This window comes from Thermoflexibacter ruber (assembly GCF_900113045.1).
Taxonomy (GTDB): domain Bacteria; phylum Bacteroidota; class Bacteroidia; order Cytophagales; family Thermoflexibacteraceae; genus Thermoflexibacter; species Thermoflexibacter ruber.
Genome location: NZ_FONY01000012.1, coordinates 1 through 57,671 on the forward strand (window position 1 = coordinate 1; position 57,671 = coordinate 57,671).

The 57,671-nt window shown below is 38.3% G+C and carries 41 protein-coding genes (1 of these 41 running past the window's edge); 25 read left to right on the forward strand and 16 right to left on the reverse strand.

Annotation, left to right across the window (positions count from 1 at the left end; all coding sequences use genetic code 11):
* Nucleotides 1-88 precede the first annotated feature (88 nt).
* From cas2 to BM141_RS08010, 4 genes are all read right to left on the reverse strand, one after another.
* Nucleotides 89-424 (reverse strand): CRISPR-associated endonuclease Cas2, encoded by a 336-nt coding sequence (cas2, locus tag BM141_RS07995; RefSeq protein ID WP_245764017.1) that lies wholly within the window; start codon nt 422-424, stop codon nt 89-91.
* A gap of 113 nt (nt 425-537) precedes the next feature.
* Nucleotides 538-1,494, reverse strand: coding sequence for a type II CRISPR-associated endonuclease Cas1 (gene cas1, locus BM141_RS08000; RefSeq protein WP_091543610.1), 957 nt, complete (start codon nt 1,492-1,494; stop codon nt 538-540).
* Between the two features lie 114 nt (nt 1,495-1,608).
* Nucleotides 1,609-4,971 (reverse strand): type II CRISPR RNA-guided endonuclease Cas9, encoded by a 3,363-nt coding sequence (gene cas9, locus BM141_RS08005; RefSeq protein ID WP_091543613.1) that lies wholly within the window; start codon nt 4,969-4,971, stop codon nt 1,609-1,611.
* 272 nt (nt 4,972-5,243) lie between these two features.
* Nucleotides 5,244-5,762: a hypothetical protein gene (locus BM141_RS08010; protein ID WP_091543616.1), complete on the reverse strand. Its 519-nt coding sequence runs from the start codon at nt 5,760-5,762 to the stop codon at nt 5,244-5,246.
* 406 nt (nt 5,763-6,168) lie between these two features.
* Between BM141_RS08010 and BM141_RS08015 the strand changes: the two genes are divergently transcribed.
* From BM141_RS08015 to lhgO, 4 genes are all read left to right on the forward strand, one after another.
* Complete coding sequence (locus tag BM141_RS08015) at nt 6,169-8,340, forward strand: TonB-dependent receptor (protein WP_091543618.1); 2,172 nt, start codon at nt 6,169-6,171, stop codon at nt 8,338-8,340.
* 15 nt (nt 8,341-8,355) lie between these two features.
* The gene (locus tag BM141_RS08020) at nt 8,356-9,180 is read left to right on the forward strand and encodes a hypothetical protein (RefSeq protein ID WP_091543621.1); all 825 of its coding nucleotides are present in this window, start codon (nt 8,356-8,358) and stop codon (nt 9,178-9,180) included.
* 30 nt (nt 9,181-9,210) lie between these two features.
* Nucleotides 9,211-10,746 (forward strand): serine hydrolase, encoded by a 1,536-nt coding sequence (locus tag BM141_RS08025; protein WP_091543624.1) that lies wholly within the window; start codon nt 9,211-9,213, stop codon nt 10,744-10,746.
* Between the two features lie 84 nt (nt 10,747-10,830).
* Nucleotides 10,831-12,027: an L-2-hydroxyglutarate oxidase gene (lhgO, locus tag BM141_RS08030; RefSeq protein WP_091543628.1), complete on the forward strand. Its 1,197-nt coding sequence runs from the start codon at nt 10,831-10,833 to the stop codon at nt 12,025-12,027.
* A 49-nt stretch (nt 12,028-12,076) separates the two neighbouring features.
* Here lhgO and aac(6') read toward each other — a convergent pair whose 3' ends face one another.
* From aac(6') to BM141_RS08065, 7 genes are all read right to left on the reverse strand, one after another.
* Nucleotides 12,077-12,517, reverse strand: coding sequence for an aminoglycoside 6'-N-acetyltransferase (gene aac(6') / locus BM141_RS08035; RefSeq protein WP_091543631.1), 441 nt, complete (start codon nt 12,515-12,517; stop codon nt 12,077-12,079).
* Nucleotides 12,518-12,669: 152 nt separating this feature from the next.
* Entirely contained in the window at nt 12,670-14,928 is a 2,259-nt protein-coding gene (locus BM141_RS08040) for a xanthine dehydrogenase family protein molybdopterin-binding subunit (RefSeq protein ID WP_091543634.1), read from the reverse strand.
* Between the two features lie 177 nt (nt 14,929-15,105).
* The gene (locus tag BM141_RS08045) at nt 15,106-15,561 is read right to left on the reverse strand and encodes a (2Fe-2S)-binding protein (protein ID WP_091543637.1); all 456 of its coding nucleotides are present in this window, start codon (nt 15,559-15,561) and stop codon (nt 15,106-15,108) included.
* A 65-nt stretch (nt 15,562-15,626) separates the two neighbouring features.
* Nucleotides 15,627-16,106, reverse strand: a complete 480-nt coding sequence (locus tag BM141_RS08050; protein WP_091543640.1) for a cyclophilin-like fold protein — start codon at nt 16,104-16,106, stop codon at nt 15,627-15,629.
* 52 nt (nt 16,107-16,158) lie between these two features.
* Nucleotides 16,159-16,725: a sugar O-acetyltransferase gene (locus BM141_RS08055; protein WP_091543643.1), complete on the reverse strand. Its 567-nt coding sequence runs from the start codon at nt 16,723-16,725 to the stop codon at nt 16,159-16,161.
* Between the two features lie 57 nt (nt 16,726-16,782).
* Entirely contained in the window at nt 16,783-19,023 is a 2,241-nt protein-coding gene (locus BM141_RS08060; RefSeq protein WP_091543646.1) for a xanthine dehydrogenase family protein molybdopterin-binding subunit, read from the reverse strand.
* A gap of 173 nt (nt 19,024-19,196) precedes the next feature.
* On the reverse strand, nt 19,197-19,649 hold the full coding sequence (locus tag BM141_RS08065) for a nuclear transport factor 2 family protein (protein ID WP_091543649.1): 453 nt from the start codon (nt 19,647-19,649) through the stop codon (nt 19,197-19,199).
* Between the two features lie 315 nt (nt 19,650-19,964).
* On the opposite strand from BM141_RS08065, the gene BM141_RS08070 reads away from it, so the two are divergent.
* Entirely contained in the window at nt 19,965-20,876 is a 912-nt protein-coding gene (locus tag BM141_RS08070) for a helix-turn-helix domain-containing protein (protein ID WP_091543652.1), read from the forward strand.
* 17 nt (nt 20,877-20,893) lie between these two features.
* Here the strand turns inward: BM141_RS08070 and BM141_RS08075 are convergent, their stop codons facing one another.
* The gene (locus BM141_RS08075; protein ID WP_091543655.1) at nt 20,894-21,658 is read right to left on the reverse strand and encodes a hypothetical protein; all 765 of its coding nucleotides are present in this window, start codon (nt 21,656-21,658) and stop codon (nt 20,894-20,896) included.
* A gap of 161 nt (nt 21,659-21,819) precedes the next feature.
* Here BM141_RS08075 and BM141_RS08080 point away from each other — a divergent pair, with 161 nt between their 5' ends.
* Complete coding sequence (locus tag BM141_RS08080; RefSeq protein WP_091543658.1) at nt 21,820-22,716, forward strand: helix-turn-helix domain-containing protein; 897 nt, start codon at nt 21,820-21,822, stop codon at nt 22,714-22,716.
* Nucleotides 22,717-22,794: 78 nt separating this feature from the next.
* On the opposite strand, the gene BM141_RS08085 is transcribed toward BM141_RS08080, so the two are convergent.
* Nucleotides 22,795-23,970 carry an acetyl-CoA C-acyltransferase gene (locus BM141_RS08085; RefSeq protein WP_091543660.1) on the reverse strand — a complete coding sequence of 392 codons (1,176 nt, stop codon included), beginning with the start codon at nt 23,968-23,970 and terminating at the stop codon, nt 22,795-22,797.
* Nucleotides 23,971-24,123: 153 nt separating this feature from the next.
* Nucleotides 24,124-24,873: a class I SAM-dependent methyltransferase gene (locus BM141_RS08090; RefSeq protein ID WP_091543663.1), complete on the reverse strand. Its 750-nt coding sequence runs from the start codon at nt 24,871-24,873 to the stop codon at nt 24,124-24,126.
* 184 nt (nt 24,874-25,057) lie between these two features.
* On the opposite strand from BM141_RS08090, the gene BM141_RS08095 reads away from it, so the two are divergent.
* On the forward strand, nt 25,058-26,677 hold the full coding sequence (locus BM141_RS08095) for an ABC-F family ATP-binding cassette domain-containing protein (protein WP_091543666.1): 1,620 nt from the start codon (nt 25,058-25,060) through the stop codon (nt 26,675-26,677).
* 102 nt (nt 26,678-26,779) lie between these two features.
* Nucleotides 26,780-27,697, forward strand: coding sequence for a DUF4178 domain-containing protein (locus BM141_RS08100; RefSeq protein ID WP_091543668.1), 918 nt, complete (start codon nt 26,780-26,782; stop codon nt 27,695-27,697).
* 5 nt (nt 27,698-27,702) lie between these two features.
* Here BM141_RS08100 and BM141_RS08105 read toward each other — a convergent pair whose 3' ends face one another.
* Nucleotides 27,703-28,572: a transglutaminase family protein gene (locus tag BM141_RS08105; RefSeq protein ID WP_091543671.1), complete on the reverse strand. Its 870-nt coding sequence runs from the start codon at nt 28,570-28,572 to the stop codon at nt 27,703-27,705.
* Nucleotides 28,573-28,899: 327 nt separating this feature from the next.
* On the opposite strand from BM141_RS08105, the gene BM141_RS08110 reads away from it, so the two are divergent.
* The 4 genes from BM141_RS08110 (at nt 28,900) to pyrR (ending at nt 33,185) form a co-directional block, all read left to right on the forward strand.
* Nucleotides 28,900-30,255 (forward strand): NAD-dependent succinate-semialdehyde dehydrogenase, encoded by a 1,356-nt coding sequence (locus BM141_RS08110; RefSeq protein WP_091543674.1) that lies wholly within the window; start codon nt 28,900-28,902, stop codon nt 30,253-30,255.
* A 103-nt stretch (nt 30,256-30,358) separates the two neighbouring features.
* Complete coding sequence (locus BM141_RS08115) at nt 30,359-31,393, forward strand: potassium channel family protein (RefSeq protein WP_091543677.1); 1,035 nt, start codon at nt 30,359-30,361, stop codon at nt 31,391-31,393.
* A 69-nt stretch (nt 31,394-31,462) separates the two neighbouring features.
* Nucleotides 31,463-32,560 (forward strand): 6-phosphofructokinase, encoded by a 1,098-nt coding sequence (locus BM141_RS08120; RefSeq protein WP_091543680.1) that lies wholly within the window; start codon nt 31,463-31,465, stop codon nt 32,558-32,560.
* A gap of 79 nt (nt 32,561-32,639) precedes the next feature.
* A complete protein-coding gene (gene pyrR / locus BM141_RS08125) occupies nt 32,640-33,185 on the forward strand; it encodes a bifunctional pyr operon transcriptional regulator/uracil phosphoribosyltransferase PyrR (RefSeq protein ID WP_091543684.1) in 546 nt (181 codons plus the stop codon).
* Between the two features lie 33 nt (nt 33,186-33,218).
* Here the strand turns inward: pyrR and BM141_RS08130 are convergent, their stop codons facing one another.
* Entirely contained in the window at nt 33,219-34,115 is an 897-nt protein-coding gene (locus BM141_RS08130; RefSeq protein ID WP_091543686.1) for a flavin reductase family protein, read from the reverse strand.
* 76 nt (nt 34,116-34,191) lie between these two features.
* Here BM141_RS08130 and BM141_RS08135 point away from each other — a divergent pair, with 76 nt between their 5' ends.
* From BM141_RS08135 to BM141_RS08195, 13 genes are all read left to right on the forward strand, one after another.
* Nucleotides 34,192-35,613: a DUF4384 domain-containing protein gene (locus BM141_RS08135; protein WP_091543691.1), complete on the forward strand. Its 1,422-nt coding sequence runs from the start codon at nt 34,192-34,194 to the stop codon at nt 35,611-35,613.
* A 49-nt stretch (nt 35,614-35,662) separates the two neighbouring features.
* Nucleotides 35,663-37,834, forward strand: a complete 2,172-nt coding sequence (locus tag BM141_RS08140; protein WP_245764018.1) for an outer membrane protein assembly factor BamB family protein — start codon at nt 35,663-35,665, stop codon at nt 37,832-37,834.
* Nucleotides 37,835-38,619: 785 nt separating this feature from the next.
* On the forward strand, nt 38,620-40,485 hold the full coding sequence (gene mnmG, locus BM141_RS08145) for a tRNA uridine-5-carboxymethylaminomethyl(34) synthesis enzyme MnmG (protein WP_091543700.1): 1,866 nt from the start codon (nt 38,620-38,622) through the stop codon (nt 40,483-40,485).
* 175 nt (nt 40,486-40,660) lie between these two features.
* The gene (locus BM141_RS08150) at nt 40,661-41,470 is read left to right on the forward strand and encodes a hypothetical protein (protein ID WP_091543701.1); all 810 of its coding nucleotides are present in this window, start codon (nt 40,661-40,663) and stop codon (nt 41,468-41,470) included.
* A 174-nt stretch (nt 41,471-41,644) separates the two neighbouring features.
* Nucleotides 41,645-43,339, forward strand: a complete 1,695-nt coding sequence (locus BM141_RS08155) for an Ig-like domain-containing protein (RefSeq protein WP_091543704.1) — start codon at nt 41,645-41,647, stop codon at nt 43,337-43,339.
* A 533-nt stretch (nt 43,340-43,872) separates the two neighbouring features.
* Nucleotides 43,873-45,675 (forward strand): tetratricopeptide repeat protein, encoded by a 1,803-nt coding sequence (locus BM141_RS08160; protein ID WP_091543707.1) that lies wholly within the window; start codon nt 43,873-43,875, stop codon nt 45,673-45,675.
* Between the two features lie 320 nt (nt 45,676-45,995).
* Nucleotides 45,996-47,039, forward strand: coding sequence for a UDP-3-O-(3-hydroxymyristoyl)glucosamine N-acyltransferase (gene lpxD, locus BM141_RS08165; RefSeq protein WP_091543708.1), 1,044 nt, complete (start codon nt 45,996-45,998; stop codon nt 47,037-47,039).
* Nucleotides 47,040-47,105: 66 nt separating this feature from the next.
* Nucleotides 47,106-48,509 (forward strand): bifunctional UDP-3-O-[3-hydroxymyristoyl] N-acetylglucosamine deacetylase/3-hydroxyacyl-ACP dehydratase, encoded by a 1,404-nt coding sequence (locus BM141_RS08170; RefSeq protein WP_091543711.1) that lies wholly within the window; start codon nt 47,106-47,108, stop codon nt 48,507-48,509.
* A 53-nt stretch (nt 48,510-48,562) separates the two neighbouring features.
* Nucleotides 48,563-49,384, forward strand: coding sequence for an acyl-ACP--UDP-N-acetylglucosamine O-acyltransferase (gene lpxA, locus BM141_RS08175; protein ID WP_091543713.1), 822 nt, complete (start codon nt 48,563-48,565; stop codon nt 49,382-49,384).
* A gap of 7 nt (nt 49,385-49,391) precedes the next feature.
* Nucleotides 49,392-50,006 carry an ABC transporter ATP-binding protein gene (locus BM141_RS08180; RefSeq protein ID WP_091543715.1) on the forward strand — a complete coding sequence of 205 codons (615 nt, stop codon included), beginning with the start codon at nt 49,392-49,394 and terminating at the stop codon, nt 50,004-50,006.
* Between the two features lie 98 nt (nt 50,007-50,104).
* Complete coding sequence (locus tag BM141_RS08185) at nt 50,105-50,563, forward strand: lipocalin family protein (protein WP_091543718.1); 459 nt, start codon at nt 50,105-50,107, stop codon at nt 50,561-50,563.
* A gap of 219 nt (nt 50,564-50,782) precedes the next feature.
* Nucleotides 50,783-55,465: a GEVED domain-containing protein gene (locus tag BM141_RS08190; protein WP_091543719.1), complete on the forward strand. Its 4,683-nt coding sequence runs from the start codon at nt 50,783-50,785 to the stop codon at nt 55,463-55,465.
* 24 nt (nt 55,466-55,489) lie between these two features.
* Nucleotides 55,490-57,671 carry the 5' portion of a hypothetical protein gene (locus tag BM141_RS08195; RefSeq protein ID WP_091543722.1) on the forward strand. The gene runs 257 nt beyond the window's last position, so 2,182 of the gene's 2,439 nt are visible here — the first part of the coding sequence; it begins with the start codon at nt 55,490-55,492; its stop codon lies beyond the right edge, outside the window.

The window sequence follows — 57,671 nt, forward strand, 5'->3', positions numbered from 1 at the left end:
TTAGCAAGTTAGAGCCTCTTTGAGCGAGAAAAAACTGGGGGTTTTCCACCCCGATTCGCTCATTGAGGCTCAGTTTTTTTGTTAAAATTTAAAACATTTGCAGTTGCATACCGCCTTTGGGAGGGGCTTTGGGCTTCGCTTCGTAGAATACCTCTATGTCCCCAAACTGCTTGTCGGTAATGCTCATGATGACTACATGTCCGAACTGCGGGAGTGCTTGCTTGACCCTATCTATGTGTACCCGAGCATTTTCCTTGCTCAGGCAGTGCCTGATGTAGATAGAGAATTGGAACATATCAAAACCGTCTTTCAGCAGACTTTTGCGAAAGTCAGTATAAGCCCGTCTTTGCTTCTTGGTCTGTACGGGCAGGTCAAAGAATACAATTATCCACATGATTCTGTATTGGCTTAGTCTTTCGAACATAGTTTTTTATTTTATTGAATACACTTAGTTTGAAATGGTTTGATTTTGTTTAAAATGGTTTTACGAGGTTAGTATTTTTCCATTCCTCATGCCAGATTTTCAAAATTCCAGCTTTAAAGAACAGGGTAAAGAATATTTTTGGCTTCTCCCTCAAAGCACCGAGAAAGGGAGGCTGTAGTGCGCTGACAAGCGACCATTAGGGGTCGCGTATCTCCGTCTATGCTTACGTCCATGACAGGAATTTGCAAAAAGATTTTTTTCATAGAGGGGGTAAGGGTTAAAGCCCTACCCCGGTTTTCTGCCCCACCCCTGCCCTCAGTATGCACTGCGTCCCCAAAGGAGAGGGAGTTTTGCTCAGCGAGGATTTGGTGAACCAGCCTGTCTATGTAAGGACGGTATGGTTCCATGATGTCATCGGCAAGGCAGTAGGCATTGTACTGGTTGTGGTGATGAATCCCAAAGGTAGGGAGTAGCCCAGAGCCTACTAAGCTGCGGGCTACTATGGCTCTGAGAATGGCATAGCCGTAGTTGAGCAGGTGGTTAGGCGGCTCGCCTTCGGGGTGTCGAGTAAAGTCATCCGTAAACTCAGAAAAGATTTTTCCCCAATAATAAGCTGCTGCTTTTGCCTCTCGGTTGGTGCTGTCGCCTGACTGCACTTCTTCTATGCAGTCTTTGAGCGTGCGTACCTCATAGCCCAAAGCCTGCAAGAGGCTCGCCTGATTGCGGATTTTTGCCTTGACGGTTTGCTGCCAAAGTCGTTTTTTGGTCGGTTCGGAAGCAGAGATTTGCCTGTTGAACTTGAGGGTTTGCTGAGAGTGTACGTTGAGCGGGAGGAGCAAGCCCGTAGGCAGGTGCTTCTCATCGCAGGTAATAAGGGCTACGTTGTTGTTGAGCAGAGCCTGAATCAGCCCTTGGGTAACCGTAACTTGCTGGTGGTCTATGATGACGATGCCGATGTCTTCTATGGGAATAGGCTCAAGAGGAGCATTGCCTTCTATCTTGATGAGCAACTGCTCGTGCTTCCTGCTTAGGTAAGCGGGATTGCCAAAGTATAGGGTGCGCTTAATCATAAAGGTTTTAGAAGTAAAAAAGGAAAACGGAAGGGGTAGGAGGGGGTATATATTTAGACCTGTTAGCAGTTCCACTGTGGGTTTAAAAACTAACAGGTCTTGTGAATTAGGAAGTTATACGCTTTTTTTGCGTCTGATGTTTCCTAAAATGTCGATTTCTACAGGAATTCCATTAAAATTTTTCCCTAATGGATAAATCTTAAGTGGAAGTGGGTCTGAATCTACATTTACTTTAGCTAAATGATGTTGTGAAAGAAAAATTTTTCCATTTGTTTTAGTCATTTTTCTAACAATGTACAACTTATCAAAAAGAAACCTACGTGCCTCTAAGTCTATCCTGTCCCAATTGATGTGCTTTTCTATCTCGTCGGGGTGGTTTTCATAGACTACGAACATATCGCCCTGCCTTGCCGTCAAGACCAATTTTTTACTGCCTCTCATGGAGTCTAAGACGGGTAGTTTTTTGATTTTTCTTTGTACGGCTTCGTAGAAAGAGGTGATATAGACTTCTTTCTCTCCTGTGTTTGGGTCTTGGTAGATTCCCATGATGTAGTTACTTCCCGAAGGAACGTACAGGTTGCGTTTGTAGTCCTCATCTCCTTCTTTTTTATACAGAGGAATCATGCCTTCGTCATCTTTGTTTATGGCAATGCGTACCTTTTTGATAGGCATTTGCCAGCCTTTATTGTTGGTATCGGGCATATAAATAGGCTCGGCAAGTGCCTGTTTGAAGCCTTTTTCTGCTATGGCTTTCTGTACGGTTTCTCTGATGACCCTATCTACTATCTGCTCGACTTGGTTTTCGTTCAAACTGCTTAGTTTTTTCCTGACAAAATACGCAGTTTTGGTTTTCTTGTCTTTGGCGGGCGGTGCCCCTTTGGGCAAGATGTGTTTGCCGTAATAGGTTGCTTCGTGAAGCTCACCTCTGATGCCTATTTGTACGCTTGTTTTTTTCTTTCCATTTTTTGTTTTGGTGATGGCTTTGCGCTTTATCAGTATGCCATTGTCTTGACGGTAAGAAACCAGCATACCGTGTAATTGCTGTTGGACATCGTATCGGAAACTGCTCCAAGGCAGGTCTATTTTTCTGCGTTCTTTTTTCCAGTCTATGTCTTTGGCGTTTGCCCAGTTGATAAGTTGTACTTTTGCTCTATTTGTACAGGCAATCACGATGGCATCTAAGGCATGGTGTCGGTGGTCGCCCCTGTCCTTCTCATTTTCTCCTTCTGGATTGAGCAGGGCATTTAACCCCCAATACCTTCTGAGCATACTCGTAATGGCACCTTGCGTAGTCTGCACGTCTTTGCATACAGATTGTAGCCTTTTAGCCATTTCTCTGGCGATGTAAGCCGTATCTGTGAGTTGGCTATTTCTGAATCCCTCTATTTCTTTTTCCCAAAGGAGGCGTTCCTGCTTGGGTTTAGGCAGCATCTTGATTCTGTGTTTGAAAGCCAGCCATTCTTCTTTGGTTTTCTTTTGAAAATACTCATAAGGCGTAAGGTTTCCTTTCTCGGCGTTGAACCAAGCCTCAGCAATAGATTTATTGGCAAAGGAGTCATCAAAACTGCGACTGTACGGCAAGATGTGTTCTATTTCATAATCTTTGGAAAATAGGCGTTGGAAAGGGATAACTTTACCTGTATAAACAGAAATGCGCTGTGCCTCTATCCATAATCTATACTTGTCCATATCATCTTTACCTATTTTACGAGCAAAATCTGCAAAACCTTTTTTAATACCTATTTCGTTGAGGTCTTTGTCAGCTACGGCAAGCTCGAGCCAAAGTTCGTACTTGCGTACATCTTCCATGTCTGGCTTGCTATTCAAGTCAAATTCTCTTTGTTTCCCAAAAAGCATCATAGAGTTTTCAGCTAAAAACTTTGCCAACTCTCTTCTGCGGTCAGTTTTTGCCTTGAGTTCTTTTTCTCTTTCATCTCTTTTTTTCTTGGTTTTCTTTAACTCTCTTGCTGTTTCTATACAAATGCTCTCTATTTCATATTCTTGCAATAAGCGATTGACCAATTTGATAGTTTCTGTCAAGGCTCTTTGCACAGTAGGATTGCGGAGTTCGTTGTTTTGAAGTTTAGGGATTTTTGGGAGTAGCTTTCTATGCTTGTCAGGGAGCAGGGCATGGTCATAACCTGCTAATAGACAAGCATTGGTATAGTCTTCTCCAGTTTTCAAATACGCCAAAATAGGTCTTATGGCTTTGTAGCTAAGGCTGCCGTTTCCGTCTTCTAAGTTTTGGGCGGCATATTTTTCTGCCTGAACTTCTGAGAAGCCTAACTTTTCCACTGCATATTTTTTTAGCCATTTGTCGTTGTCTGCATAGAGCAGTGCGTGCCATATTTTGAAAAAATTAGTTTTCCTTTTCTCCTCGTACTCAAAGGCTTCGTTGTATGCTTGGTAAATTTCATCATATTTTTCGCCCAAGACCCTCCTCAATTTGATAGCAGTGGTATTTCCTTTGATGTCGTCCTCCTCTTTGTAGTTTAGATTTGCCTCCGTTCCCCATTCTTTTTTGAAAAGAGCCTTGATTTGCTTGAAAGTAAGACGCATTTCCTTGTTGGTCAGTCTGTCTAACTCATAGGCTATTTTTTGTTTTTCTTCTAAGGTGAGTAGGTCAGCTATGCGATTTTTATCAGGAATGGTAACTTTTATGGTGCTTAATTTCTGCCAAATCCTAAACTCTTGGAACTCTATGGCGGCTTTGGGGATACAGGAAGATTTAGGTTCAAAAGGGCATTTTTCCGTTTTCCCTTTTTGAGTCTTTAGCTTCCTTTGGTAGAAAATAGTTTCTTTTCCTATCTCATTTTTTAGCTTTTCTGTCAGGATTTGAGGGTAAAACTGCTTTTGTTTTTCCCAAATCTGCTCAAATTCATCTTTGAGTAACTCCCTGCTTGTATAGCGTTTTTCAGTAGGAAATCGATTACGAATGGCTTGTGCTGCTGTAAAGTCATGTTTTCTGTCTTGCAACAGCTTCCAATACAATTCTCCAATAGTTCGACTATGGTGCGCTTGCAACAGGCTTTCGAGTTCCTTGATGCCTTCTTTTACCTTGCCCAATTCTTTTTCCTTGTCCTTATCTGCATTGGCTTGTTCTTTCCTATTGCTCTGGAAGCCCCTGCGTTGATTCAGGTGTAAAAAGACCCTGCCTAATTCCTCCAAACTTATTTGCTTGTCTAATGCTTTTGCTCTTAACTCGTACACATGATAAGGGAACTTCTCTACGTATTTAGGCAACATCTTAGTTTTTGAAAGTAGATTTTGTAGTTTTTCCCTTCTTTGCTTGTAGCGGTGGTTATTTCTTCTCGCACCTCTGGCAGCGCGTCTTTGAATATTGCGAGGCTCTCCTGTTTTTTCGGTAACCCCTTGCGGAAAAATGTGAATGTTGGAATGAATAAGTTTTTTTTCCGTGTTTACAATAGCCCAACCGATAGAGTTAGTGCCAATGTCTAAGCCTAAAACGTTTCCCATAGATAAAATTTGGTTTTGAAAAAAAGTGATGAATAGGTTGGTTTTTATTCACAATTTATTAACTTTGAATCAATTTAACAAATCTTTTTAAAAACATATTATTTGTTTTTAGCTTTTCACAATAAAGATTATTCTGAAGACTTTATTGTTCTGCCCCCACTTCTTGTCGGGGCTTTTTTATTTATATCCCTACAAAGGGAAAGTAAGAAAGAGTTTACTTAGGCACTTCCACAGGCTTCTAAGATAGTATAGTTTTTTATTTTAGCAAGCCCTCAAAATAAAGCAGGATAGTTTTTTGCGGAAATGCAATTAAAATGAGTTGCAATTTCATGATTTGCACAAAGATGAAGTTGCTGCTCCTCCAAATACCGCTCTACTTTCTCTGCGGCAACTACGTTGGCTTCGCTTACATCGTAGGAGTAAGGCTGTCCGTTGCCGTAGAGAGTAATCTCAAAAAACAAATGACTAACCCAAATATGACAATTCGTCTGCTCCAAAGGGCAATTTAAAATCTGACAGTGAGAGGGTTGCAAATACTCAGGATAGTCATGGATAGGGCTTTCAAAGGCTTTTAGCTCAGAGGGCGTAGGTCTGAGCATGACTAATCGTGAAATTTTATCGAGGAGGTCTTTTTTGTCTTTGTAGTCCAGCCTTACCGTCAAAGACTCATAAAACTCTGCGTGTCCAGAGAAGAAGTTACCAAAAAGATAAAAATAGTGAAGCCTTTTTGCCCAAGCAATCATCTCTTCTGCTGTATGTCCTCCTAAAAATCGGTCTAAGGTATTGCTCATGTCCTGTCGCATTTTATGCTTATGAGATTTAAGAAACTGTTTGAATTAACGCCGCAGGGGTGAAATATGCCACTCCTACGGAGTTATTTTAGCCTAATTATTTAAGAATTTCTACCAATATACCATTCCTAATGGAATTAAATATTAACTCAAACAACTTTTAGAGAATAATTTTGGAACACGGATTTTACAGATTAGACGGATTTCCACTGATGAATTACTCAAAAATCTCTGTTTCATAGGTAAAATCAGCATTATCTTTTTTCTATAATAATTATCAAAAGGCATAAAAGCAAATATTAGCAAAAAATAGCTAAAAAATTTATTTAGAATTAATCTAAATAATCTTGTTTTTTCAAAAAGCTCTTTTACTTTTGCTTTATTATTTATAATAAGTCTAAATAAAATGAACACAAATAAATTTCTCCTTTATTTTCTTTTTTTACTTTTTCCTGCGTTGTGTTTTGCTCAAAAAGCAGATAGTACACAAGCCAGCAAAGACACTACGCTTACGCTTAAAGATATGACACTCAACGAAGTGGTCGTTTTCTCAAAAATCGGTGTAACCCAAGTCGAGCCTCAAAAGATAAAGTACGCCATCAGCGATTTGCCTTCGCAAAACGGGGGAACAGCAGGAGATATTCTCAAAAATATGCCCAGCGTAGCTATGGGCGGCAGTCCTAACCACAATCGCGACATCAGGTACCGAGGCTTGGGCAATGGCTATACCACTGTACTCATCAATGGAAAACAAGCAGGCATGATAGGCAACAACAGGGAAACCGTCTTGGACATGATTCCTGCCACTCAGATAGAATACATAGAAATTATTTCGAACCCTTCGGCAGACCATGTTTCCAATGGCATCAACGGAATAGTGAATATTGTGTTGAAAAAAGGGGCAAGCATAGGCACAAGTGGGCAGGTCTCTTTTTTTGCGGATAACTTGAAGGGCTACAATAGCCATGCAAGCGTGCAACACACCCAAGGGAACTTTTCTATTTCAGGCAGTTTCGAGAAGCTAAAAAGAAATGCAGATAAGTTTGACAATGGAAGCCAGATAAAGTACAATACTGACGGTTCTGTGAAAGAAACCGTAGGCATCGACAAAAGTGAAATCAAGTCTTTTGACAACACAAGTGCCAGCCTAAGAGCAAGTTACCAGACCAAGAACAATTGGAAAGTGGTAGGAGAATATTTTTATGGTACGCAAGTAGAGGACAAAACCAAAGAGGAACTCAATAGAACTTTTAACGCTAACACTACATTTAAAAGTGGGAAAAGTCGGGTGGAAACGGAACTCAAAAACCTAAAATTCCACAATCCCTCAGTTTCTTTGGAAAAAAATTGGGAAAATAGCTCCTTAGTATTTGCCTTCAATACCAACTTTACTGAAGAAAGCAAGGCAAAAACCCTCAAAGACTACAATGCCAATGCCCAAGGGGTTCGCATAGAAAACGTACTTCCTGCCCAGCAAAAAGAAAACGAAATCATTGATTTTAAAAATTACTTTCCCACTGTGGCTTTCACCAACCAAGTCAATAAGAACTTCTCTTTTAAAACAGGTTATCAAGGCTTTATCACCGAAAGAAAGGCTGATAGGCAGATGCAGAGATTGAATAATAGCAACAATACATGGACTATCGTATCTACCAATACCAATCAGTTCAACTTAGAAGAATATACTCATGCGGGCTATTTTTCAGGGAATTTAAACTTTGAAAAACTGAGAATAACTATAGGCTATAGACACGAATACACCGCTATCAACTCCCAATCTATTGCCAATACGACTGAGGAAAATAAGGCGGACTACCACTTAGCATTGCCCAATGCGAGTTTGACGTACAACCTTACGCCCAAAAGTTACTTCAAGTCTTCAGTGGGCAGAAGAGTGCGAAGACCAGCCTATAACGACATGAACCCCTTTGTGGAAATCAAAAGCCTCACCGAAATCAAAGTGGGCAATCCCGACTTAGTGCCAGAAACCGCTTGGGCGTATGAGGTAGGCTATTTCAACGAAATAAAAGGCGTAAACTTTGGGGTCAATCTTTTCCACAGAGATATTAACAACTTGATTCAGAAAAACATTGCCACTGATGCAGATGGGCTTATCAAAGAAACGGTTATCAACCTGAGCCGTGCAGTATCCTCGGGAGCAGAGTTGTTAGTAGGTTTCCAAGCTACGAAATGGTACAGTGCCAACTTCAATTTTTCTAAGTTTTGGTCAGAAATCAGAAGCAATGAAGCCTTTGATGGAGAGGCTCTGAAAGACCAAACGGCATGGACTATCAAGGCATTACAAGATTTCAACATGCTAAAAAAAGTAAAGTTCCAAATTGCTTCTAACTTCATAGGTCCGAAAAGAACTTCCCAAGAGTCAGAAGAAACGATTTGGTTTACCGATATTGCTTTGGAAAAACAATTTTTGGAAAAAGGCTTTTTTACTATTAGAATCACTGATATATTTGATTCTTTGAAAAAAGAAAAGACCAAAAACACAGGGATTCAGTTGGAAAGAATGACAGAAAATACTCCAGGACGCATTATCAGTGCAGGAATCCGTTGGCAATTTTAAACCTATTTTACACCCATGACAAAGAAAAAAAACATCAATTGGAGCAAACAACTTTTTAATTGGCACTTGTGGCTGGGCTTATTTTTTACGCTCCCCATTGTCTTAGTGGCGATTACTGCTATCCTCATTGCCCACGAAAAGGGCTTAGGCACAAAGGAAATCGTAGTGAAAGCAGGCTGGTTGCCCGCCTACTCATCTAAGGAGAAAAACCTTTCCTATTACTTAGATGATGTCAAAGACATACAGATAGTACAGGGAAAAACGCTTTACGGAACAAAACTGGGTGTGGTAGAAGAAAGCAACGACCAACTTTCTATCGTCAAAGGCACAGAAGGCAAGGAAGTAAGGGACTTGCTTTGGGTAGAAAATCAACTTTGGGTAGCTACAAAAAAAGGCTTGCTCCTTGCGGAAAATGGCAATGCCAAACTCGTCAAAAAAGGTGATTTTCATGGGATTACCTTTGACGTCACTACTTTAATCGCCTCAGAAGGCAAAAAAGGATTTCACCTCAGCCAAGACCAAGGAAGGACTTGGGAAGCCAAAAAGATTTCTACACAAATAGGAACTGCCAAGCTCCAAGCCTTTGCCAGCCAAGTAGATAAGGAAAGTTTTATGGAAGCACTGACATTGGAAAAATTAGCTTTGGACATTCATACAGGCAAGGCATTTTTCGGAGAGGGCAGTATGTGGGTGTGGATAGACTTGATAGCTGTTTCCCTCTTAGGCATGACTTTTACAGGGATTTTGATGTGGTACAAAAGGAAGTTCTCCAAGAAAGCCCCCGCCAAAACAAGCAACGCACCTGCCAAAAAAATCAAATTTAAGTTGCAAAAAGTGTAGTTCAAATTGTATTTTTCTTATCTTTATACCATGGAACACAAAATTAAATTGCTACTTAGTACATTGCTAATCAATGTGCTAAGTTTTATTTCTCTTATCGCTTTTGCTCAGAAAAAAGAGCCAAGCAATGCCCCTTTGAAGGACTTAGATGCCTTCGTAGAGCAAATGAGAAACACTTGGAACATTCCAGGGTGTGCCATAGCTGTAGTCCAAGACGGAAAGGTTATCCATGCCAAAGGTTACGGAATGAGGGATTTAGAACAAAATTTACCTGTTACCGCAGAAACGATTTTCCCCATTGCCTCCAATACAAAGGCGTTTACTACGGCAGGTTTAGCGATTTTAGTAGGAGAGGGAAAGTTAGATTGGGACAGACCTGCTAAGACGTATATTCCTGAGTTTCAACTTTTTGATGAGTATGCTACTCAGCATATTACCCCAAGGGACATGGCTTGCCACCGCTCAGGTGTACCAAGGCACGATTTGGTTTGGTATGGAGCAAAATTTACCCGGCAAGAATTGTTTACTCGCATGAGATACTTAGAACCTAACAAGCCCTTTCGTTCTCTGTATCAGTATAATAACCACATGTTCATGGCTTTGGGTGTACTCATAGAAAAAGTCAGCGGACAGCCTTGGGAAGATTTCATCAAAACTCGCCTTTTAAATCCTTTGGGCATGAAAAATACGATTTTTTCCGTAGATGATTTGTTGCAAAGACCTAATTTTTCTTGGTCTTATAACTACGTCAATGGGAAAATGGAAAAAATGCCTTTTACGAGCAATGTAGATGCCATGGGACCTACAGGAGGCATTAAGTCCAATGTTTTAGATTTGTCTAATTGGGTCATTATGCAATTAGGCAAGGGTAAGTTTTCAGGGAATCAAATAGTTCCAGAGAAAGAATTAGCCCAGACGCATACCCCCCAAGTAGTTGTTGCTCCGATGGAATTGAAATATGAGGAGTATAGCTACGGCAACTACGGCATGGGGTGGGCGGTCAATGAATATAAAGACCATTTGAGAGTGATGCACAACGGGAGCATAGAAGGATTCCGCTCTCAAATAACTCTTTTCCCCAGAAAAAACATAGGTATCATCATGCTTACCAATACAGGCGTGGCGAACTATTGGTTTGTCAATGTGATTTCTAATTATATCAGCGACAAACTGCTTAACCTGCCTGTAACGGACTGGTCTACAAGGCTAAAAATAGAACAAAGCGAAGCTAAAAACTTAGAGTTGAAAAATGCTTCTGCCCCTGATACTATCAAAATAGCCAATACTCAGCCTTCGCATAGTCTTACTTCTTTTGCAGGCATCTACGAACACCCTGCCTATGGTGAGTTTACCGTTATTTTCCAAAATAATGCTTTGAAAGGCAGTTTTAAAATTTTTGATTTTGACCTATTACACTATCACTATGATACCTTTCAAACCAAAAGTGCTAATTTTGATAAGCAAAAAGTTACTTTCTATACCAACGCTCAAGGGCAAATAGATAAGTTAGGCATCATATTAGAAATGGCTTTGGGCAAGGAAATTGTTTTTGTAAGGAAAAAGTAGAAAATTACTATTCGTTGATTCACCACTTTTCTTTTTTGTTTCCCTTTGCTAATTTTACATTTTCAAAATTACAAACCATAAAAAATGAAATACGACGTTAGCATCATTGGAGGGGGAATTGTTGGGTTGGCGACTGCCCTGCAAATCTTAAAGTTGCGTCCTCAGACCAAGCTTTGCGTGATAGAAAAAGAACAAGCCGTCGCCCAGCATCAAACAGGGCATAATAGTGGGGTAATCCATTCAGGTATTTACTATAAACCTAATAGTTTAAAAGCATTAAATTGTATTCGTGGGTATCAAATGCTCTTAGATTTTTGCCAGCAAGAAAATATCGGATACGAACTTTGTGGGAAAATCATTGTAGCTACTGAGCAGTCAGAGTTAGCCACATTAGAAAATGTCTATCAAAGAGGCATAGCAAACGGTTTAGACAAAATCAAGAAAATCAGCAAAGAAGAAATCAAAGAGATAGAGCCTCACTGTCAGGGAATTGCAGGAATCTATGTGCCTTATACGGGTATCATTGACTACGTTGAGGTAGCTCAAAAATATGCTCAACTGATAAGAGAAAAAGGGGGACAGATTTTTTTAGGCAAAAAAGTAGAAAAAATACAAGAACAACAAAATAATTATGAGATAATTACACAAAATAGGACTTATGCAAGCACTCTATTGATTAACTGTGCAGGGCTTTACTCTGATAAAATCACCCAACTTACACAGAAAAAGGTAGATTACCGAATTATTCCTTTCAGAGGAGAGTATTATCATATCAAACCTGAGAAGCAGTATTTAGTCAAGCATCTGATATATCCTGTCCCTGACCCCAATTTTCCGTTTTTGGGTGTCCACTTTACACGCATGATAAAGGGAGGTGTGGAAGCAGGACCGAATGCCGTATTTTCTTTCAAAAAAGAAGGGTACAAAAAAACAGATTTTGATTTTCAAGAAACTATAGCTTCTATTAGTTGGCGGGGTTTTCAAAAAGTAGCATTCAAGTATTGGAAAACAGGATTGGGAGAGTTTTATCGTTCTTTTTCAAAAACTGCCTTTACCAAAGCCTTACAACGATTGATACCAGAAATTCAAGAAAATGACTTAGAGCAAGGCGGAGCGGGAGTGAGGGCGCAAGCCTGCGATAGAAATGGAGGTTTGATAGATGATTTTCTTATTATAGAAAACAAAGGAATCATTCATGTAGGAAATGCTCCTTCGCCTGCCGCTACCTCCTCGCTTTCCATTGGCTTGACCGTAGCAGAAATGGCAGTAAAGAAGTTCTAAAACACCAATACGGGTAAAGAAAGTCTTAATACAGAAGCAAACTGACCCCTCACGATAAGTCTTTAACAAAGCAAACGATTCGTTCTACTTCGCTAAATCCAACTTTCTTGTGAAAATCGATGCTTGAGAGGTTGGTGATTTCTGTATCAGAGGCTATCTGCTTCAATCCTTTTTGCTTAGCCCAGTTTTCTGCTACGGTGATTAGTGCTTTGGCAACACCTCTTTTTTGGAAATTGGGTTTTACATAAACTCCTTCGATATAGGCAACGGGAGAGCTTGCTGTCCCTGCCACATAGTCATTGCGAGTAGTTAAATGTATAAATGCAATGTGTTGTTCTTGCACTTTGGCGAGAAAGCAAATTTCATCTGAGGAATCAATGATACTTTGATAGTTTTCTAATTCTTCCTCATAGGAGCATTCTGTCCATAACTCTAACACAAGCCCGATGAGTGCAGGAAGATTTTTTGCTGAGACTACTTCTATCTCCATTTCAGTTGTCTAAGTTTCTACCAAAAATACAAGTTTTCAAAATCTATTTCAAAAAAATCCCCTCTGCGGATAACTTACATACACAGAGGGTGAATTGTAGTTTCACACAAAACAAAGTTTAAAAGTATATCTGATACGAATTTTACTTTGAATTACCCACCCACTTTCCCCAATTCAGGCTGAAATGGCTGGCTGTAAAACCGCTTACCTGTAGCTTTATAAAGCGCATTAGCCAAAGCACCCATTACTGGCGGGAAAGGAGGCTCTCCTAATCCTGTGGGGTCTATTTCGTTTTTTACAAAGTGTACTTCAATGGATTTTGGAGCTTCCTTGTGGCGAATGATGCGATATTTATCAAAATTCTTTTGCTCTGCTGCTCCGTCTTTAAAGGTCAAATTACCGTACAGTGCGTTACCAATGCCATCTATTACTGCCCCCTCTACCATATTGACCGCTCCTTCGGGATTGACTACTATCCCACAATCCATTGCACTCACTACTTTGTCCACTATCACTTGCACTTCTTTGATAGACAACTCAACTACATGAGCAGCATAGGAGTTATGACAGAAATAAGCAGCAACCCCACGATTACGTTTTTTGGATTCGCTACTGTCCCAATCTGATTTTTCTCTCACCAACTCTAACACGCCCATGTACCTACTCGCATCATAATCATTGTTTTTACCCACAGGGTTTTCTTTTGCTTTCTTAAGCAGTTCCAGGCGAAAGGCAATGGGGTCTTTGCCCACGACTTCTGCCAATTCATCTAAAAATGCCTGTTCTGCTCCTGCTATAAAGTTAGAACGAGGAGCGCGAAAAGCCCCAATCGTAATATTTGTTGGTAATGCCCAGCTTTCTGCCAAATAGTTGTCTATTGCCCCTGCGGGAAAGCGGTTGGCATGAACGGCACTCTCAGGGAATCCTCCGCCTTTTACATGAAAACCTATCAGGTTCTTGTTAGCGTCCAGCGCGGCGCGATAGGTTACTATATAAGTGGGGCGATAAATACCATAAGTCATGTCGTCTTCTCTGGTGTAAATCAGTTTGATAGGGGCTTTTACTTTTTGGGAAATCAGAGCCGCTTCGACCATGTAATGCCCGTAAGCACGCCTACCAAAACCGCCCCCCATGCGCAAGAGTTCTATGTCTATTTTTTCTATGGGAATGCCTAAGCGAGCAGAGATAGTTCTTTCAACAAACTCGGGGGCTTGAATAGGAGCGGCTAAGAAAACTTTGTCCTCTGTAACATGAGCAAAACAAGTCATTGGCTCCATGCAGTTGTGTGCCAAAAAAGGACAGGTATAGGTACGTTCTATGATTTGGGCTGCCTTAGCAAAAGCCTCCTCAGGATTGCCGTCTTTTCTGAGAACTTCCGCAGGTTTTTCATTCATTTCTTTCATTTTTTGATAATGAAGGTTTGTATTTTCAAGACCTGCTGGGATAGTTTCATCACGTTTTTGTCCAAAAAAGCTTACTTTCTCTGTGCTTGTCGAGATAGGCTCCCACTCTGCCACTAATTTTTTCTTAGCATTCATCACTTCCCAAGTAGAGTTGCCTACTATGATGACCAATTCATTGAAAGTACGAGTGTCAAACATTTCTCTTGCATAATCGTCATTGTAAACCTTGATGCTAAATACGTCTTTGATACCTGCCATTTTATTCACCGAAGCGGCATCAAAAGATTTGAGTTTTAAGCCAAAGGCAGGGGGGTGAACTATCATGGCTATCAACATTCCTTCCACACGATAATCCATTGTAAATAAAGGTTTTCCCGTTACAATTTTTTCCCCTTCTACATTTTTTTGAGGTGTATTGAGCAGTTTAAAAGATTTTACTTCTTTGAGCTTTACTTCTTTTGGTACAGGAATTTTAGCAGCCGCAGAAGCCATTTGACCATAAGTAGCTGATTTTCCGCTTGCTTTATGATATAAAACGCCTGCTTCTGTGGTGATTTCCTCTAAAGGCACGTTCCACGCTTGGGAGGCGGCTTGTCGGAGCATTTGTCGGGCAGTAGCTCCCGCAGTACGCAAGGCTTTCCAACTTTGCCTAATAGACTGACTGCCTCCTGTAAACTGACGACCGTAAAGTTGGGTATTGTAAGGAGCTTGTTCTACGATTACTTTTTGCCATTCTACATCAAGTTCCTCTGCCACTATCATAGGCATAGAAGTTCTTACATTTTGCCCAAATTCAGGATTGGGTGAGAGAATGGTAATTTCACCCTTATCAGTGATTTTGATGTAGCTATTCAAATTGAATATTTCTCTTAATGCGCTTTCTTCTACTTGCTTATCCAGAGGCTTGAAGCCCGTAAGCATACTGAAACCTATGACAAATCCTCCTCCTGAAAGTGCAGAAACTTTCAGAAAGGAACGTCTGTTATATGATGTTTTGATGAGAGTCATGTTTTTGAATAATTAGGAATTAGGAATTAGGAATGAATATGAAAAACCGCACCTTTTGAACGCAGGTTTGTACGGGAAATCTCAGACCTATTATTTTTCATGTGATAACACATAAAAAATTGACTTTTCAATTTATCGTGTACTTGGCATCGAGAGTTATGAAACAATAAACCAAGATTACTTTTTCGCTGCAGTTTTGATAGCCGCTTTGATACGAGTGTAAGTTGCACAACGACAAATATTTCCATTCATAGCTGACTCTATTTCCTCATCACTTGGGTTCGGGTTATTTTTCAAAAGAGAAACCGCACTCATAATTTGTCCTGCTTGGCAATAACCGCATTGGGCTACGTCATGTTCGAGCCATGCCTTTTGCACAGGGTGGTCGCCATTTTCAGACAAGCCCTCTATGGTCGTAATTTCCTGATTTCCTATCGCAGAAACAGGAAGCATACAAGAGCGCATCGCTGTTCCGTTGAGGTGAATCGTACAAGCACCGCACTGGGCAATGCCACAACCGTATTTTGTGCCTACCAAACCAAGGTGGTCTCGCAGTACCCACAACATAGGGGTAGTGGGGTCTATATCCACCTTTCTGATTTTTCCGTTTACTTTCAAATTAAACTTTGCCATAGTTCTTTTAGTTTTATAAAATACTCATTAGTAGATATTTATATATCAAATTGGTGTATTACTTATCAATAGATTAAATTAAAATTAATGGTTACATTTCCTGAACCAACTGCAGCAGCAAGACCTTCTGGATTTTCGATACGTCCGATTTTTGTATATTGATAAGACGTTGGAAAAGTTTTGTAAAAAACTACCAAAGTATTTGACTCCCAAAGCAATAAATCACCTTCGTGAATCGTACCTATGCTTATTGCATTTGTAGGTAAATCGGTAGAAAGTTGATAATACTTCTCATTACCATTTAGTTCACTCATGTTCAGTGAGAGTGGTAATAGTGCTTTAAGGGCTTCTGTTGTCTTGTTATCATGCAGAATTGCCATAAAAGTATATGACCCAATTGTTATTTTCATTTTATTTCTTCCCATTTTATTATTCAAGTTCCTATCGCTTTGGGCATCTGGGTTATTTGATATTTCTTTTCCCTGTTTAGCAAAACAAGAATAAAAGATAAATCCTAATAAAGTGATTAAAAGTAGATATTTCATTGAAATTCAGTTATTTATTTTAGATATACTTTAAACCTCATCAAATATGAGGTTAAATTGTTTTAACAAATTTGGCGGGAATACCTGCCACAATCGTATTTGCAAGAACATCTTTTGTTACTACTGCCCCTGCTGCGACTATCGAATTTTCACCAATAGTAACACCAGGTAATATTGTTGCATTTGCTCCAATCCACACATTGCGTTTGATAGTAACTGATTTAAGGTCAAGCGATTTTCGTTTCGTAGGGTCTATTGGATGATTTTCTGTAATTATATTTACTTGAGTGCCTATCATTGTATCATCTTCAATGAGAATGCCGCCAAGGTCAAGAAAGGTACATCCATGATTGATAAAAACATTTTTACCTAATTTTATGTGTATGCCAAAGTTTGTATGGAATGGCGGAAAAATGGTCGTGCTTTTATCAATTTCTTGTCCAATTATCTCACTCAATCGCTCACGAACTTGGTCAACATCTGTGGATGTATTTAGTGTTGTTGATAATTTGATGGTTCTAAAAACAACTTCCCATACTTTGGGCATTTCAGGGTCAGTTGGCACAAAGATTCCACCTAATAACATTCTGCTAAAAATATCGTTTTCGTTTGTAGTCATTTTGACAAATAGGTATTAAATTTTTAACTATCACTTGCTCTAACCTAAGCCTTCACTTTACATTTTACCCAAGTCAGTCTGGAAAGGCTGGCTGTAAAACCGCTTTCCTGTGGCTTTGTAGAGTGCATTTGCCAAAGCACCAAAAACTGGCGGATAGGCTGGTTCGCCCATACCTGTTGGGTCTATGTTGTTTTCTACAAAATAAACTTCAATATTTTTGGGTGCTTCTTTATGGCGTATCATGCGGTATTTGTTAAAATTATTGCTGTCAGGTACGCCTTTGGTGAAAGTCATATTGCCAAAAAGAGCCGTACCAATGCCATCTACGATGCCTCCCTCTGCCATATTCTTAGCAGCCTCTGGATTTACTACTATCCCACAATCAATCGCACACCATACATTTTTTATGATTGGCTCGCTACTTTTCATTTCCAAATCAAGTACATGAGCAACATAAGAATCGTGGCAGAAATAGGCAGAAACACCCAGACTCCTTTTTGATTTGAGCTGCTCCCAACCAGATTTTTCTCTAACAAGTTCCAATACTCCTGCAAAGCGAGTAGGGTCGTAGTCGTTGTCTTTGCCTACAGGATTTTCTTTAGCTCGTTTTAAGAGTTCTAACCTGAATGTAATGGGGTCTTTACCAGCCGCTTCTGCGACTTCATCAAGGAAAGACTGCTCAGCGGCTGCGATGAAATTAGAACGAGGAGCCCTAAATGAGCCAATAGTGATATTAGAATCAATCGTCCAGTCTTCTGCCAAATAATTGTCCACTGCCCCCGCAGGAAAGCGGTTGGCATACAAGGGCGATTCAGGAATCCCCCCTGCTTTTACGTGAAAAGCAATCAAATTATTATTGGCATCTAAGGCGGCACGGTAGGTCGCTGAGTAAGTGGAACGATAAATACCCGCAGTCATATCATCTTCTCTGGTGTAAATCAGCTTGATAGGGGCTTTCATTTCTTGGGAAATAAGGGCGGCTTCTATGAGCCAGTGTGCGTAAGAACGTCTGCCAAAACCTCCGCCAAGCCGAGTCATCTGAATATCTATTTTCTCCAAAGGCATACCCAAACGAGCCGATAAAGCCTGTTCTGTAAATTCTGGTTTTTGAAGCCCTCCCACCAATTCTGCCTTTTCCTCTGTTACGTAGGCAAAGAAATTCATTGGCTCCATGCAGTTATGCGCCAAAAAAGGTCCCGTGTAGGTACGTTCTATTACTTTTGCAGCATTCTTGAAAGCAGTTTCAGGGTCGCCATCTTTGCGGCGAAGCGTTGCTTCCTTGCCCTGCATAGCAATCATTTTTGCACTGTGTTCTTCTGTACTTTCCAAACCCGCAGGGATTTTTTCTGTCAATTTCCTACCCAACATATTTCTATTTTGAGTATAGCCTTCAAAGGTTTCCCACTCTATTTTTATGGCTTTTTTGGCTTGCATCACTTCCCAAGTAGTATTCCCTACAATAGCCACCACTTCTCCAAAGGTGGTAGTATCAAAAAATTGTTTTTCATAATCATCTCTAAAGATTTTAATAGGGAAAGCGTCTTTGATTCCCGGCATTTTTTTGATAGAGGAAGCATCAAAAGACTTGAATTTCAAGCCAAAAGCAGGTGGGTGTACTATCATTGCGATTAACATTCCTTCTCTTTGGTAATCAATCCCAAACAAAGGTTTCCCTGTTACTATTTTTAAACCATCTATATTTTTTTGAGAAGTACCTATTAACTTAAAGGCTTTGCTATCTTTCAATTTAACCTCTTGTGGTATGGGAATTTTAGTTGCTTCCAAAGCCATTTCGCCATAAGTAGCGGACTTCCCACTTGCTTTGTGGTACAACTTCCCTGCTTCTGTCGTAATTTCTTCTACTGCCACTTGCCATTGCTTAGCGGCAGCTTCTCTGAGCATTTGGCGAGCAGTAGCTCCCGCAGTGCGTAAACTTTTCCACCCTTGACGAATCGCCTGACTACCACCTATGAACTGTCTTGTAAAATGTTTGGTATCCAAACCAGCCTGTTCCACCACAATACTTTTCCATTCCACATCGAGTTCCTCCGCTACTATCATAGGCATTGAAGTTTTTACACCTTGCCCGCCCTCTGGATTAGGCGACATGATTTTGATGACATTATCAGAAGTAATTTTGATATAGCCGTTTAGCTCGTTCCAATCAGCAGGAAGTTTAGCAGCTTCGGCAGGTTTAAAACCCGCTAACATACTGAAACCTAAAAGGAAACCTCCTCCTGAAAGTGCGGAAACTTTTAGGAAGGAACGCCTATTGTAGGAAGTGGTTATGGTAGCCATATGTTCTTAAATTTTTTTGATTATTGCTTTTATTTTATAAGTCTATAAAGCCTATCAAATATATAAAAAAAGTTCAATTAAAACTACTAAAAATACAAGTTAATATCCTGTCAATCCAGCCCTTTCTTTTTTTAATGCCTCCTAAAATTAACCATAATTTAGAATCTAATTTACTATTTCTTAATCTCATGCGTGTCCCGCACACTACTAAATGTTAAAGCCAAGAGTTTCCAATCGTTGTCTTCTTTTAGATAGACTTCGGTAACGGTAAACTCTACTTTAGCATCATTTCCTCTAACGACCGACTCAAGTGTAATGCGATTCCAAACGATAGCTGTTCCACCAACTACTTCTATTGCTGTATCGTGAATGGTGGCTTTTTTATACCATATACTTCCCATTTTAATGATTTCAAGTTCCTCATCTTTTTTCCAAGTTCCGCTCATGTGGACAAATTTTGATTTTTCATGGAAAAATGGCTTCAATTTGTCCACATTTTTATCTGCCATCCACTGCCATTTGTCTTTGGAAAGTTGGATAATTTTCTGTTCTTCCGAGGTGGATTGCGCAAAAGAAAATTGCACACTTATTAGTAATAAAAATAGTCCAAAAATTGATACTTTCATATAAAATTTTCAATTAAAAGTCTTTGATTATAAAATTTTTAACACCACAAAGGTACGTATTTACAATAGACGCATTGGTATATAAATTACTGCATTTTCTACCATTTTTACTGATTATATTACTTAGATAGTTTTAGCTGTATAGGAATGATTAAATTTGTTCATCAGTATTTTTAGCGCAAGCAGTAGTTTTTCACGTGAATAACACATGAAAAATTGTCTTTTCGCTGATTCATGTGTTTTCACATGAATTACTATGTGCTAAAAGGTCAGGATAGCCCTTAAATTTTGTATCAGAAAAACAAAAGAATAGATATGGAAAAGATATACAGATTTGATACTATTAATGAATACAATGCCCTGAACAATCACAAAACGCTACACCCTTTGGTAAGTGTGATTGATTTTTCAAAAGCCAATCCAAGAAATTGGGGAGGGACAAAAACAGTAAAGCTCTATTACGGCTTGTATTGTATTTTTCTAAAAGATGTAAAATGTGGGGATTTGAAATATGGTCGCCAATACTATGACTATCAGGAAGGTACTTTAGTGTTTTTTGCCCCAGGACAGGTAGCAGAAATAGAAAATGCCAATGTAAGTTACCAACCAATGGGATATGCTTTAGTTTTTCACCCTGATTTGATATGTGGGACTGCACTTGCCAAAAATATTCATAAATACAATTTTTTTAGTTATAAAACGAACGAAGCCCTCCACCTCTCAGAGCAAGAAAGGCAGGTAGTACTGGACTGCTTCTCGAAAATAGAAATGGAATTAAAACAAGCGATTGACAAGCACAGCAAGAAACTGATTGCCTCCAATATTGAGTTGTTCCTGAATTACTGCGAACGCTTTTATGACCGTCAGTTCATTACCAGAGATAACGTAAACAGAGGAATTTTAGAAAAATTTGAAGAACTGCTGAACTCTTATTTTTTATCAGACAAACCTCAAACTATTGGCTTGCCTTCGGTGGCTTATTTTGCAGATGCCTTGCATCTATCAGCTAACTATTTTGGTGATTTGATAAAAAAAGAAATAGGACAATCAGCAAAGGAATACATACAAAACAAAGTGATTGACATGGCTAAGAACAAAGTGTTTGGTACGGATAAAACGGTGAACGAAATTGCTTATGAATTGGGGTTTAAATATTCCCAGCATTTTACTCGCTTTTTTAAGCAAAAGGTGGGGGTTACACCAAGTGAGTATAGGGGAATGAATTGATTTTATGAGCAATAAAATTATCTTTTCCTCTCATACTCTTTATTAATATTGTAAACTAAACCCACACTCCACAAAAAATCTTTCCCCACAATTTCTGATTGGAGGGCTTGGTTAGCAATGAGAGAGATAGAAACAGGGAAATTGTTTTTTGCAAAGCCCAAAGTAGCATTGATATATGTGCCTGTTAATTGGTCTTGTTTTAAGTAGTAAACTTGCGGAATGAACATAAAATTGAAGTTCTTACCTAATGGAATATTGGAAATAATGCTTCTCAATGCTACAAAATGAGTGTATTGAATCAAGTCTTTAGTCAATCCATGCGAACCTAAGTAGTAAAGTCCTATACCTATTTTCTTGTTCAGATGATAGGTTGGCGTGGCTTCCCAAGCAAAATAGCGTTGGGTAGTCATCACTTCCTTGCTTACCCCGTTGGTAGTGAGGATTTCAGTTCTAAAAAGATAAGAAGGGTGCGCTCCTATACTCATAGAGAACTTTTGCTTAGCAATGAGTTTGTATCGAAACCAAAAGACAAATACCCAAGGCTTTGTATTGAGTCCAAAGCGAAACATAGGGTCAAAACTGAGGCGACCTTTGCCCACAGATAAGTCGAACAGTGCCGCAGGGTTGTTTAGAGAGAAATTAGGAATAAGCGAAATTCCGTTATTGGTAGCGGTAATTTGCCCTCTGAAAAAACTTGGCGTTTGGGTGGTGCTGTCCTTGCTTTGGGCAAGGGAAAAATGACATAAAAATAAAAAACAGGAAAATGCGATTATTTTTTTCATAAATTGATGATTGCATGATGACTTTGCAAAGTTCCCTCTATTTTCCCAATTGGCACTTACCCGTATTACAGAATCTCTTACCACTTTTACTGATTTGATGAAGTAAATAAAAAAATTATAAATAACTTACAGTATTTTTGAATCAAAAGTCATTGAAAATCATGGATAAAATTGAGAAATTAGTAAGCGTTACGCAGTTCAATTCCAGAAGGGGGCAAGCCACTTTGCACCCCTTAGTCAGTGTTTTAGACCAGTCAAAATCTATAAAAATTCAGGCTAATAGGTACTTGTCAGAACTTTACGTTATCTTTTTAAAAGATGTAAAATGTGAGGAAATGACCTATGGACGCAGCCATTATGACTACCAAGAAGAAACACTGATTTTTATAGCACCGGGGCAGGTGTTTGGGTTTGACTTGCCTGAGGAGATTTTGGTACAGCCAAGTGGTTGGGCTTTGGTATTCCACCCAGATTTTATACGCGGTACTTCGTTAGGTAAAAGTATCAAAAATTACAATTTTTTCTCTTACGATGTTAATGAAGCCCTGCACATTTCAGAGCGCGAAAGAGAGATTGTCTTGGACTGTTTCAAGAAAATCAAAGAAGAGTTGGAGCGTGGGATTGACAAACATAGTAAAACCCTCATAGTTAGTAATATAGAGCTATTTCTAAACTATTGTGTAAGGTTTTATGACCGACAATTTATCACACAAGAGAGCATAAACAAAGATATTTTAGTGCGGTTTGAGGATTTAATTGATAAATATTTCAACTCTGACCTACCCCAAACCACAGGTTTGCCCTCAGTGGCTTACTTTGCCGAAAAGATGAATCTCTCAGCTAATTATTTTGGTGATTTGATAAAAAAAGAAACAGGAAAGTCCGCACAAGAATACATACAAGCTACGTTGATAGAATTAGCCAAGGAAAAAATACTTGACATTAGCAAGTCAGTTAGCGAAATTGCTTACGAGTTAGGATTCGAGTATCCGCAACATTTTACTCGCTTTTTTAAGCAAAAAGTAGGACTTACGCCTAATGAATACAGAAAAATATAAAAATTTACCTATTAGTCTGAGTTTGTAGTCCTACTTTTAGAAATTAGTTGCCTCATTATCAATATTTTAATAAGAATACTAATTCAACAGCTCATATACCCCAGCTACCCCCTGTCCCCCACCTACACAAGCCGTTACCATACCATATTTTTGCTTTCTTCTTCTCATTTCATTAAAGAGTTGGATAGAAAGTTTTGCACCTGTGCAACCAAGCGGGTGTCCTAAGGCAATCGCTCCTCCATTGACATTTACGATTTCAGGGTTGATGTCCAAAGTACGAATTACCCCCAGAGCCTGAGCTGCAAATGCTTCATTTAGTTCTATTTGCTCAATATCTTGAAGTTTTAAACCTGCTTGTTTGAGTGCTTTGGGAATAGCCGCTACGGGACCTATGCCCATAATGCGCGGTTCTACCCCTACCGCCGCATAAGACATCATTCTGGCGATGGGCTTGAGATTATAACGTTGTACCATCTGCTCAGACATGATAAGAACAAAAGCCGCACCATCAGAAGTTTGTGAGGAATTTCCTGCGGTTACAGAACCCCCATTAGCAAAAGCAGGCTTCAATTTTGCTAAGGCTTCCAAAGAAGTATCTGCTCTGGGACCTTCGTCAGTATCTACTACAAATTCTCTTGTTTTTCTCTTTCCGCTTTCATCTATATAAGTTTCTGATACTTTGATAGGTACTATCTCTTCTTTGAATTTGCCTTCTTTAATTGCCGAAATAGCTTTCTGGTGAGAATGGTAAGAAAATACATCTTGGTCTTCTCTGGAAATTTTGTAGTCTTTGGCAACCTGCTCGGCAGTTAAGCCCATGCTAAGGTAATAGTCAGGGTGTTTTTCTGCTATTTTCCAGTTAAGTGCGGTCTTGTAGCCCATCATAGGGACTAAGGACATGGATTCTGTACCACCCGCAATCATACAATCAGCCAAGCCTGCGTGAATCTTGGCAGAGGCAAGGGAGATAGCCTCTACGCCAGAGCCACAGTATCGATTGATAATCATGCCTGCTACATTGATAGGTAAAGATAAAAGCGAAATCATACGTCCCATTTGCATTCCTTGTTCTGCCTCAGGAACAGCATTTCCTACGATTACATCATCTACTTCCGCAGGGTCAAAGTTAGGAATTGAACTTACCAAGTGTTTGATTACATCGGCGGCAAGGTCATCAGGTCTGGTAAATCTAAAACCACCTCTGCTTGCCTTGCCAACGGCAGTTCTATAACCAGCTACAATATATGCGTTCATATTTTTTAGTTTATGGTTTCTTATTTTGGATTTTATTAAAAGCTAAAATTGCTCTGCTTGCATAACAATTCCAAACTTATAAATTTTTTTTCATATTCAATATATAAGAGCAAACAAAATTTTTATTTCTAAGATTCCTAAATAAAATAGGGATTAGGGTTTGCTCACTGAAACAAAAATAGAGGTAGAAAGGAAAGGGATTGAGGTCGTATTTCCTTTAAAAACATGTTTGAGTAGCCAAGTTTTCAATTTGCCATCTTTCAACACATCTAAAGGGGCGGTAATATACTGCACATCTTCAGTGATGAATCCCGCTGAAGCTAAGAGCTTAATAATTCGCTTCTTAGTATAAATACGGGCATTGGCAAATCGTTCATGGATAGGGCGGGGAAGCCAAGAGAAAAAAGGTACTCTGTTCCAAGGGAGTAGCGGAAGTTTTGCTCCATGAGTTTCAAAAATCCACCACTTGTTGGGTACGCTGATTGCCGCTTTCCCCCCTGATTTGAGCATATCAAACAAGGCTTTTACATTCTTTTCCTCAGCTAAATGCTCAATGACCTCAAAGCAAATGATTCTATCAAATTGCTCAGGATATTTTTCTTTTTCAATATCAAAGATGATAAACTCACAGTTGCTTGCGTTTTGGGCTTGCTTCATTTGCTCAAAGACTTGCTGATGCGTGCTAAAAACCTCAAAACCAACACATTTTTTCATTTTGTCTGCCAAGAGAAACATAGAAGCCCCATTTCCACAACCTACGTCAGCGAGCGTAAGGTCTTTGCTACAAAAGTCTTTTATTTGCTCTGTCAAAGCAATTCTTTTTAGGATAATTCTATCTGTGAACTCCGCAGGTTTGCCCAAATAATGTCCCTCAACAAATAAGTTTTTATCGACAAAAGTCATTAAAAAGTAAAGATATGATGCTCAGAAATTCAATATAGTTTTGAAAAACCCTTTCAAAGTTAATTTTTTATAAGTTATAAAATCCTTACCTTTGCACAAAAAATTCAATTATCTTGAAAAAGATTGACAATTTTAAAAGTTAAAAAACACAGCAATCTCATTTTCAACAATTTAGCAAAATTCAATGATTTCAGTTTCTAATCTTTCCTTGCGCTATGGCAAGCGGGTGCTTTTTGACGATGTAAACGTCAAATTTACTGAGGGCAATTGTTATGGAGTAATCGGAGCAAATGGTGCAGGAAAATCTACCTTCCTTAAAATTTTGGCGGGAGAAATAGAATCTACCACAGGTCAGGTTTCTATCAATCCTGGGGCGAGAATGGCAGTGTTAAAGCAGAATCACTTTGAATTTGACCATGTTCCCGTTTTACAAACCGTACTTATGGGGCATAAAAGACTTTGGGAAGTCATGCAAGAAAAAGATGCACTTTACGCCAAGCCCGATTTTACTGATAAAGACGGGGAGAGAGTATCAGAGTTAGAAGCTGAGTTTGCAGAAATGGACGGCTGGAACGCTGAGAGTGATGCGGCAAGTATTTTGAGTTCTTTGGGCATCAAAGAGGACAAGCACTACTCGCTCATGAGCGAACTCAATGGAGCAGAGAAAGTAAAAGTGCTTCTGGCACAAGCCCTTTTTGGAAATCCTGATATTTTGCTTTTGGACGAGCCTACTAACGATTTGGACGTGGAAACTATTATGTGGTTAGAAGATTTCTTAGCAGACTTTAAAAATACGGTCATCGTTGTTTCTCACGACAGGCACTTTTTAGATTCAGTTTGTACTCACGTAGCTGATGTGGACTTTGGCAAAATCCAATTATATGCAGGGAACTATACTTTTTGGTACGAATCCAGCCAATTGGCTCTACGCCAGCGCAATGAGCAGAACAAGAAAAATGAGGAAAAACGTAAAGAATTGCAAAACTTCATAGACCGATTCAGTGCCAATGTCGCTAAATCTCGCCAAGCCACCAGTCGCCGCAAGATGTTAGAAAAACTGAATGTCGATGAGATTAAGCCTTCTAATCGTAAATATCCCGGTATTCAGTTTACCCAAGAAAGAGAAGCAGGCGACCAAATCTTAGAAGTAAAAAATCTTAGCAAAAAAACAGAAGAAAAAATACTCTTTTCTGATGTCAGCTTTACAGTGAACAAAGGCGATAAAATTGCTTTTCTTTCCAAAGACAGTTTAGCAATTACTACCTTTTTTGAAATTATTAATGAGCAAGCAAAAGCAGATGAAGGAGAGTTTAAGTGGGGGGTAACGATTACAAAAACCTACTTACCCAATGATAATAGTAAGTATTTCAACGGAGTAGAACTTAACTTGGTAGATTGGTTGAGGCAGTTTTCCGAAGAGAAAGACGAGTCTTTTATTCGTGGCTTTTTGGGAAGAATGTTGTTTTCTGGGGAGGAATCCCTGAAGAAAGCAAGTGTTTTGTCTGGTGGGGAAAAGATGCGTTGTATGATTGCAAAAATGATACTGAGCAAAGCAAATTTATTGGTCTTGGACGAGCCAACCAACCATTTGGATTTGGAGTCTATCACTGCCTTTAACAATGGATTGAAAGATTACAGAGGTACAGTATTATTTACTTCGCATGATCACGAGTTTGTACAAACCGTAGCCAACCGCATCATAGAGCTAACCCCCTCGGGCATCATAGACCGCCCAATGAGCTATGACGAATACATTACAGATGAGAAAATAAAGGCACTGCGTGAAAAGATGTATGCTACATAGCATTTTTAGTGTTAATTTTTTACTGTAATTTTTTTTTTGTTACTTTGAATAGGAAAGTGTAACTTTGAAAAAAATCCTAATCAGAATTTTAAATATTGCTCAATGGCAAATATTATTCCTTACTACGTAGAAAAAGATTTACCTTTTGCAGTAAGTGCGCAATTGGCAGATTTGCCCGAACAAGCTCAAAGGGACTTTTTGAATGAATATAATCGAAGAGCAAAAAATCTTGTGCTTTCTTATATTTTGCATTTTGTCTTTCCCGCTCACTATCTATACTTGGACAAAATACTTACCCAAATCATTTATTGGATTACCTTTGGCGGTTTTGGCTTTTGGTGGTTTATAGATATTTTTCGCATGTCTTCTTTGGTAAAAGATAGAAACAAAGAAATCGCCGATGAGTGTTTACGCTATATTTTGCATCAATACAAAGGACAGCATCAGCAAACATATAAAACGCAACCTACTTTTATTCCTAATACTCCACAACCAAAGCAACTACATACACCTGATTTTGACCCTATGCGTCCTTCTATTGAGTCTTTGAAAATGAACTATTTAGTAGATTACAATTTCAAGACTTGGCATGTTGTAGGGGAAACGCAGTACGATTGGAGTAACAATATTTCTGACAGAGAGTTCAAGTTGGTCAATGGCACTGATATTTTGTACTTAACGGTAAGGAGAGAGGGTATGTATGTACACTGCCATATTGGGAGTTTGGTGAATCTTTATTCTATAGATACTAACTTAGATAATTACATTTCTCAGTACCAAAACCCTCCAAATACAATTACGCAAGGGGATTTTACCTTTTTTAGAGAGAACCGCTTAGAAGGATATGCTTTTGACAAAGCATCTGCTACACCACCTCTTAGAGTGATTGCATGGGATTTTTATGATGCTAACCGAAGATTTCGACTTAGGATAGAGCAAACAGGAAGGAGTCAGTTCAAAGCCGTGCTTTCCCAAACAGCTAACGAGATAGATTTTACAGACATTCTCCCCATGGGCTAACTTTTTTACTCTATTCTAAGCACATCTACAGCTACTTTCATTGACTGCGCCCCACTGCTCATAATAATTCCCTTCAAAGGCGGAACATCGGCATAATCTCTGCCATAAGCAAGAGTAATGTATTGATTATTAACTAATTGATTATTGGTAGGGTCAAAATCTACCCAGCCTATTTCAGGGCTATACACTGCAAACCAAGCATGAGAGGCATCAGCCCCTACTAACTTTTCTTTACCTTCGGGGGCTATAGTTTCTATATAACCGCTCACATAATAAGCCGCCAAACCAATAGACCGCAGGCAGGCGATAGCTAAATGAGCAAAATCTTGGCAGACCCCTTTTTTATGTTTAAAAACATTGAGCAAAGGAGTAGCTACATTAGTAGCTCCCGCAACAAACTTAAAATCCTTGAAAATGCGGCGTGTTAAGTGCAAAGTAGCTTCCAATAAAGGACGAGAAGGAGTAAAAGACTTCAGCGTATATGCTTTTATTTCTGGTAAAATAGGAACTAAAGGGGATTCTAAGGCAAATTGTTTTGCCCATAAGTCTTGCTCAACAAGAGAATTTTGTAAAATATTTACAGTTTCTTCCCATACAAGCCTACTACTCAAATCATAATGCCTATTTACCTCGACCTGATGCGTAGCAATTACATTCATCTCATCGTGTGGATATTGGATAGCAAAGTAGGAAAATAGATTCCCTAAAAAATCATAATCTTCATTATATACAGAAGGTACTGGAGTGATATGGATTTTCTTTTGCAAACAATATTGAAAAGAGGCTTCTAAGGGCAGCATCCAAGCCTTGTTATGTGCCAAATTAACTTTTTCGTGGTACTTGTAATGTGTATGGTGTGTAATTTTGTACTTCAAGGTATGATGATGGTGTTTATTCTGTAATTTTATTAATTACTTACAAAACTATTGCAAATTAATGTCAAAATGCTTAAAAACTTGTAAATAAAAACAGATTCCTATTGCAATTTTTGCATTATTCATTAAGCAAACCTAATTATCATTTTTGATAATATAAAAAAATAAATACTTTCTATCAAATCAGACAAGTAAAAATAGCTTGATAAAACAAACATTTTTTTAATTCTTGGGTTTTATTAATTTTGTTTTTAAATTTATAGACTTAGATTCAATGTTATCAATATTAAATACTGATTTCTGAGCATCACTTTTAGTTTTCTATCCATGAAATTCAAAACCATTAATCCATATAATAATCGTCCTATTGAGGATTTTGATACCTATACCGATGAGAAAATAGCAGATATGCTATATATTTCCTCTCAGGCATTTATCTCTTGGAAGTCAAAATCTTATTCGGATAGGGCAGAGCTATTTTTTAAACTTTCAGATATTTTAAGAACCCGTCAGCAGGCTTTTGCGGATACCATCTCCAAAGAAATGGGTAAACCTATCAAAGAAGCCAAAGCAGAGATTATGAAGTGTGCGTGGGTATGCGATTATTATGCTCAACACGCAGCAAAATTTATGGCAGAGGAGGAGGTAAAAACTGATGCAAGCAAAAGCTATATAGTTTACGAACCTTTAGGAATCGTTTTAGGAATTATGCCTTGGAATTTCCCGTTTTGGCAAGTTTTCCGTTTTGCTGCACCCGCCCTTATGGCAGGGAATACTGTAGTGCTAAAACCAGCTACCAGCACTATCAGAGCGGGATTGGTCATAGAATATATCTTTTTGACTGCGGGTTTTCCAAGAGGTACCTTCCAAACTATTATTGCAGATAATGAGCAAATTAGACAGATGATAGGTAGCCCTTACATACAAGGAGTAGCACTAACAGGAAGTGAGAGAGCAGGCATTGCTGTTGCTTCTGCGGCAGGCGCAAATATCAAAAAAACAGTCTTAGAGTTGGGAGGAAGCGACCCCTTTATTGTATTCGCTGATGCAGACCTCAAAGAAGCTGCAAAAATTGGGGTACAATCACGCATGATAAATGGAGGGCAAAGTTGTGTAGCAGCAAAGCGTTTTTTAGTAGAGGAAAGCATTTTAGATAAATTTGTAGAGTTTGCTAAACAAGAAATGGAAAAATTAGTGGTAGGCGATCCTCTGGACGAGAAGACAGATGTAGGACCTATGGCTCGTTTGGATTTGGCGGAAAAACTACACGAGCAGGTACAAAAATCTATTAAAAAAGGAGCAAAGTTAGTCATGGGAGGAGAGCAGAGAGGGAGCTTTTACATGCCCACTATTTTGACTGAAGCCAAATATGGTATGCCTATTTTTGATGAGGAAACCTTCGGACCTATTATGGCTATTTCTTCTTTTAAAACAGAAGAAGAAGCAATTAGGTTGGCAAATTCTACGGATTTTGGCTTAGCAGCTACCGTCTTTACTCAAAACATACAAAGAGCAGAACGCATGAGTAGAGCATTAGAAGTTGGTTCTGTTTATGTCAATGCCTTGGCAAAATCAGACCCTCGTATGCCCTTTGGTGGGACAAAAAAGTCTGGCTATGGTCGAGAACTCTACATACATGGTATCAGAGAGTTTACCAATGTAAAAACGGTGTATATCGCATAAAAAGGAGTTTTTTACTTTTCACAAAAACGTATATAGGTTTGTAGTGCTTATATGCGTTTTTTTATTTTATTTTGGAAAATAGATTAAACTTATCAAAATCTTCATGGCAAGCACCAATGTTTTTAGCAAATTAAAACAATTTTTTATTGCATTTGGCTTATTTGCTCTTAGTGTAATTTCTGGCTTGATAGGTTTTCAAATCATAGAGGGCTACGGTTTTTCAGATGCTTTCTATATGACGATGATGGTCGTTTCTACTACTGGCATGAATGAAGTCAGACATTTAAGCGATAGCGGTAGGGCTTTTGTTTCCATATACTTAATTTTCAATTTATTAATTTTTGGTTATTTTATTTCAGTAGTAACATCTTATATCTTTGAGGGAGGTTTACAAGAAGTTTTCAAAAACTATATGACACACCGCGTTGCAAACAAGATGAAAGACCACACCATTGTTTGTGGATATGGAAGAAACGGTTCTAAGGCTTGCGAGGAGCTATTCCGCAGCAATATGCAATTTGCCATTATAGAAAAAGACCCTCAAAAGCTACAAGAAGCGATTAACTTATACGAAAATAAAAGAAATATTTATATATTGGAAGGTGATGCTACCTCTGACGAAGTATTGATAGATGCAGGCGTAAAAAAAGCTAAAACTATTATCTCTACACTTGGAGAAGATGCTGATAATGTATTTGTTACTTTGACAGCCAGAGAGCTAAATCCTCATATCAAAATTATTGCTAAGGCTATCAAAGAAAGTGCAGTGCCTAAATTGATGCGTGCAGGGGCGCATCACGTAGTTGTACCTGAGATTATTGGAGGAACTCACATGGCAAGTTTAGTAACTCGTCCTGATGTTATCGAGTTTTTGAGCATGCTTAATGGAGTTGGCAGTACAGAACTTCGTTTGGAAGAGATGAAAGTGATAGACATGAAAGACGAGTTCCAAGGGAAAGACATCAAAGAACTAAACGTAAGAGGGCTAACGGGAGTGAATATCATTGCTTATAAAGACTTAGATGGCTTTGTTTTTAACCCTACTCCTGAAACAATCTTAGAAACAGGAGGGGTGGTGATTGTGTTGGGAACAGAAAATGAAATTCGTACATTTATGTCTTATTTTGGAAAGTATTAGAAAGTATAGTCAAGCGAGCATTATTAAAAAGCTATTTACTCAAAATGATACATTTTAAAGCGTAACTTTATGAAAAAGAAAGTATTAGTAGCTACTGGGGGAGGGGATTGTCCCGGATTAAACGCGGTGATTAGAGCTATCGTGAAGCGAGCCAGCCAAGAACCAGATTGGGAAGTAATTGGAAGCATAGAAGCCTACAACGGCTTGCTCAAAGACCCTATGGAATTAGTAACATTGGACAACAAAGCGGTCGCAGGTATCCACGTCAAAGGTGGCACTATCATCAAAACTACTAACAAAGGAGGTCCTTTCAACTGGTCAGTACAGCAGCCTGACGGTACTTGGAAGAGTATAGATAGGTCAGATGAAATGATAGAACGCATGAACCGACTCGGTATAGAAGCTATCATCAGCATAGGGGGAGATGGCTCTCAACGTATCTCATTGGCTTTGCATGATAAAGGCGTAAAAATTATAGGTGTACCAAAAACTATTGACAACGACCTTGCTTCCACAGATTATACTTTTGGCTTTCAGACTGCTGTACAGGTAGCTACTGAAAGTTTTGATAAATTAGTAACAACGGCAGAAAGCCACAGCAGAGTAATGATTATGGAAGTCATGGGCAGAGATGCGGGTTGGATAGCCCTGCATACTGCCATAGCGGGAGGAGCAGAGGTATGCCTAATTCCTGAGATTCCGTATGACATTCATAAAGTTGTAGCCCGACTCAATTCAAGATTTACTAATGGTCGTGGTTTTGCTCATGTTATTATTGCTGAGGGAGCAAAACCGAAGGAAGGACAGATTTTTAGTAAAAAAAGTACAGAAATTGGCTATGAAAATGTCCGCTTAGGGGGAGTAGCCTTCAAGCTCTCTGCAGAACTCAAAGCAGCAGGCTTACAGGCAGATATTAGAGAAACCGTCTTAGGACACATACAAAGAGGAGGTACGCCTATTGCCTATGACAGAATTTTAGCTACCCAATTTGGCGTAAAAGCCTTTGAAATGGTATTAGCCAAAGATTTTGGAAAAATGGTAACTTACAAAAATAATGAAATAGGTACTGTTTCGCTCAAAGAAGCCGTAGAAAAGTATAATACCGTCAATCCAGATTCTTTTATCGTAAAAGCTGCTAAGGGAGTAGGTATTTCTTTTGGTGAATAGATTATACCCAAACAAAATTAGTTTGCCAAACCTGAAGGTATGAGTATAAAATAATACAAAAACTTATTTCAATAGATTTATGGAGAAAGTTTTGTTATTTGATGAAAAATCATTGGATATAACCATCAATCGCCTTTGCCAACAATTAATAGAGAATCATAATGATTTTCAGGATACTGTATTGGTAGGTATGCAACCCAGAGGAATTTTTTTTGCAGAAAGAGTAAAAAAAAAGTTAGATAAAATCACTGAAAAAAATATTCCTCTTGGATATTTGGACATCACCTTTCACAGAGATGACTTTCGCAGGCGCGAACAGCCTTTAATACCCAGCACTACTAAAATGCCTTTTTTAGTTGAGAAAAAAAAAGTTATACTTATAGATGACGTATTATTTACAGGAAGAACCATACGCGCCGCACTTTCAGTGATTAACGAATTTGGCAGACCAAAACAAATAGAACTTTTAGTGTTGGTGGACAGAAAATACAGCAGAGATTTGCCCATACAACCCAATTACGTAGGTAGGTCAGTCAATACTATCCAATCGCAAAGGGTACAAGTAGAATGGAAAGAACAAGGCACAACCAAAGATAATATTTGGTTAATCAATGAACAAAAATAAAAAAGCTCATTAGTACTATCTAACTCCTCTGAGTCAGATGCTCAATAATACCTTCCAAGCAGTCAAAACTTCTTTTTTCTCCAAATAAGTTTGGGCTAATTGATGAATCGCTTTTTCTAACTCAAAAGGCTGATTAGCAAATTGCTGGAGTAGATTTCTTATCTCTTCTGTCTTTTTAAATTCTTCAGTTTCTGCTTGGGAAGGTAGTTGTTCTATATTTCCTAATCGCCCTAAATTGTTTCCTGTCAGAACTGTACTGTTCCTGATACGTTCAGGAATATTATCTACTCCTATACCTTTGGTTTGCAGAGGTTTAGGCACTTCAAAAAGCATCTCTCCCTGCGACCTGCTGTACCAATCTCCTCCCATGCGTGCTACTAAGTCTATTTTATAAGGACTAATTTTGCCATTTTCATCAAAAATTTCCTCTTTCAAGTGCATCAATATCACCTCACAGATGACCAAGTTTCCTGCGCCTCCCTGCTCGCCTAAGGGAATAACTTGCTTGACCTTGCACTCCAAAGCGGCAGGCGACTCGGCAACTCTTGGAGGTTTTACTAAGACTGAAGGCTCAGGGGAGAGTCCAGCTTTGACAAACTCATTTACTCCCTTTTCATACTCAGTACTTGCCAAAGAAGTTTGCTCTACCATATTGTAATTCACTATATTAATCACTACTTCAGGGACTTCTATTACATTGTCCAAAGTGTGCTTGGTTGTATTGTCCCGCACCCTGCGCGAAGGTGAAAATACAACAATGGGAGGGTTAGCACTAAATAAATTAAAAAAGCTAAAGGGGCTTAGGTTTATTTTTCCTTCTTTGTCCATAGTACTTGCAAAAGCAATAGGGCGTGGAGCAACTACGCTTTGCAGATAGTTTTGCAGCGTAGGAGTACTAATTTCTTGCGGATAGATAGTTTTCCAAGACATAAATGAATATGGGTTTAGTTTACAACCTCTGCATACTTTTTGCGTTAATCTAAATACAAATTTACCCTATAAAACCATGAGCAAATATAAGATTATTTTTATTTGTACTGTTATTCTCTTTTCTTGCCAGTACTCTTTTTTTTGTTTTGCCCAAACCTTACAGTACAAAACGGGCTGCTTGTTTGATACCAGCAAATATGGAGAAGTTCCCCTCAAAGCGGCACTGCTGACGCGGGAGTACAAGGTGTTACCTCCAAGAAATTCGCTAAAAAAGTATTGCCCTATGCCAAGAAATCAAGGTGATTATGGCACTTGTACGGCTTGGGCAGTAGCTTACTCGGCTCGCACTATCATAGAAGCAAAACAAAATAATTTCATATCTCCTCAGCAAGTCAATCAGCAGGCTTTCTCTCCTTTTTTTACCTACGCTATGGCAAAGTTCAACTTTGATAAGGAATGTACTTATGGAACTTTCATTGCTGATGCTTTGGAAAATATGAAGAATAACGGTGCTGTCAAATATAACGATTTCAAGAGTGCATGTCCTACTTCTATTCCTTCATACTTAGTATCCAAAGCCCAAAATTTCAAAATTAAATCATATCTAAAATTATTTAATAACTATGATAATCAGCAAAATAGATGGCTAAAAGTTAATGCAGTGAAAAAAAGTCTATCCGAAGACAAGCCCGTAATTATTGGTATGAAATGCCCTATCTCTTTTCAAACAGCTAAAAACTGTTGGATTCCAAAAGAAAATCCCTCAGGAGAACATTATGGACACGCCATGACAGTTATAGGTTACGATGATGCCAAATTTGGAGGGGCTTTCGAGATCATGAATAGTTGGGGAACGACTTGGGGCAATCAGGGATTTATCTGGATACGCTATCAAGACTTTGCCAACTTTGTACAAGAGGCTTATGAAATGATAGAACTACCAAGTAAAAATCCTCCCCCTGCTACTGCTCTCTCGGCTGATTTATCAGGCAAGCTAAAAATAGTAACCGCAAGTGGCGAAGAGATAAAAACTACTTGGAACGGTAAGTGCTACGAGATAGAACGTCCTATAGCAGCAGGTACACGTTTTCGTTTGTACTTTTCCAATAATGAACCTGCCTACGTTTATGTTTTTGCTTCAGATAACCAAAACCATATCTCCCAACTTTTTCCGCATCAAGTAGGAGTTAGCCCTGCCCTTACTTCTAAGAAAAGTGAGTTAGCTATTCCCGACGAGGAGCATTATTTGGCAGTAGATGAAGGAAAAGGCAAAGATTATCTTTGTATTATCTATTCTAAGGAAATGCTTGATGTACAAAGCTTTAAAAATAATTTAGAAAATAGTACAGGATACTTTACTGACAAAGTTCAACATATTTTATCCTCAAAATTAGTTGCTAAACAAGATATTAAGTATAAAACCAATGAGATAGCATTTTCTGCAATAAGTAAAGGCAAGGAAACCGTTTTGCTCACGGTAGAGATTTCGCATCAATAGGAGTTTTTTATAATCAAAAACTTTTATACCTTTGGACAAATAAAAAATAATGAAAATGAAAAAATATTTGCTCTGGGCTTTTTTAGTCCTTGTGTCTGCTATGCTTAATTTGAGTTGTGATTTTGCTCCCTCACAAACATCTACCGATTGGACTACTTATGGCGGCGATAAGGAAGGTTCGCGCTATTCTGCTCTTACTCAAATCAACAAAGAAAATGTCAAAAACTTAAAAGTAGCATGGATTTATCGCACAGGAGATGCCGATACAATAAACAACCGCTCCCAAATACAGTGTCAGCCCATAGTCATTAAAGGAGTACTTTATGCTTCTTCACCTCAAAAAAAGTTTTTTGCCTTAGATGCCTCTACAGGTAAAGAACTCTGGATCTTTGACCCTTTAAAAGAAATATCAGAAGGGGAATACGCTTGGGCAGGAACTAATAGAGGAGTAACTTATTGGGAATCAGGTGAAGATAAAAGAATTTTAGCTACCGCAGGAGCTTATCTCTTTGCTATCAATGCTAAAACAGGAGAGATTATCCGCTCTTTTGGCAAAGACGGCAAAGTAGATTTGCATGAGGATTTGGATTATCATAAAAAAGACTTTTTCATCGTTTCCAATACTCCCGGTATTGTTTACAAAGATTTACTTATTTTAGGTATGAGAGTATCCGAAGGTGCTGATGCAGCACCGGGACACGTTAGAGCATACAATATAAAAACAGGAAAAAGAGAATGGATTTTCCACACTATTCCTCGCCCCAAAGAATTTGGTTTTGATACTTGGGAAGACTCAGCAGCTTGGAGAAAAGTAGGGGGAGCAAATAATTGGGCAGGCATGAGTTTGGACGAGCAGAGAGGCATTATCTTCGTTCCTACTGGCTCGGCGGCATTTGACTTCTATGGTGGCAACCGCAAAGGAGCAAATTTATTTGCTAACTGTTTGATTGCACTCAAAGCAGATACAGGAGAACGTATTTGGCACTTTCAAACCGTTCATCACGATATTTGGGACAGGGACTTGCCTGCCAATCCCAATTTGGTAACTATCACCAAAGACGGTAAGCCAATAGATGCTGTCGCTCAAATTACTAAACATGGTTTTGTTTTTTTATTTGAAAGAGAAACAGGAAAGCCTATTTTCCCTATTGAGGAGGTAGCTGTACCTTCCTCTGACTTAGCAGGAGAACAAACTTATCCTACTCAGCCCATTCCTTCTTTACCTGAGCCTTTTGTCCGTCAGCTATTCACACAAGAAGAAATCACGAACATTTCACCAGAAGCAAATGAATATGTCAAGAAGATTTGGCAAGGATTGAGAAAAGGACATCTTTTCACGCCACCAAGCAAAGAGGGAACTATTATCTTTCCCGGATTTGATGGGGGAGGGGAGTGGGGCGGTGCCTCTTTTGATAAAGAATCAGGTATTTTATATGTCAATGCCAATGAAATGGCTTGGATATTGAAAATTATTGATATAGAACAAGCCGACGTATTAGATTTTGCCAAAATGGGAAGGAATATATATGTAAAAAATTGTGCAGTTTGTCATGGAGAAAATCGTGAAGGCAATACAGGGGGAAACTATCCTCCTTTGGTAGATATAAAAAAGAAATATAAACAAGGTGATGTAGTCAATATACTCAACAATGGAAAAGGCATGATGCCTGCTTTCAAACAACTTAGCAATGGGGAAAAAGAAGCCTTAGTAGCTTATCTCTTAGAAATAGAAGGAAAAAAAGAAGTGATTATGAAAGAAGTATCTGAAAAGAAGAAAGATAAGCGTAGCGTAGAAATACCTTACACCACCACAGGCTACAATCGCTTTTTTGACCAAAATGGTTATCCTGCAGTTCGGCCTCCTTGGGGCACGCTCAATGCGATAGACCTTAGCTCAGGGAAGATTCTTTGGAAAGTTCCCTTAGGAGAATATGAAGAACTTACCAAAAAAGGTGTCCCTATTACAGGTACAGAAAATTATGGAGGTCCCATTACCACCAAAGGAGGCTTAGTGTTTATTGGAGCGAGTAAAGATGAGAAATTTCGTGCTTTTGACAAAGACAATGGAAAAATCCTTTGGGAAACTAAACTTCCTGCGGCGGGCTATGCTACACCATGCACCTACGAAGTAAACGGCAAGCAATATGTAGTTATAGCCGCAGGAGGCGGTAAAATAGGTACTAAATCAGGAGATGCGTATGTGGCTTTTGCCTTAGAATAATCTACTAATGTACTCAATCAAAAGTAGGTGGTGGTTTAGGAATTTTCCTTAGTAAAAATTTCTTTTCCATCAGTATAAAATTAAGGTTATGAAAAACTATCTGGTTCTTTGACGCTTTTTGTGGAGTTAGCAAATAAATAATACTACATGTAAATTAAGCTCATAAAGCTGTAATTTTTGTAGAAAACAGTAAGCCCAATATACGCAACGCCGCAGGTATGAAATATGCCACCGCTACGCAGTTTTAAGTAGGCATATTCATTATTTTCTTTCTACAAAAATAGCACACCTACAGTGTTAGTCAATACAGACTAAAACATAGTTTTATACAGAAAGTGTCACAGAGCCAACTATTTTATTTTGGGTATAATTCTGTAAAGACTACTATGTAATCTATAAAATCTCGTTTCTAAACAAGTAATATTAATAAGTTTTAGACGTTCCACGTGGAACGTCTAAAACTTATTAATATTTGTACTTCATTATAGATAATTACCTATACTCTACTTCTATAAACCAAAATACATAACCTAAGTGTTCCACGTGAAACATTTATGTATTGTATCCTATTTAAGCAATCTTTCATTTATCTCACTTCCTTTTCTCATAAAAAATATAGAACTTTGCAGAACCAATTATCGTTTACAAATAAGCGATTGATTAGAAAATACACTATAAAAATGCTGAGTAGCAAGTTTTGTTATTTTATGTATTTTTCTTTATGCTAAATACATAAAAACCATGATAATAATTTATTCATAATTAATAATTCATCATTGAATTAGATGTATCCAAGTTACGATATTATAGTAGTAGGTGCAGGACACGCAGGTTGCGAGGCGGCACATGCCGCTGCTAAAATGGGAGCAAAGGTCTTGCTTGCCACCATGAATATGCAAACCATTGCTCAGATGAGTTGCAATCCTGCAATGGGAGGGGTTGCCAAAGGGCAAATCGTCAGAGAAATTGATGCATTGGGCGGAATGTCAGGCATTATTACAGACAAGACCATGATCCAATTCCGTATGCTCAACCGTTCCAAAGGGGCAGCCATGTGGAGTCCAAGAGCGCAGTCTGATAGAATGAGGTTTGCAGAAGAATGGCGTTTGGCTTTGGAAAGAAATCCTAACGTGGACTTTTGGCAAGAAATGATACCCAGCCTGCTCATAGAAAATGGGAAAGTAGTAGGAATCAAAACTGCTTTGGGCATAGAATTTAGAGCAAAAGCCGTCGTTCTTACTAATGGAACTTTCTTAAATGGATTAATCCATATAGGTACTAAACAGTTTGGGGGAGGAAGAACAGGAGAAAAAGCAGCCACAGGAATCACAGAGCAGTTAGTAGGCTTAGGTTTTGAAGCAGGAAGAATGAAGACAGGAACACCTCCAAGAGTGGACGGGAGAACGCTCAACTACGAGGCTATGCAAGAGCAAGAAGGAGACGAAAATCCAAGTAAATTTTCTTATTCTGATGAAACCCAACCTTTGAAAGAGCAAAGGAGTTGCTTCATTACTTATACCAATGAAGATGTCCATGAAATTCTAAGGTCAGGATTTGACCGTTCTCCTATGTTCAATGGAACAATTAAGTCAATCGGACCCCGTTATTGCCCTTCGGTAGAAGATAAAATTAACCGATTTGCAGAGAGAGAACGTCATCAAATTTTTGTAGAACCAGAAGGCTGGAATACAGTAGAAGTATATGTCAATGGTTTTTCTACTTCACTCCCAGAGGATGTGCAGTATAAAGCATTGAAAAAGATACCCGGTTTTGAAAATTGCAAAATGTTTCGTCCTGGTTATGCCATAGAATACGACTACTTCCCTCCTACCCAACTCAAACCAACGTTAGAAACAAAATTGGTAGAGAATCTATTTTTTGCAGGGCAAATCAATGGAACTACAGGTTATGAAGAAGCCGCCTGTCAAGGGCTAATAGCAGGAATAAATGCTTATAACAAAGTATTTGGGAAAGAAGAATTTGTACTAAGTCGTGCAGAAGCATATATTGGCGTATTGATTGATGACTTGGTGCATAAAGGCACAGAAGAACCCTATCGCATGTTTACCTCGAGGGCAGAGTATAGAATCCTTCTGCGACAAGACAATGCAGACATTCGTTTGACGGAAAAGGGGTATAAAATAGGCTTGGCAGAAGAAAGTCGCTTAGCAAAAGTACAAGCGAAACTCAGAGATACAGCAAAAATTATAGCTTTCTTGAAAAATAAAAGTATTTCCCCTACTGATGTCAATGATAAGCTAAGAGAAATGCAATCCGCAGAACTTTCTCAAAGCCAAAAAGCAGCACAACTCCTCAAACGCCCTGAAATGGAATTGGCAACCTTGATGAATATGACAGAAGGATTGAAAGAGGAATTGAGTAGGTACAGCGAAGAGGCTTTAATGCAAGCAGAAATCTTGGTCAAATATGATGCTTATATTGAAAAAGAGGAAAAGTTAGCAGAAAAGTTGGGAAACTTAGACAATATCAAATTAGGAGATTGGTTAAATTATAAGGAGATTAAACAGCTTTCCAACGAGGCAAGGGACAAACTAACCAAAATAAAACCGCAAACTTTGGGGCAGGCATCAAGGATTAGTGGTGTTTCCCCTGCAGATATTTCGGTGCTAATGGTCTATTTGAACAAATAACAAGTTTTAGTATATTTCTTTTCCAACAAGTAAATAATTTTCCAAGAGAAGCAACCTTTTAGCATGGTTGCTTCTCTATATTTTGTATGATTATTTATTGGGTTTTAGAAACATCATTTTAACATTTTACGTAAGATATACTAAATAAAACTTAAACTACTTAGTTAAAAATTCTATGTCTATCTCTAAATTTATTTTACTTTTGCTTATTTATATTTTCTCTTACCTTTTTGCTCATGCTCAAAATCTTCCCACTACAAGCAATGAAACTCCACTAAGAAACAATTTTTATTTTGCTTTGCACTTAGGAACAGGTATGAGTGCTTGGCAGGTGAGAGCTTCACAGTTCACTATACAATTTCCTATCTCTTCTAACGAATTTATTTACAACACCAAAAGCATTGCCGAGCATACTTACGCACCTAACATAAATTTTGGAGTAGAAATAGGGGGCTACAAGGGTGGATTCTTTGGCTTCGATATGCAGTTTACCTTTGGAGGCATGATAGGTTCTTACTTTGGCATAGCTGGAGGACTGAATATCCCACTTAGCCAAAACGGGAGAGCCTTGCTCCAATTGGGTTCTGGAGCTTTTTATCAAATAGCAAGTAAGGAATTAGATAGCAGAAGACTAAGACAGTCCACCTATTTGCAAGGAAAGTTTTTTAATACCAATAATACCTTTATTACTTCGCTCATAGATGAGAACTTTGGCTTACGTCCCTTTGCGAGCTTGAGAATCCCTATTGGGAGAGTAGCACATATCAAAATTACAGGCGGACATCAGTTCAACTTTATTACTACCTCACGCATACGTTTTTCCCAAAATCGTCCTTCAGGAAGAAATAATAGCTCGACCATTACAGCAAGATACCATACTGACGACAATCTATTTGATTTTCAATACAATAATCAAAGAATTTCAAGAACTCCTTTCGATTATAGCGGCTTATTTGTGAATGTAGGCATTGCTTGGGTGCTGTAGCATCTGCTCCCTACTCTATTGATATTTATTTGGTGCAGAAGTCATTTTTGAGGAATACTGAGCTGCCTCTAAACCTTTATTCCTGAAAATACTTACAATTTTTGTTAATATTTAAAAAAATAACATTCTCATTACCAAAGACTTTCCTACATTTGCAAGAAAAAATTAAAGGTAATGAAAGCTGTTTATCGACTTATTCACCACTTATTCACATTTTTATTTGTTTCATTTTTGTTTTATGACTGTGCTAGCATAGGTACACCCACAGGAGGTCCTAAAGATACGAAGCCTCCTGTTTTGCTCAATGTCATTCCCAAAGACCAAAGCACCAATTTCAAAGGAAGAGTCATTGCCCTACAATTTAATGAATACATAGAACTGAAAAATATCAAACAAGGTTTGCTCATTACGCCAAGCCTGAGCGAGGACAATGACTATGAGTACAAAATCAACCAGCCCAACTTGATTCTTACTTTCAAGAAAGACCTTGCACCGAATACTACTTACGTGCTTGACTTTGGGGAGGTAGTAACCGATGTAACTGAAAAAAATAAAGCAGAAAATCTCAAGTTGGCTTTTAGTACAGGAATTTCTATAGATTCTTCTTTTATACAAGGCACGGTCAGAGATCTATATACCAACAAGCCTCTCATCAAAGGAACCGTAGGGATTTATAATGCAGAAGATACACTCGATATCGAGAAAAATAAGCCCCTTTATTATACCAAGACCGATTCCTTAGGCAAGTTCAAACTTCGCAATTTAAAACCTGCAAAATATAAAATCTATGCTTTGTTAGAAGATAAAAAAAAGGACAACATTTACAATGGGGACGTAGAAGAAAAAATTGCATTCTTGGACAAACCCGTAGATTTGACTAACCGTCCCTTCGCATTAGTAGATGAACTCAGAGTAGCGAGCTATGACTTAAAGCCTATCAAACTGCTTAGACCAAGAAAAAATAGGCATTATGTAGAATGGAGAGCAAACAAAGAAATAGACAACTATGAAGTAAAATTTACTGATAGCCAATACGATACAGCAGTATTACATACCAAAGAAAAAGACTTTGTGCGATTTTTTCATACAAGCAACACTGATACAGATAGTATAGAAATCACACTCACGGTGAGAGATAGCCTTGGTAACTTCGCCACAGAAACTAATAAAATAAAGTTCGAGCAAGTAGAAAAACTCCGACCACTCGGGTTATCATTTAGTGAATTTCCTAAAAGTGGCACAGCCTTCGAGCCTCGCAAAGACAGTACCTATCAAGTCAATCTCACTTTTAGATTTAACAAGCCTATGAAAGAAATTATTAACATAGACAGCATCTTCTATAAAGTTTCTCCCAAAGATACTATAGGGCAAAAATTAGCACTAAACGATTTTCAATGGAATGAAAATAGAACCGCTATTAGTATCTCTAAAAAAATATTCTCCAAAGAGCCTATCAATTTTACACTCAAAAAAGGAGTTTTTATTTCTATGGAAAACGACTCCTCTGCTGCCAGACCTATCATCTCCTACCCTATCAAAAAAATAGAGGAATTTGGTACTATCAGTGGGCAAGTTCGCTCCCAGCTGTACAAATCCTTTATTATTCAGCTTTTAGACGAAGGCTATAAACAAGTAGAGCAAGAAATCGCCAATACCACAAACTTCAAATTTACTTATGTAAAACCCGGAAAAAAGCGTATTAGGGTATTAATAGATGAAAATAACGATGGCAAGTGGGAAAAAGGAGATTTTAAAAACCGCATTCCGCCTGAGAAAATATTTTTTTTCAAAGAAGCAATACAAGTCAAACCCAACTGGGACTACGAGGATAATCTAATAGATTTAGATGATGCGGAGCAGGTAAAGTAAAAAAAACAATAATTAAAAAATAATTTCAATTTTATTTGATTTTATATTTTTATATTGTAATTTTGTAATACTTATACAATCCAATCATTATTCACCATTTTGTGAAGTTTTCTTGGATAGCCAATGAATAAAAGTTGAATAACTTGAATAAGTTCGCATAGCTTAACTTTTTATAATGGCTTATTCAAAATTTGGCTTCTTTATCTTTTGCTTTTTTCACAAGCTATTCACCTACTCTTTTATTCAATGTAGTTTATATTTTTATTCACTATTCAAAAATAGTGTGAATAAACAGTCTAACCTATCCCAAAATAAATACAAACAATCATGCAAGATTTTTCCAAAGTGAATGAATTTTGAATAAGTTTTTTAGCCCTTTTAACTAAACACTTATTCACATATTCACGTCTTAATAAGTATAATAAAATCTATTTTATATAAATCAATTTTATTAGTATATTGTTGTTGATTTGTGAATAAACAAATTTGGAGTTTGAGGTTTACTGTTTTATGATTTAAAATTGAGAAGAATTATGTTGAAAAGATTAGCATTTGTTTTTGTAATTTGTCTGCCTGCACTTGCTTTTGCCCAAGACAAGGAAATAGATTTGGCAAATGAATATTATAGCAATGGAGAATATGAGAAGGCAATTTCCATATATAGTAATATTACCAAAGAAAGACAATTTGTCTTTACCGTGCATAAGAATTACTTAGATGCGCTGCTCAAATTGGAGAAATTTGATGAAACAGAAAAATACCTCAAACGACAACTTAGAAACTTTCCTAACGAGAGCCTTTTTCAAGTGGACTATGGTGTTTTTTTGATTATGCGTGGCAAAAAGGAAGAAGCTGAAAAACATTTTGCGGCTTATATAGAAACTTTGAAAAAGGACGATGCCCAGATTCGCTATGCGGCGCGTAATTTTATTAATGCCAATCTGTACGATTATGCCGAGCAACTCTACTTAGCTGGGCGCAAGAATGGCAATGATAAGTTTACTTACGAGTTGGCGAGCCTATATGCTATGGCGGGAAAAACGGATATGATGATTACTGAATACTTGGATATACTCAAAGATGATGAGGAGCAGCTGGAGTACATAGAAAACATTATGCAAGCCCGCATGAGAGAGGAGGAGGACTTTGCAAAGATTGAGCCTGTAATTTTTAAGTTTATCCAACGCTATCCTGATAAGGTAGTATATAATGAGATGTTAGTATGGTTTTATGTGCAGATGAAAAATTTTAGTAAAGCTTTTTTCCAAGCTAAATCAGTAGATAAAAGAAAAAAATTAGAGGGAAGTGGAATTTATGATATTGGCAACTTGGCAATGGAAAATAAAGATTACGAAAATGCTATCAAGATTTTTGAGTTTTTAGTAGAAAGATACAGAAAAGAAAGTATCTATGTCATGGCACGTCGTCAGTTGGTCAAGGCAAAAGAAGAATTAGTAAAAAATACTTTTCCTGTGGACATAGAAAAAATCAAATCCTTAGTCAAAGATTATCAACAAATTATAGGGGAGTTGGGTTTGGTGGATTATACCGCAGAGGCAGCGCGAAGCATGGCACTCCTTCAAGCGTTTTATCTAAATAATAAGGATACTGCTATCAAAGTTTTTGAGGAAATTATTAATAAACCTACTATTCGCAAAGACTTTACCGACCAAGTAAAGTTAGATTTAGGAGATATTTACTTGCTTAAAAATGAACCTTGGGAATCTACCCTTCTCTATTCCCAAGTAGAAAAACGCCAAAAAGAAAAAGATTTGGGACACTTAGCCAAGTTGAAAAATGCTAAACTTTCTTATTACAAAGGAGATTTTGAACTGGCAAAAGAAAACTTAGATGTGTTGAAACTGGCAACAAGTCGTGAAATAGCCAATGATGCTATGCAACTTTCGCTATTGATAGGGGATAACATTGCCTTAGACACTACCGAAGCGGCTTTGAAAGAGTATGCCTCTATAGACCTACTTGTCTTTCAAGGGCAGCTCGAGAACGCCTTAGAAAGATACAAAGCCATGCAAAAGCAGTTCAGCTATCATCCTATTGTTGATGAAATTCTCTGGGCAAAGGCAAATATCTACTTGAAATTGGGGAAATTTGAGCAGGCTATAGACGAACTGACTAAAATTATAGAAGAACATAACGATGATATTTGGGCAGATGATGCCAACTTTCTCATTGCTAAGATATATGACGAAAACCTGAAAAATAAAGACAAGGCAATGGAATACTATCAAAAACAACTCACTGACTATCAAGGGAGTATATATTCTTTAGAAGCAAGAAAGCGATACAGGCAGCTTAGAGGAGACAACGTAAATTAGTAGTAAAAAAATTTAGTTGATAAAATTTGTAAAAAACAAGCAGACCTTATAACTTTGGGGCTAATACAGTAAATGTTTAGGGCTTTGCTCTAAATATTTCTATTCATAGCTGGTTGAAAGAACTTGAGGGTAGGGAGAAATCTCGCCCTCAAGATTTTTGTACGTAATTACTGCCCAACTCACCGCAAACTTTTACATACTTTCATGCTCACTATTGAAAAAACCTTTAACTTTATTCAAGCCTATTGATGTAAATTTCTTTACTTTGCAAAATTATCGTTTCACTTGATTTTTGAGTTTAGTCAATTTTATTATTGCAAATGGAATTTACAGTCCAACAAATCGCACACATACTAAAAGGAGAAGTAAAAGGAGATAATACCAGAAAAATAAATAATTTGGCAAAAATACAAGAAGCCAAAGAGGGAGACATTTGCTTTCTGTCTAATTTGAAATACGAAAACTATTTATACACTACTGAGGCGAGTGCAGTCATTATCAACAAAGATTTTGAGCCTAAAAAAGAATACCAATCTACGCTTATTTTAGTTGATGATGCTTACACTGCTTTTTCCGTATTGTTAGAAGAATATGCTAAAATCATTAATTTTTCTAAAATAGGCATAGAACAACCCTCCTATATCGCTCCTACAGCCACTTATGGAGAAGGAGCATACATAGGAGCCTTTGCTTATATAGGGAATTACGTCAAAATAGGAAATAATGTCAAGATTTATCCTCATGTTTATATAGGTGATAAAGTAAGCATAGGCGACAATACCATTCTATATGCAGGAGTAAAGATATACGCAGACTGTAAAATAGGAAATCAATGCACTATTCATGCTGGGGCTGTGATAGGTAGTGATGGTTTTGGGTTTGCTCCTCAGTCAGATGGTACTTATAAGGCTATCCCCCAAGTAGGCACTGTAATTATAGAAGACAATGTAGATATAGGAGCGAACACTACCATAGACAGAGCTACTATGGGAGCAACTTTAATAGAACAAGGCGTAAAATTGGACAATTTGATTCAAGTAGCCCACAATGTGCGTATTGGAAAAAATACCGTCATTGCCTCGCAGGTAGGCATTTCTGGCTCTACTACTATAGGCGAAAATTGTATTATTGCGGGTCAGGTCGGAATAGTAGGTCATATTCGTATTGCCAATAGAACTACTATAGGAGCGCAGTCTGGAGTTTCTAACTCTATAGATAAAGAAGGGATGACTGTACTTGGCGCACCTGCCATAGACCATAGAGAGCAACTAAAAAACTATGTGATTGCTCGTAAATTACCTGAATTTAAGAAACGCATAGAAGAACTCGAGAAAAAAATTGTAACTTTGCAAGAATCAAAGTAGTGATAGCTTTCTCATAGATAAAATTATTTTTTCACCTGCCAAATAAAAATTGAATATTGAAATACCATGTTATATAGCAAGCAACATACGATTCAGAAATCAGTTACCTTGTCAGGAGTAGGTCTGCACACAGGCGTACAAGCAAACATGACTTTTCTTCCTGCACCTCCTAATCACGGCATTAAGTTTCAAAGAATTGACTTAGAAGGGCAACCCATTGTAGATGCCGATGCAGACAATGTGGTCGACTTATCAAGAGGCACTACCATAGAGCAAAGTGGTGCAAGAATAAATACGGTAGAACATACCTTAGCGGCTTTGGTAGGAATGCAGATAGATAATGTACTTATTCAATTAGATGGTCCTGAGCCACCTATCATGGACGGAAGCTCTCAACAATTCATAGTGGCATTACAAACCTGCGGTCTGCAAGAGCAGGATATGCTGAGAAATTTCTTCCAACCCGAGCAGGGAATCTTTTACCAAGAGCCGGATAGAGATGTAGAGATAGCCGCCTTGCCTTTGGACGACTATCGCCTTACCGTCATGGTAGATTACAACTCCCCTGTACTGGGAAGCCAGCACGCTTCTTTGAATGATATAGAGCAATTTTCTGAGGAAATAGCCTCCTGTCGCACTTTTTGCTTTTTGCATGAGTTAGAGATGCTATACAAAAACAATCTTATTAGAGGAGGAGATTTGAACAATGCCATTGTCATCGTAGATAGGGTAGTAGAAGATGGTGAATTAGAATACTTAGCCTCGCTTTTTAACAAACCCAAAGTTGAGGTCAAAAAAGAGGGGATTTTGAATAATATAGAACTGCGTTATAAAAATGAGCCAGCCCGTCATAAATTACTGGATTTGGTTGGGGACTTGGCTTTAGTAGGCAGACCTTTGAAAGCACAAATCTTAGCAGCGCGACCCGGGCATGCGGCAAACGTGGGTTTTGCAAAGAAAATCAAAAAAGCAATGAAAAAGGCACAAAACAAGGAGCAGATTCCTGTTTACGACCCCAAGATGCCGCCCGTTTTTGACATCAACAGAATAGCAGAGCTTTTGCCACATCGCTATCCTTTTCTAATGATAGATAAGATTATTCAATTAGATGAAACTACAGTAACCGCAGTAAAAAATATTACTGTAAACGAGCCTTATTTCATGGGGCATTTTCCTAACAATCCGGTCTTTCCCGGTGTATTGCAAATAGAGGCAATGGCGCAAACAGGAGGCATCTTGGCAATCAATAATATGGGAATCAATGAGCAATGGTGGACTTATTTTCTCAGTGTCGACCAGTGTCGTTTTAGAAAAATGGTTATTCCGGGCGATACAGTAATTTTTAGATGTGAACTTCTCGAGCCTATCAGGAGAGGAATCGTAAAGATGAAAGGTATGGCTTATGTTGGGAGCGACTTAGTTTGTGAGGCAGTAATGTCTGCAAGATTGGTAAAAAAAGAGACTAATTAGAAAGACTCTGTATCAAGTAGAGAGATTAAATGTTAAAAAAAATAAAATAAAAAATGCTACATCATTTGGCATACATTCATCCTGAGGCGAAAATAGGAGCAAACGTAACTGTAGAACCTTTTGCATACATAGAAGCAGATGTAGAAATCGGGGAAGGAACTTGGATTGGGGCGCATGCAGTCATTAAAAATGGTTCTCGTATAGGTAAAAATTGTAAGATATACTACGGAGCAGTTATTTCACAAATTCCTCAAGACCTTAAATACGAAGGGGAGCAGACTTTGACCATTATCGGTGATAATACCGCAGTAAGAGAATACGCTACTATCAGCTGCGGGACAAAAGACCGTTTTCAAACAGTTATTGGTAAAAATTGCTTAATCATGTCTTATGCTCATATAGCCCATGATTGTATTTTAGGAAATAATTGCATCATTGTTAATTCTGTGCAGATAGCAGGACACGTGGTCATAGACGATTTTGCTGTGATTGGGGGAACTGCCGCTGTTCAGCAGTTTGTAAGGATAGGCAAGCACGTTATGGTAGGTGGAGGGTCTTTAGTAAGAAAAGATGTACCTCCTTTTATCAAAGTAGCACGCGAGCCACTCAGCTATGTAGGTTTGAACTTAGTGGGCTTAAAGCGTAGAGGTTTTAGCTCTGAGAAAATCAATGAGTTACAAGAAGTCTATCGCACTATCTACCTCAAAGGATACAACAACTCACAAGCCTTGCATATTATAGAAAACAGTATGCCCTACTCTATTGAAAGAGATGAAGTATTAGACTTTATCAAGTCTTCTAAAAGAGGAATTATGCCTGCAAGCAGAAATGGAAAAAATGCACTCAATAATGGTCAAGCAGACGAAGATGAATAAGTAGGCAATGAATAAAATTGTAGCAAAAAATGTAGGTAAGCAATTTGGCAGAGAGTGGATTTTTAAAAATTTTAGCTTTGAGTTCCTTGAAAATCAAAGCTATGCTATCATAGGAAGCAATGGAAGTGGTAAATCAACCTTAATGAAAATATTAACAGGAATGATGCCTGCAACCATGGGAGAGGTAGATTACGTATATAATGAAAAAAAAATTGATTCACGAGATTGGTTCAAAGATTTAGCGATTGCCGCCCCTTACTTAGAGTTAGTAGAGGAGTTTTCTTTGAAAGAAATGATAGACTTTCATACCAATTTTAAAAAATTATCCGTTAAAAGAGAAGAACTAATAAAAATATTAGGATTTCAAAAAAGTACCTACAAACCTATCAAGTTCTTTTCCTCAGGTATGAAGCAAAAACTCAAGTTAGCTTTGGCAATGTATGCCAAATCAAAAGTTTTGTTTTTAGATGAGCCAACGGCTAACTTAGATGAGAAAAATATTGATTGGTATGTAGAAAATATCAAAGAGGTATCAGCCAATAAAGTGGTGATAATATGCTCCAATCAGCAATATGAATATAATTTTTGCAATCAGATTGTTAATTTAATGCTTTTTAAATAAAACTTTTGTAACTTAGCCAAAGTGTCTATATCTTAAACAGGATAGTATAAAAAAATAAATGCCTACTGAATATCCGAAAATCTAAAATTAGAACCAATATGAAATTACTCCAGTACTTAGTAAGTAAAAAATTGTTATTTGCTGCCTCATTTATTATTTTGCTTAGTGCATGTGGCGGCGGCGGTGGTGGAAGCACCCCAAAAACTTTGTTGGAAATATTGTCAAAAAATTGGCGAATTACCAAAGTAACTATTAATGGAACGGTAGATACTCAAGGGAATTATAGCAACTATCGAATCGTGTTGCAACAGAATGGAACGTATGCCGTTACTCTGGGTAACTCTCCCGTGAATATTGTTATCAATCCTGCCAATAATGGTCGCTGGGAAATTACTGATAACGAAACTTCCATCACCTTTGATAAAGGTACTCCGAATGAATTTAAAGTTACCTTAGTTACTAAAACAGAAACTTCTTTCTCTGTACGCTTTAAAGTCCCAAGGAGCGTTAATAAAACCGAACCCGAGTACATCATAGAATTTACAGCAGTTTCTTAAAAGTACCTGTAAGAAAATCATACATTTATCTCCCCTTACATTATCTAATCTAATCAGGTAGTGTAAGGTTTTTTTTACTATACTTGGAAAAGAAAAACTCAAGTAAACTTTTAACCAGTCAAAACCTTCCTGATATTCAAAATCAGTTACTTATTTGCTTGCAATACACATCTTCTTATTTCGTTTTATACTCATAGTCAATCTCTAAATTTTCCTAAAATGAAAAAGCTATTAATTATATTTTGTCTTACCTATCTATATAATTCTCAGGCTATTCATGCCCAAGATTTTGGTTGTGGAACGGCAGACCCCACTCCCGAACAGAGAGAAATGCTCATACGCTTAGGGCAAGCTAAGCCAAGTCGCTTTAAAACAGAAACTATTGAGGGAGTAGCTACTTATTTTCCTTTGGCGATTTACATTTTGCGAAAGACGGACGGTACAGGAGGCGTAAGCGAATTGCAAGTGATGAGAGGAATTGCAGACCTCAATAGACAATTTAGGGTAATAGACATTCAGTTTTATATGTGTGGTGGCTTTAACTACGTCAATGATGATACTTTTTATGATTTTGAAAATTCAGAAGAGCCTGCTTTGGTAAGTGCAGGGCATTTTCAAGCAGGAAAAATTAATATTTACTATGCCAATACCGTCAAGTCAGGGAGCAAGTTTGTAGGAGGATATGCTTGGCTTCCGGGAGGTCCTGAGCGTATGTTGATAAAAAACTCCCAAGCCAACGATGGAAAAACCGTTCCACATGAAATGGGGCATTATTTTGGACTTTTGCATACTTTCCAAAGCAGTAATAATCCAACTATTTCTGAAAGAGAATTAGTTACGAGAGGAGCAGGGGCAAACTGTTCTCTTAAAGGCGATTTGATTTGCGATACTCCTGCTGACCCTTACGAACAACCTAACGGAAATATCATCTCTGCTTGCGCTTATACAGGGGGAAATGTAGATGCCAATGGAGAAGCATATACTCCTATGACCAGCAATATCATGGGCTATTACTTTAACTGTGGAAATGAGTTTACCGTAGGGCAGTATAGCCGTATGCAGATTTTTGCAGGAGGTTCAAGGAACTATTCCTCTGCTACTTGCTCGGCTACTACTCCCTCTGCTCCTACCCTAATTTCTTTAAATTTAGTAGGAAATGGAGTTACAGCTACTTGGACAGACGTAGCCAACGAGGTAGGTTATTTCATAGAACGTTCTATTGACAATATCAATTTTACCTCTGTAGGTGTAGTCAATACCAATATTACCACTTTTTCAGATAATACAGTTACCTCAAATACAGTGTATTACTACCGAATTAAGCCTGTAAACGCTCCTGCAAGTTTTAGCAATGTATTGAGCATCACTACGGGTTTGATTTACTGCACCCCTACCTACTCTGGAGCGTGCAGCGCGACGGGCAGTATCAATGATTTTATTTTTTCACAAGGAGCGACCAATCTGATTAATGACATAGCAACAGGCTGCTCGGCAAGTAGTTATGGAAATTTTACTGCCACTCCTGTCAATGTAAGTAAAGGAACAACTTATGATTATGCACTTAGTTTGCTCACAGGAACTTGCTTTGGCACTTTCTCCCCTCGTAACATGGCTATTTGGGTGGACTATAACCAAAATGGTATTTTTGAACCAAGCGAAAAAGTAGCCAATGACGAAACAAGTAATATTTGTTTTACAGGAAGTTTTACTATTCCGCTTACTGCCCAAAGTGGTCATACACGCATGAGAATCAGATTGAGAGAGAGAGCGGCTGGTTCGGTAGATGACGCTTGTACCAATTATGGTTTTGGAGAAGTCCACGACTATACTTTAAACATCTCGGGAGGAAATGACAATACTTCCAGAGTAGAAAGTCCTCTTACCCAAGTTCCGACTGCAAGTATTAACATTGGTTCTACTGATGTAAGCGTTTTTAAGTTTACTATTAGGGATTTAGGAACTTCTGATGGCTTGCCCACTCACGTAAATCAAGTAAAAATTAGGCAGGGCTTGGGCAATAATATTGCCAATTGGGTAGGGAAAATCACTAACGCCAAACTTTTGGATGGTGCTACACCCATTCCCACCACCCCAACAATTAACGCTACGGACATAACTTTTTCCATCGGCGGAACGGATTTACCAATCGCTAATAACGGAAGTAAAGAAATTACTTTGGCAATTAGTTTAGGGACAACGGGTTTTACAGATACCGACAAATTAGCTTTCCAAGTGCTGGCGAGTTCGCATGGCTTTATAGCTGCCAGCACAGGAAGTTCAGAATTTGCACCTACTTTTCCCGCAGCAGTAATAGGCAATGTTATGAGTATCGTTATTCCCCCTCAAGTAGGAGATGTAGTGATTAACGAATTTGTTACCGAACCCCAGCAAGATTGGAGTACCAATAATTTCAATGGAATAATAGGAGGTGGAGCGGTATCGCAAGGGGTAGATGAATGGGTAGAGCTATTTATCAAACGTTCAGGTTTAGACTTGACCAATTGGACAATAGACCTTGACGATGCTACACCTTTTTTAGGAGGAAATCTTACCAATGGAGTGGGCAGTGCTTTCCAAGTATCTAATTACATAAGTGCAAGCGGAGGGACTTTTACTAATACCAAAGCAGGCGACTACTTAGTGCTTGGAAATGTCAGAGGTGTTACAAGCAATGCTATGAATAACACTAACTTAACTATTCGTTTGAAAGATGCAAGCGGAACAGTCATAGACGAGGTAAAGGTGGGCATTAATACAACAAGTGCAGGTGGCATAGCAGGAAGTGGCTCTACAGGAACGGCAGATGAAGCTATGGCGCGAGTGCCTAATGGAACTAAAACAGGCAATGACAATACTGATTTTAGAAAGCAAACCGCGACTATGGGAAAAATTAATACGCCTGATTTGATAGTAACCACAACCGAGTTTAGAAGTGGAAACTTCAATAACGTAACCGTAAAAAATACAGGAGTGCTGAATATTTCTGGAATGCTCAACGCAGAGGGGAATTTTTTGGTAGAAACAGGAGGACAACTAATTACTGATTTTGGCATAGTAACAGGTACAGGTAACTTCACTATGCAAAGCGGAACTACCCTCTCTATTTCTGATGAAGATGGCATTACGCTTTCTGGCAATACAGGAGCAATTCGCATGAGCGGTACGCGTAACTATCATGGAGATGCTACCTACATTTACAGACCTTTTAAAATAGACACTCAAACAGGCAACGGTCTGCCTCCCATCGTTACAAACCTAATTATAGATGCTTTTAGGGAACAGGGAGTTCAAGTATCTACGAGCGGAAATGTCATTTTGACTCGTCCAACAGTAGTTACTCGCTTAGTAGAACTGCGAAACGGCGATTTGACTTCCAACGGCAATCTTACCTTAGCCTCTGATGCCAATAGAACAGCTATGGTAATTCAAAAAGCTGACGGTTCTAATAAAGTCATAGGAGAGGTTACAGTCAATAGGCACATCACAGGAGGGCAAACTGTTTACCCCGCCGCCTACGCAGGAGCAGGAGGCTATCATTATTTCTCTTCTCCTATCCAAAACGCTACTGTTGCTCAAATTGCTGACGACATAGGTTTAGTACTCAATCCTGCTTACGATTGGGTAGTACCATATACAGGTGCTTTCCCAAATTTTTATTTTTATGATGAAAATAGAGTACAAGCCACCGCCCCAAACGATATATTTGAAAAAGGTTGGTATAGCCCTGCCAATACAAGCCAAGCTATCCAAACTTCACGAGGTTTCATCATCAATGTTTCTCAGGGAAATACTTTAGACTTTGTAGGCACTCTTAATAATGGAAATGCTCCCACAGGAAGTTTACCTGACATCAACCTAACCAGAGGAACTTCCACCAATGCAGGTTGGCAACTCATGGGCAATCCTTTCCCCTCTCCTATTTCTTGGACAGCCTTGAAAAGCATCAATCCTAATATAGAAAACACTTTTGTTCGTAGGATTCCTATAGGTCGCTATGAAGGCACTTGGGCATACTTTACTGCTCCTGTGCCTCCAAGTACTGTGGGTATAGGCATGAATGGAGGAGAAGACGAAATTGCAATTGGGCAAGGATTTTTCGTAAGGGCAACGGCAAATAATGTTGCTTTCAAAATGAATAACTCCGTGAGATTAGCAAGCGTTCCAGCAACAAACCCTACTTTTTTTAGAACCGAAGAAAGCGAAAGTTCAGTAAGAAGTGGCTTAGTCAAATTAGGAATTAGTCAAGGAAAATATGCAGATGAAACAGCGATTTACTTTGAGGAAGGAGCAGAAGCCCAATACGACCAATACGATGCAGAAAAATTCCACTTCAATTCCAATCCTGTACCTTCTATTTACACACTTTCAGAGGATAACAAAAACTTAGCTATCAACGGCTTACCTTCGTTAAAAGAGGATTTTACTATTCCGCTTACGGTTTATACCTATACCAGAGGTTTGCATACCATTAGACTAAATGAAATCAATTATTTTAAGCAAAACGTCCAAATCTACTTAGAAGATAAGCAATTAGATATTATCCATAATTTAACTCAAAAGCCTGAATACCAATTTAGTGTCAATAATTTAGGCTACATCAAAGACCGCTTTGTAGTGCGTTTTTCTACTTCTGTAACCGACAAGGGCGAGTTGGATTATTTATTGCTTTACCCCAATCCAACAGATAAAGAACTCAAAATCAAAATGTTTAGCAACTATAAAGGAGAGGTAAATCTCAATGTTTATGACCTTTCAGGAAGATTGCACAAGTCCTTGATAATTAATAAAAATTCTAATAGATTTGAAAACCAATTAGATTTGGAAAACTTGCCACAAGGCATTTATATCATGGAAATTATAGATGGCTTAGGAAGGAAAGTAAAGAGAATTAGCAAGTTGTAAGTTTAGCCGAACATAGACAGGAGCATGAAATACCAAGACCTCAGAGAAGAAGAATTGAAAAACAAGGTCGCCAAAGATTATTTTTGGTTATATGATTGCACGCGCATTATCGGGAATGTAGATTTTTGTGTAGCTATGCACCAAAGCCATCCTGAACTGTACGAATCTACCTCGCTGGTATGGGCAGAAGCTAAAAAAGGGAAATCCAACTTGTATCATTCTCTCGTTCAGCTTATTCTGACTATTGGCAAGGCTCGTACTTTTGATAAACACCTGCCTCCGCCTTACTTAGCTGCTTTTGACGCTGAAGCTATTGCTTTTGTCCCTTATAACGACATTCAGGAAGTTTTTTACCTCAATGATTTCAACTGGAACGTTACTCCTTCCAACTACGACACTAAAGAGTTCAGTCTTCTGTACGAAAAAGTTAAAAATACCATTGACCAAAAAGCCCTACTTTTTAGATTTACTAATGATGACAAGGAACTCCAGCGATTTATTAAAAAACTTGCAGAGGACAAATTTGGGACTACTAAAATTAGAATTGATAAAAATAACTTTTTGGTGATTTATAACAAGTGGTTGCAAATCGTCAAACCTACGATTGCAGTAAATTGGGAAATCGCTAAAAAACAGGGCATCATTGACGGCGATTTTTACCTCGCTGATTTGCTCTCGCAAGAAAATATTACCCTCAAAGAAAAACTTTTTGTTCTGCTCAGAAAAGACCATTACCAACTGGACAGAAAAATAGATGAAGCAGGAATGTTTAACTCAAAAACGGTTGATTTCAAAGATAAGCAAGTTGCTCATAATCAGTTTTGGAACAGATACGAACGCCCTCCCAAAGAGCAATATTGGGACTACATCGTCCAACGCCGCGATTTGCTCGTTCCCCAAGATGTGCGTGAGCGAAAGGGCAGTTTTTTTACTCCTCAAATTTGGGTAGAACTTTCCCAAAGATACCTTGCCAAGGTCTTAGGAGAAAATTGGCAGGACGAGTACTACATTTGGGACTGCGCCGCAGGGACAGGAAATCTACTTGCAGGACTCACAAATAAGTATCATATTTGGGCATCTACGCTGGACAAGCAAGACGTAGAAGTGATGCACGACCGCATCAACAATGGAACGAACCTTTTGCACGACCATGTTTTTCAGTTTGATTTTTTGAACGATGAATTTTTGCCCAAGTCCAAAGGTGGAAAACTACCCGATAGTCTTTACAAAATCCTTACAGAGGAAGGAAAGCGAAAAAAACTGGTTATTTATATCAATCCTCCTTATGCAGAAAGCAATAGCAGGGTTAGCACGAAAAGAAGTGAAGTTCAAAACACAAAAATTTACCAAAAATACAATGCGAAATTAGGCAAGGCAAGAGCTGAACTTTATATACAGTTTTTAATGCGTATTTATGCTGAGATTCCCGATAGCTACATAGCCCAATTTTCAAAATTTAAAGCTGTGTGTTCGGGCAATTCAAAGCTATTTAGAAGTCATTTTCTTGCTAAAAATGAAAAAACTTTTGCCGTTCCTGCCAATACCTTTGACAACGTGAAGGGAAAATTTCCTATCGGATTTTTTATATGGAATACGCAACAAAAAGAAAAAATCAGCACGGTTTCAGTAGATATTTATGATGCTCAGGGGAAGTTTATGCTTAACAAGAATTTTTATGCTAACGATGATGAAGCAGGTAGAATCAATGATTGGTTAGACCAGTTTGCTTTTCAGGGGGAGAATGGTTTTATAGGAGTATTGGTGGCAGATGCTCCTGACTTCCAAAACAATAACTTTATCGCTATACAAAATAGCAAAGGAATAAGACATGGCAAGTATTTTTATATAAACAAAAGCAATTTGATTTTCGCTTGCATCTACTTTGCCGTTCGCCACTGCATCAAAGCCACTTGGCTCAACGACCGCGACCAATTCCTTTATCCTAATAGTGATTGGGAAAAAGACACAGATTTTCAAAACGATTGCTTGGCTTTTACACTTTTTCATGGACAAAACAAAATTTCAAGTCAAGAAGGGACAAATCATTGGATACCTTTTACCGAGCGGGAAGTCAATGCGAGAGAGAAGTTTGATAGTAACTTTATCCCCCAATTTATCGAGGGTAAGTTAAAAAAAGGCTCTAACGGGCATCTTTTTGAAAAAGTGACAGAATTTAATGAGCCACTTATATTTTCAAAGGAAGCCC

Excerpts from the sequence above, each read along its gene's own strand:
- BM141_RS08110 (WP_091543674.1), top strand. The coding sequence starts at position 28,900 with ATGAAATTCAAAACCATTAATCCATATAATAATCGTCCTATTGAGGAT.
- cas9 (WP_091543613.1), bottom strand. The coding sequence starts at position 4,971 with ATGGGAAACGTTTTAGGCTTAGACATTGGCACTAACTCTATCGGTTGG.
- BM141_RS08055 (WP_091543643.1), bottom strand. The coding sequence starts at position 16,725 with ATGACTACAAACGAAAACGATATTTTTAGCAGAATGTTATTAGGTGGA.
- BM141_RS08170 (WP_091543711.1), top strand. The coding sequence starts at position 47,106 with ATGTTATATAGCAAGCAACATACGATTCAGAAATCAGTTACCTTGTCA.
- BM141_RS08100 (WP_091543668.1), top strand. The coding sequence starts at position 26,780 with ATGGCAAATATTATTCCTTACTACGTAGAAAAAGATTTACCTTTTGCA.
- BM141_RS08115 (WP_091543677.1), top strand. The coding sequence starts at position 30,359 with ATGGCAAGCACCAATGTTTTTAGCAAATTAAAACAATTTTTTATTGCA.
- BM141_RS08050 (WP_091543640.1), bottom strand. The coding sequence starts at position 16,106 with ATGAAATATCTACTTTTAATCACTTTATTAGGATTTATCTTTTATTCT.
- BM141_RS08090 (WP_091543663.1), bottom strand. The coding sequence starts at position 24,873 with ATGACTTTTGTCGATAAAAACTTATTTGTTGAGGGACATTATTTGGGC.
- BM141_RS08070 (WP_091543652.1), top strand. The coding sequence starts at position 19,965 with ATGGAAAAGATATACAGATTTGATACTATTAATGAATACAATGCCCTG.
- BM141_RS08015 (WP_091543618.1), top strand. The coding sequence starts at position 6,169 with ATGAACACAAATAAATTTCTCCTTTATTTTCTTTTTTTACTTTTTCCT.
- BM141_RS08120 (WP_091543680.1), top strand. The coding sequence starts at position 31,463 with ATGAAAAAGAAAGTATTAGTAGCTACTGGGGGAGGGGATTGTCCCGGA.
- cas1 (WP_091543610.1), bottom strand. The coding sequence starts at position 1,494 with ATGATTAAGCGCACCCTATACTTTGGCAATCCCGCTTACCTAAGCAGG.
- BM141_RS08155 (WP_091543704.1), top strand. The coding sequence starts at position 41,645 with ATGAAAGCTGTTTATCGACTTATTCACCACTTATTCACATTTTTATTT.
- lpxA (WP_091543713.1), top strand. The coding sequence starts at position 48,563 with ATGCTACATCATTTGGCATACATTCATCCTGAGGCGAAAATAGGAGCA.
- BM141_RS08020 (WP_091543621.1), top strand. The coding sequence starts at position 8,356 with ATGACAAAGAAAAAAAACATCAATTGGAGCAAACAACTTTTTAATTGG.
- BM141_RS08180 (WP_091543715.1), top strand. The coding sequence starts at position 49,392 with ATGAATAAAATTGTAGCAAAAAATGTAGGTAAGCAATTTGGCAGAGAG.
- BM141_RS08010 (WP_091543616.1), bottom strand. The coding sequence starts at position 5,762 with ATGAGCAATACCTTAGACCGATTTTTAGGAGGACATACAGCAGAAGAG.
- lpxD (WP_091543708.1), top strand. The coding sequence starts at position 45,996 with ATGGAATTTACAGTCCAACAAATCGCACACATACTAAAAGGAGAAGTA.
- BM141_RS08185 (WP_091543718.1), top strand. The coding sequence starts at position 50,105 with ATGAAATTACTCCAGTACTTAGTAAGTAAAAAATTGTTATTTGCTGCC.
- mnmG (WP_091543700.1), top strand. The coding sequence starts at position 38,620 with ATGTATCCAAGTTACGATATTATAGTAGTAGGTGCAGGACACGCAGGT.
- BM141_RS08045 (WP_091543637.1), bottom strand. The coding sequence starts at position 15,561 with ATGGCAAAGTTTAATTTGAAAGTAAACGGAAAAATCAGAAAGGTGGAT.
- BM141_RS08080 (WP_091543658.1), top strand. The coding sequence starts at position 21,820 with ATGGATAAAATTGAGAAATTAGTAAGCGTTACGCAGTTCAATTCCAGA.
- BM141_RS08160 (WP_091543707.1), top strand. The coding sequence starts at position 43,873 with ATGTTGAAAAGATTAGCATTTGTTTTTGTAATTTGTCTGCCTGCACTT.
- BM141_RS08065 (WP_091543649.1), bottom strand. The coding sequence starts at position 19,649 with ATGAAAGTATCAATTTTTGGACTATTTTTATTACTAATAAGTGTGCAA.
- BM141_RS08190 (WP_091543719.1), top strand. The coding sequence starts at position 50,783 with ATGAAAAAGCTATTAATTATATTTTGTCTTACCTATCTATATAATTCT.
- BM141_RS08085 (WP_091543660.1), bottom strand. The coding sequence starts at position 23,970 with ATGAACGCATATATTGTAGCTGGTTATAGAACTGCCGTTGGCAAGGCA.
- cas2 (WP_245764017.1), bottom strand. The coding sequence starts at position 424 with ATGTTCGAAAGACTAAGCCAATACAGAATCATGTGGATAATTGTATTC.
- BM141_RS08040 (WP_091543634.1), bottom strand. The coding sequence starts at position 14,928 with ATGACTCTCATCAAAACATCATATAACAGACGTTCCTTTCTGAAAGTT.
- BM141_RS08150 (WP_091543701.1), top strand. The coding sequence starts at position 40,661 with ATGTCTATCTCTAAATTTATTTTACTTTTGCTTATTTATATTTTCTCT.
- BM141_RS08025 (WP_091543624.1), top strand. The coding sequence starts at position 9,211 with ATGGAACACAAAATTAAATTGCTACTTAGTACATTGCTAATCAATGTG.
- BM141_RS08075 (WP_091543655.1), bottom strand. The coding sequence starts at position 21,658 with ATGAAAAAAATAATCGCATTTTCCTGTTTTTTATTTTTATGTCATTTT.
- BM141_RS08095 (WP_091543666.1), top strand. The coding sequence starts at position 25,058 with ATGATTTCAGTTTCTAATCTTTCCTTGCGCTATGGCAAGCGGGTGCTT.
- pyrR (WP_091543684.1), top strand. The coding sequence starts at position 32,640 with ATGGAGAAAGTTTTGTTATTTGATGAAAAATCATTGGATATAACCATC.
- BM141_RS08060 (WP_091543646.1), bottom strand. The coding sequence starts at position 19,023 with ATGGCTACCATAACCACTTCCTACAATAGGCGTTCCTTCCTAAAAGTT.
- BM141_RS08135 (WP_091543691.1), top strand. The coding sequence starts at position 34,192 with ATGAGCAAATATAAGATTATTTTTATTTGTACTGTTATTCTCTTTTCT.
- BM141_RS08130 (WP_091543686.1), bottom strand. The coding sequence starts at position 34,115 with ATGTCTTGGAAAACTATCTATCCGCAAGAAATTAGTACTCCTACGCTG.
- lhgO (WP_091543628.1), top strand. The coding sequence starts at position 10,831 with ATGAAATACGACGTTAGCATCATTGGAGGGGGAATTGTTGGGTTGGCG.
- BM141_RS08140 (WP_245764018.1), top strand. The coding sequence starts at position 35,663 with ATGAAAATGAAAAAATATTTGCTCTGGGCTTTTTTAGTCCTTGTGTCT.